This is a genomic window from Paracraurococcus ruber (assembly GCF_004353985.1).
Taxonomy (GTDB): domain Bacteria; phylum Pseudomonadota; class Alphaproteobacteria; order Acetobacterales; family Acetobacteraceae; genus Paracraurococcus; species Paracraurococcus ruber.
The window spans coordinates 1-46,035 of the sequence record NZ_SMOA01000023.1 but is presented as its reverse complement, the minus strand read 5'-3'; the positions used below and the strand labels follow the sequence as shown (position 1 = coordinate 46,035).

Genomic DNA, 46,035 nt, shown 5'->3' with positions numbered 1-46,035 from the left:
CGCCGCCCGCGGCGTCGCCCCCACCGGCTGCACCCGCCACCCCGCCGCGCCGCGCGACCCGGCACCTGCCCGGCGGCATGCCCCTATCCCTGCGGCGTCAGGATGAGGGCGGCGAGCGGCGGCAGGAACAGGCTCAGGCTCTCGGAGCAGCCATGGGCCGGCACCGCCTCCGCCTGGATCCAGCCGCCATTGCCGCTGTTGCTGCCGCCATAGGCGGCGCCGTCGGTGTTCAGCATCTCCTGCCAGGTGCCGCCGCGCGGCACGCCGATGCGGTAGCCATGCCGCGGCACCGGCGTCATGTTCAGCACCACCAGCGCCGGCGGGTCGCCCTCCGCCCCCAGCCGCAGCCAGGCGAAGACGCTCTGCGCCCGGTCGTCGCCGATGACCCAGTGCCAGCCCTCCGGCTCGGCATCCCGCCGGTGCAGCGCGGGAAGGCCGCGATAGGCGGCGTTCAGGTCGTGCAGCAGGCGCTGGATGCCGCGGTGCCGCGCATCGTCCAGCAACGGCCAGTCGATGCTGGCATCGTGGTTCCACTCGGCGGGCTGGGCGATCTCGCCGCCCATGAAGATCAGCTTCTTGCCGGGATGGGTCCACATGAAGGCGAGATAGGCGCGCAGGTTGGCGAATTTCTGCCAGGCATCGCCGGGCATCTTCCCGTAGAGCGAGCCCTTGCCGTAGACCACCTCGTCATGGCTGAGGGGCAGGACGAACCTCTCGCTCCAGGCATAGACCAGGCCGAAGGTCATCTGGTCGTGGTGGAACTGCCGGTGGACCGGGTCCTCCTCGATGTAGTGCAACGTGTCGTGCATCCAGCCCATGTTCCACTTGTAGTGGAAGCCCAGGCCGCCCTGGCTGGTGGGGCGCGTCACGCCGGGCCAGGCGGTGCTTTCCTCGGCGATCATCACCGCGCCGGGGCAGCGTTCGGCGACCACCGCGTTCAGTTCCTGGATGAAGGCCACCGCCTCCAGGTTCTCCCGCCCGCCGAAGCGGTTGGGGATCCATTCGCCGGCCGGGCGGGAATAGTCGCGGTAGAGCATGGACGCCACCGCATCCACCCGCAGCCCGTCCACATGGTAGTGCTCCAGCCAGTGGATGGCGCTGGCGAGGAGGAAGCCGCGCACCTCGTTGCGGCCGAAATTGTAGATGGCGGTGTTCCAGTCGCGGTGGAACCCTTCCCGCGGGTCGGCATGCTCGTAGAGCGCGGTGCCGTCGAAGCGGTAGAGCCCATGCGCATCGGTCGGGAAATGCGCCGGCACCCAGTCCAGGATCACGCCGATGCCGGCGGCATGCGCACGGTCGACGAAATGCGCGAAGCCGCTGGGCGAGCCGAAGCGGGCGCTGGGCGCGAACATCGACAGCGGCTGGTAGCCCCAGGACCCGCCGAAGGGGTGCTCCATCACCGGCATGAACTCCACATGCGTGAAGCCCATGCCCTGCACATAGGGGATCAGCCGGTCGGCCAGGCGGTGCCAGTCGGGCGATTTGCCCTCGGCGTCGCGCCACCAGCTGCCGGCATGCACCTCGTAGACCGAGATCGGCGCATCCGGCGCCTGCGCCGCGCCGCGCCGCGCCATCCAGGCCGCGTCGGACCAGGCGAAGGGCGCCGGGTCCATGACGCGCGACGCGGTGGCCGGCGGCACCTCGGTCATCTGCGCGAGGGGGTCGGCCTTCAGCGGCAGCACGCCGCCATCGGCGCCGATCAGCTCGTACTTGTAGGTGGCGCCGGGCTGCAGGCGGGGGATGAACAGCTCCCACACCCCGGCTTCGCGCCGCAGCCGCATGGGATGGCGGCGGCCGTCCCAGCCGTTGAAGTCGCCGACGACGGAGGCGCGCTGCGCATTCGGCGCCCAGAGGGCGAAGCGCACGCCGGGAACGCCGTCGATCGTCATCGCCTGCGCGCCGAAGACCCGGGCCAGCTCGAAATGCCGTCCCTCTGCGAAGAGGTGCATGTCGAGCGGCCCGAGCAGCAGGCCGAAGCTGTAGGGATCCTCCGTCTCCTGCGGCAGGCCGGGCCAGTCCACCCGCAGCCGGTAGGGCACCTGCCGCGCGACGCGGCCGGCGAAGATGCCGGCGGGATGCACGCGCTCGAGCCGGCCCAGCTCCTCCCCGCCGTCGCGGGCCAGCACGGTGACGCCGCGGGCGCCGGGCTGGAAGGTGCAGACCTCCTCGCCATGCGGGCCGAGCAGGGAGAACGGGTCGCCGTGGCGACCCGCCGCCAGCGCGTCGAAAGCCTGGTTCATGCCGTGATCCGCTCCGCCAGCGCCGCCAGGCCCCGGAGCGGCACGCCGATCCAGGCCGGGCGGTTCGCCGCCTCGTAGCGGATTTCATAGGCCGCCTTCTCGACCAGGAACAGGTCGAGCAAGGCGGGGGTGGCCTCGGCCGGGACCCAGGGGTTCTCGGCCGCCTCCTCGACCTTCCGGTAGGCCTCGAGGAAGGCGCGTTCGCTCTCCTGCTGCCAGCGGGCGATCAGCGCGGCGCGGCGCTCGGTCGGCGCGGCGGCGGAGGCGCCCGAGGCCTCGGTGGAGGCGGCGACATGCGCGGCATAGTCGAAGCTGCGCAGCAGGCCGGCGACGTCGCGCAGCGGGCTGCCCTTGGCCCGGCGCTCCTCCAGGCTGCGGGCCGGCTCACCCTCGAAATCGACGATCACCGCATCGCCCTGCGCCACCAGCACCTGGCCCAGGTGGAAATCGCCGTGCACGCGGGTCTTCAGCGCGCCCTCGGCCGATTGCGCCAGGCGATGGACGGCCTCGCGCAGCGCCTCCGCGCGGCCGAGCAGGCGCTGCGCGCTCTCGGCCGCATCGGCCGGCAGGTCGCGGCCCTGCAGCAGGGCGAGGGCGGGCTCCAGCTGCTCCAGCGCGCCGCGCGCCCAGCCGGCGCGGTCCGGCTCCGTCGCCCGTTCCGGCGCGAAGTCCCGGTTGCCGGTCGGCCGCGCCAGCACGGCATGGAGCTCGGCCAGCCGCTGGCCGAGCGCCGCGGCGAAGGCCAGGTACCCGGCGAAGGGGTCCTCGGGCGGCGTGTCGGTCAGGGCCGCCTCGTCCACCGCGCGGTGCAGCCAGTCCTGCGTCCAGCCCCAGCCATCGCCCTGGTTTCGGACGAAACCCTGCGCCAGCATCAGCGTGTGCGGCGTGCCGTCGGCGGCGATGCGCACCACCTCGCCCAGCAGCGGCGCGGTATTGCCGAAGCCGGCCTCGGTCAGGTAGCGCGTCACCTCGGCTTCCGGGTGGATGCCGGGGTTGATGCGGCGGATGATCTTCAGGACCACCTGCTCCCCGTAGATGAGGGAGGAGTTGGACTGCTCGGCCGAGAGCCGGCGGATCTCCGGCTTGTCCGGCAGCGCGACCTCGCCGAGGCGGGAGGTGGCGAGGAAGCGGATCTCGCCCTCCTCGCTCGCCAGCGCCGTGCCCTCGCGCAGCGCCCGCAGCACCGCGGGCGGCATGCGGTCATCGGCGAAGGCGTCGGTCAGGTAGCCGACGCGCCGGCCCTGCCGCAGGCGGGACAAGGCGAGCTGCGAAGCCAGCGGGCCGACGCCCTCCGTCTCCTCCACGCCGGCCAGCGGCAGGGCGTAGCGTTCGGTGCGGCCGGGCAGCCGCGCCTCCACCTCCGCCATCACCACCGCGCCCTGGGCATCCGGCAGGGCGGCGATGGCGCCGATGCGCACGCCCTCCAGCCGGTCCCCCTTCGCCGCGAACCAGCGGCGCTTCGGCAGGTATTCCGGCAGGACGTTCTGTTCGAGATCGCCGCGGACGGCGGCGCCGAGGAGTTCTTTCACGTCGGCCTTCAGGACAAGGGTGCGCAGGTCCGGCAGCGGCTCCGGGCTCGGCGAATGCCAGGGCGGCAGCGCCTTCTCGGTCGCCAGCACGAACCAGTAGAAGCCGTAGGGCGGCAGCGTCAGCAGGTAGGGCAGCTGGCCGATCGGCGGGAAGCTGGTGCCGCCCAGCATCTCCACCGGCACCTTGCCGGCGAATTGCGACAGGTCGAGTTCCACCGCCTGCGCCGAGCGGGAGAGGTTGAAGACGCAGAGGATGTCGTCGCCCTCATGCCCGCGGATATAGGCCAGCACCTTGCGGTTGGCCGGGTAGAGCAGGCGCATGGAGCCGCGGCCGAAGGCCTTGCTGCGCTTGCGCACCGCCAGCATGCGGCGCATCCAATTCAGCAGCGAATGCGGGTCGCGCGACTGCGTCTCCACGTTCACGGCCTGGTAGCCGTACATCGCATCCTGCAGCGGCGGCAGCACCAGCGCGGCGGGATCGGCCTTGGAAAAGCCGCCATTGCGGTCCGGCGACCACTGCATGGGCGTGCGCACGCCGTCGCGGTCGCGCAGGAAGATGTTGTCGCCCATGCCGATCTCGTCGCCGTAGTAGATCACCGGCGTGCCGGGCATGGACAGCAGCAGGCCGTTCATCAGCTCGATGCGGCGGCGGTCGCGTTCCAGCAGCGGCGCCAGGCGGCGGCGGATGCCGAGGTTGATCCGCGCCCGCTTGTCGGCGGCATAGGTGTTCCAGAGATAGTCGCGCTCCCGGTCGGTCACCATCTCGAGCGTCAGCTCGTCGTGGTTGCGCAGGAAGATCGCCCATTGGCAGCCTTCCGGGATGTCCGGCGTCTGCCGCAGGATGTCGGTGATCGGGAAGCGGTCCTCCTGCGCGATGCCCATGTACATGCGGGGCATCAGCGGGAAGTGGAAGGCCATGTGGCATTCGTCGCCGCCGCCGAAATACTGCTGCGTGTCCTCCGGCCACTGATTGGCCTCGGCCAGCAGCATGCGGCCCTGGTAGCCCTGGTCCAGCTTGCCGCGGATCAGCTTCAAGACCTCATGCGTCTCCGGCAGGTTCTCGTTGTTCGTCCCCTCCCGCTCCCGCAGGTAGGGCACGGCGTCGAGGCGCAGGCCGTCGATCCCGATGTCGAGCCAGAAGCGCATGACGTTCAGCACTTCCGTCAGCACCCGGGGGTTCTCGAAATTCAGGTCCGGCTGGTGGCTGTAGAAGCGATGCCAGAAATACGCCTTGGCCTGCTCGTCCCAGGTCCAATTCGACTTCTCGGTGTCGAGGAAGATGATGCGGGTGCCCTGGTAGGTCTGGTCGGTGTGCGACCAGACATAGTAGTCGCGGGCGGCCGAGCCGGGCGGGGCGCTGCGCGCCTTCTGGAACCAGGGGTGCTGGTCGCTGGTGTGGTTGATGACGAGTTCCGTGATCACCTTCAGGCCGCGCGCATGCGCTTCCCGCACGAAGCGGCGGGCATCCTGCAGCGACCCGTAGCTGGGATTGACCCCGCGGTAGTCGGCGATGTCGTAGCCGTCGTCGCGCAGCGGGCTGGGATAGAAGGGTAGCAGCCACAGCGTGTCGACGCCCAGGTCGGCGATGTAGTCCAGCTTCTGCAGCAGCCCGGCGAAGTCGCCGATGCCGTCGTCATTGGCATCGAAGAAGGACTTCACGTGCAGCTGGTAGATCACGGCGTCGCGGTACCACAGCGGGTCGCGCGGCGGCACGCCGTGCTTCTGCGCCGCCCGGCGGGAGGGATGCGGCAACGCCGTGGCATCGGGGTCGCGCAGCATGCCGGCCTCGCCATCCTTGCGCATGTCGTCGTCGCGGGCCATCACGCGCCCTCCGGCCGCACGCGCCACAGGCCGAAGGGCAGCCCGCCCGGATCCAGCCGCAGCCGCTGGATCTTGCCGCGCCAGGTGAATCGCCGCCCCGTCATCAGGTCCTCCGCCTCCAGCGCCGCCGAGTCCGGCAGGCCCCATTCCCACAGCGGCAACTCGACCGTTGCCTCCTGCGGGGTATGCGGGTCCAGCGACACGGCGCACAACACGACATTCCCGCGATCCGGCGTCGCCTTGCGGTACCACAGCACCTGGTCGTTGAAGGCGTTGTGGAAGGCGATGCCGAGATGCGTCTGCAGCGCCGGATTGGCGCGGCGGATCAGGTTCAGCCGGGTGATCTCGTCGACGATGTCGCCCGGCCGCCGGTCCGGCCAGACGCGGATCTCGTACTTCTCCGAGTCGAGGTATTCCTCGCGGCCGGGCAGCGGCGTCGCCTCGCACAGCTCGAAGCCCTGGTACATGCCCCAGAGGCCGGACAGCGTCGTCGCCAGCGCGGCGCGGATCAGGTGCCCCGCGCGCCCGCCGGTCTGCAGGAAGGGCGGGTTGATGTCCGGCGTGTTGACGAAGAAATGCGGGCGGAAGAAGTCGCGCGGCGCGGTCGTCGCCAGCTCCTCCAGATAGGCCTGGATCTCCGGCTTGCGGTTCCGCCAGGTGAAGTAGGTGTAGGACTGGCCGAAGCCGATCTTCGCCAGCCGGTACATCACCTTCGGGCGGGTGAAGGCTTCCGCGAGGAAGACGGCGTCGGGCGTGCGGCCCCGGATATCGGCGATCAGCCATTCCCAGAAGGGGAAGGGCTTGGTGTGCGGGTTGTCCACCCGGAACAGCCGCACGCCCTGGTCCACCCAGAACCGCACCACGTCGCGCAGCGCGACCCAGAGCGAGGGCACCGCCTCTTCCTTGTAGAAGTCGACGTTGACGATGTCCTGGTACTTCTTCGGCGGGTTCTCGGCGTATTTGATGCTGCCGTCGGGCCGCCAGTCGAACCAGCCCGGGTGCTGCTTCAGCCAGGGATGGTCCGGGCTGCACTGCACCGCGAAGTCCAGCGCCAGCTCCAGCCCATGCTCCCGCGCCGCCGCAACCAGGCGCCGGAAATCCTCCAGCGTGCCGAGCTGCGGATGGATGGCGTCATGCCCGCCATCCTCCGACCCGATGGCATAGGGGCTGCCCGGATCGTCCGGCCCCGGCGTCAGCGTGTTGTTGCGGCCCTTGCGGAAGGCCCGGCCGATCGGATGGATCGGCGGGAAATACAGCACGTCGAAGCCCATCGCCCGGATATGCGGCAGGCGGCGGATGACGTCGTCGAAGGTCCCGTGCCGCGTGGCGTCGCCGCTCTGGCTGCGCGGGAACAGCTCGTACCAGCTGGCGAAGCCGGCGCCGGTGCGCTCCGCCTCCAGCGGGATCTCCGGGCTGCGGATGCGGAAGGGGCGGTCATCGGCGCGCGCCATCAGCGTCGCCGTCTCCGGCGCCAGCAGGATGGTCAGCCTCTCCTCGTCACGCGCGCCCTGCAGCCGCTCCGCGAGCGACGAGAGGGCGCCGCCGGCCCGCTCGCCGGCCTTCGTCACCAGGATGCGGCCTTCCTCCAGCTCCAGGCCGATCGGAACATTGGCCGCGTGCTTCTTCTCCAGCTCGTCGCGATAGGTGGCGAAGGCGTCGCGCCAGGCCTCCACGGCATAGACATGCCGCCCCATGCGCTCCAGCGGGAAGCGCGCCATCCAGCGGTCATTGCCCAGCGGCGTCATGCGGACCTCGGTCCAGTCGGCCGCATCCGCCGCGCGCCAGAGCAGGGCGGCGCCCAGCTTCTCGTGGCCGTCGCAGATCAGGTCGCAGGTGACCTCGACCACCTCGCCGACCACGCGCTTCACCGGGAAGCGGCCCTCGTCCACCGCGGGCGCCAGCGCCTCGATGCCGATGCGCGGCTCCGCCGCCGCGGCCAGGGCGCCGGCCAGCGGCGGCGCGGCGCCGTCGCCGGGCACCGCGACCTCCACCAGCACCGGCCGGGCCATGTCGGCCTCGAACAGCCGCACCTCGCCGGGCGCGAGCTGGATGGCGGAGCCGGGCTGCAGCGCGTCCCCGGTCTCGGGGGAGAGCGGGCGGAAGCGGGTGAAGACGCCGCCGGTGCCCGGCAGCAGGGTCGCCAGGGCCACGCCGGCGCCGCTGCGCAGGTCGGGGTTGGCCAGCACCAGGGTCGCCGCCTTCGCCTGCCGGGCATCGGCCGCGTCGGCGCGAAGCAGCGCGGTGACGGGCGCGCCGAAGCCGGACAGCGGGCGCAACTCGCCCGCGCCCAGCCGCCGCCCCGCCAGCGCGTCATTGGCCGCCTTCAGCCCGCCGGTCAGGTCGAAGCCGCCATGGGCGCGGATCCAGTCCCAGTCGCCCGGCCGGTCGCGCGCCGGGTCCAGCGGCCGCCGGGCGCCGTATTCGAAGCCCATGGGCACCAGGATGCCGGCGCCGATGCCGGCGGCCAGCCGCAACTGCCGCTGCGCCGCGCGCTCGGCGGTCCAGGGCTCGGCATCCCGGGCGGCCAGGCGCGGGCCGAAGGGCGGCTCCACCGTGGAGATCACCGGGGCGATGGCGGCAAGGCGCGCCGCCTCCTCGGCCAGCCAGGACCCTTCCAGGTCCCACCAGCCCAGGCTGTCGAACACCGCGGCGAAGCCGCAGCCGGCAAGCTGCGGGATCTCCGGCGCCGGCACGCCGGCGGTCCAGGCGAGGAACCGGGCCTCCGGCACCGCCGCGGTCAGCCGGCGCCACACCGCGGGCGGCACCCGGGTCGGCGCGTCGCAGCGGAAGCCCGTCACGCCGGCCGCGGCGAAGCGGCGCAGCCGGTCCTCCCACCAGGCGGCCAGCGCCGCGGCGACCTGCGGGTCATCCCAGCGGGCGCGGGCGGTGCCGCGCTCGGCCGGGCCCAGGCGGGGATCGGTCAGCGGGTCGCCGCCCGGCGCCTCGAACCAGCCGGGATGGGTGGCGCGCAGCGCGCCATCCGCCGCGACGCGGTCGAGGACGATGTCGAGATGCAGCGCGAGGCCGGCGGCGCGCGCCTTCCCGGCCAGGTCGGCCAGGGCGGCGGTGGCATCGCCCGGCGCATCCAGGATCGGGTGCGGCGCGTCCGGATCGGCCAGGTGGTAGAGGTTGCCGCTCGGCCCCGGCGCGAAGACCGGCGCCAGCAGGGCGGTGTCGAAGCCGAGGCCGGCGATGCGGGCGAAGGCGGCATCCCAGGCGGGCAGCGGCCCCACCAGCAGCGGGTGCAGCAGGTAGATGCGCGGCGCCGGCGGCCGCGGATCGGCGGCCGGGGCGGGCGGCGCCGCAGCGTCGGCCGGTGCCGCCAGCCCTGCTGCGCGGATTGCCTGCGGCGGCGCCTCGGCAACGACCGGTTGTGCCTCGGCCCGCGCCGTGGCCTTCGGCTTGCTGCCGCGACGAGACGCCATGAAATCCCCCGTATCCATGCCCGCCGCGAAACGCCGGCGGGCGGGATCGGCGGCATCACCGCTGCGCGAGCGGTTGCGCGGCCGCTTCGACCTGCCCGTGCCGGTGGTTCGGATCCGCCGGTGAGCGTCGTAAAGGCGACCCAGCTTCGGGCGCCGCACCACGTCCCCGGGCGCCGGCCCGGCGGCGCGGACCGGCAGGGGGCGGCAGGGTCGCGCGGCCATCACCCCGGACCGCCCGCCGCGCATCCCGGCTCGCGTGCCCTGGTATGATTCCGGCATGGGGCAGCGGCCGCCGCAGGAGAGCGCCCATGCTGGACCCCGACCGCCTCGACCCCGCCGCCTATGTCGCCGCCATGGCCCCGGCGGTGGGGCTGCACCTCGATGCCGAACGGCAGGCGCGGGTGGCGGCGGCGCTGGCGCTGGTCGCGCGCATCGCCGCGCCGGCGCTGGCGGTGCCGCTGGACGAAACGGCCGAGCCGGCGCCGGTGTACCGGCCATGAGCGGCCCCGCGCTGGCCATCGCCGCCCGCATCCGCGCCGGCGAGACCACCGCCCGGGCGGTGACCGAAGCGGCGCTGGCGCGCATCGCCGCCCGCAATGCGGCGGTGAATGCCTTCACCGCCGTGCTTGCGGACCGGGCACTGGCCGCCGCGGATGCCCTGGATGCGCGCATCGCCCGCGGCGCGGCGGTCGGGCCGCTGGCCGGGGTGCCCTTCGCCGCCAAGAACCTGTTCGACCTGGCCGGCATCCCGACCACCGCCGGCAGCAGGATCCGGAAAGCCGCGCCGCCTGCCACGCGCGACGCCTTCCTGGTCCGGCAGCTGGAGGCGGCGGGGGCGATCTGCCTCGGCGCGCTGAACATGGACGAGTTCGCCTACGGCTTCACCACGGAGAACAGCCATGACGGCCCGGCGCGCAACCCGCATGACGGGACGCGGATCGCCGGTGGCTCCTCGGGCGGCTCGGCGGCGGCGGTCGCGGCCGGGCTGGTCCCGCTCAGCCTCGGCACCGACACCAACGGGTCCATCCGGGTGCCCGCCTCGCTCTGCGGCCTGTGGGGGCTCAAGCCCAGCTATGGGCGGCTGTCGCGCCATGGCTCCTTCCCCTTCGTCTACGCCCTCGACCATGTCGGGCCCTTCGCCCGGTCCGTGGCGGACCTGGCGGCGGCCTATGACGCGCTGCAGGGCCTGGACGCGGCGGACCCGGCCCAGGCGGCGCAGCCGCCCGAGGCGGTGACGCCGGGCCTCGGCGCCGGGACGGCCGGGCTGCGCGTGGCGGTCCTGGGCGGCTGGTTCGGCCGGCAGCAATCGGCGGCGGCGCGGCAGGCCGTGGCCGCCGTGGCGCAGGCGCTGGGCGCGACGGAGACGGTGACCTGGGACATGGCGGAGGCCAGCCGCGCCGCCGCCTTCCTGATCACCAGCGCGGAGGGCGGCGCGCTGCACCTGCCCACCCTGCGCACGCAGCTTGAGGACTACGAGCCGCTGATCCAGGACCGGCTGCTGGCCGGCGCCCTGCTGCCGGCCGCCTGGATCAACCAGGCGCAGCGGGTGCGTGGCCTCGCCCGGCAGTCCATGGCGGCGCTGCTGCGGGACTGGGACGTGCTGCTGGCGCCGGCCACGCCGGTGCCGGCGACGCCGATCGGGCAGGAGATGCTGGCGCTGGGCGGCGTGCAGGTGCCGCTGCGCCCTTCCATGGGCCTTTTCACCCAGCCGATCTCCGGCATCGGCCTGCCGGTGGTGACGGCGCCGGTGCCGAAGGCGGAGGGGGCGCTGCCCATCGGCGTGCAGCTGATCGGCCGGCCCTGGGCGGAAGCCACGCTGTTCCGCGCCGCGGCGGCGCTGGAGGCGGCCGGCATCTGCGCGGCGCCGGTGGCGGCGGGGTTCGCGGAGGGCGCGGTCTAGCGTCCCGAAGCCGAAATTCGCCGCCACCGGCGGCGCCCTTCGGTCCGGGCCACGCGCCTTCGCTTGCGGTGGCCTGCTGATCCGCTGCCCGCGCAGCCGGTGGCTGCGAGCTGCGCGGGCAGGACGCTGGTGTCCCGAAGCCGAAGTGCGCCGCCACCGGCGGCGCCCTTCGGTCCGGGCCACGCGCCTTCGCTTGCAGTGGCCTGCTGATCCGCTGCCTCCGCAGCCGGTGGCTGCGAAGGCAGCGGGCAGGACACTGGGGCGGTTTCCCTTCGCCACGGCTCCCGGCAACCGCCCCAGTCATTCGGATCGACGGGCACCGTTACCCGCTCGGGTGATTCCACCTGAGAGGGATCCGCTCCAGCGGCCCGGCGCCAGGATGGGACCCGCGGCAGGCCCGGTTCCCCCGAGGCACCGGCGGCCGCGGCGCCCATCCAGGACCGGCAGCCGCCCGGGCGACCGGCCGCGGGGGAGGGGCCGCCGCCCGGCCGGTCCCGGCGCCACCGCCGCCCGGCTTGATCCCGCGCAAGGACCGCGGCCGCCGGGCATGGCCAGCATGGCGCATGAGCAGGTCCATCCCCGTCGGCTACGCGCTGGCCAACCTCCCCCGCTACACCTCCTATCCCACGGCGCCGCATTTCGGCCCGCTGGAGGAAGCGACCTACCGCGCCTGGCTCGGCGGCATCCGGCCGGTGGACCCGCTCTCGCTCTATCTCCACATCCCCTTCTGCGCCTCGCTCTGCTGGTATTGCGGCTGCACCACCGCCGTCACCCGCAACCCGGACCGCATCGCCCGCTACGGCGCCGCCCTGGCGCAGGAGGCCGCGCTGCTCGCCGCCGCGCTGCCGGCGCATGCCGGGGTCGCCGCCATCCATCTGGGCGGCGGCACGCCCAGCACCCTCGGCGCGGACGGGCTGCGCGCGCTGTTCGCCGCGCTGCGGACGGAATTCGGCCTCCGCCCCGGTGCGGAACTCGCCATCGAACTCGACCCGCGCGTGCTGACCGAGGAGGTCGTCGCGGCGCTGGCCGAGGCCGGCGTCACCCGCGCCAGCCTCGGCGTGCAGGACATCGACCCCGCGGTGCAGCGCCGCATCGGCCGCACCCAGCCCGAGGCGATGGTGGCGCGCGGCATCGGCTGGCTGCGCGCCGCCGGCATCCGGGCGATCAACCTCGACCTGATGTACGGCCTGCCCGGCCAGACCACGGCGCAGGTCGCCGCCACCGCCCGCTTCGCCGCGCAGGTCGGCGCCGACCGCGTCGCGGTCTTCGGCTACGCGCATGTGCCCTGGATGAAGCCGCACCAGAACGCCATCCACATGGAACAGCTTCCCGGCGCGCTCGAGCGGCTGCAGCAGGCCGAGGCGGCGGAGCAGGTGCTGGCCGCTGAGGGCTTCGAGGCGATCGGGCTCGACCACTTCGCCCGGCCGGCGGATGCGATGGCGGTGGCGGCGCGCGAAGGCACGCTGCGGCGCAATTTCCAGGGCTACACCACGGATGCGGCGCCGGTGCTGCTCGGCCTCGGCGCCTCCGCCATCGGCGGGATCGAGGTCGCTGGCTATGCGCAGAACGAGCCGAACGAGCGCCGCTGGGTCGCGGCGGTGCAGGCCGGCACGCTGCCGGTCCGCCGCGGCCGCGCGGTGACGGCGGAGGACCGGCTGCGCCGCCACTGCATCGAGCGGGTGATGTGCGACTTCGCCCTCGACCTCGCGGCGCTGCCGCCCGCCCTGGTCGCGGATGTGCGGCCGGCGCTGGCGCCGCTGGCGAGCGATGGCCTGATCGACCTGGCGCCCGAGACGCTGCGGGTGACGGCGGCGGGGCGGCGGCATGTGCGGCACGTGGCCGCCGCCTTCGACGCCTACCTGGCCAGCGGCGCCGCCCGGCACAGCGCCGCGGTGTAGCAGGGTGGTATCGCGTGGCGGCGCCCCGCGATACCAGATCAACCCTATGTAACACAATGCGACCGGCCGGGCTTCGAGGGCGTCGGGCGCTGACGGCCATGTGATCACGTAACGAACGCGGCCCCGGTACAAGCTCCGCACCCTCGCACCGCCCATGGCGTCCGCCCCTCCGCCCCTCCGGGTCATCCTGGCCGCCGCCTTCGGCGGCATCGCGTTGCTCGCCGCGCTCGGCACCAGCCTGCTGGCCGGCGCGGAGGCGTCGCGGCGCGTCGCCGCTTCCCAGGTCGATTCCCTGCACGGCACGGCCGGGCGCTTCGCGGAGCGGCTGGACCGCGACCTGGCGGCGCGCTGGCGCGACCTGCAGGTAGCCGCCGGCCTGCCGCTGATGCGCGACCCGGCGACCCCCGCCGACCTCCGCCGCGTCATCCTGCAGCGGCTGCACGACACCTTCGCCGACTACGCCCTGATCGCCTTCGTCGCGCCGGGCGGCCGGGTGGTGGCCGACAGCCGCCGCCTGCTGGAAGGGGAGGACGCGTCCGGCCGGCCCTTCGTCCGCGACGCCATGCAGGGCCCGGTGATCGAGGACGTGCACGACGCGCAGATGCTGGCCGGCCGGCTCGGCAGCGGCGGACGGCTGCGGCTGCTCGACCTCGCCGCGCCGGTGCGGGCGGCGGATGGGGCGCTGGTCGGCGTCGTCGCGGCGCATCTCGACTGGCGCTGGGCGGCCGGGGTGGTCGGCACGCCGCGGCCGGGCGAGCCGGAGATCCTGATCCTCTCCCGCAGCCGGGAAGTGCTGCTGGGCCCGCCCGCGCTGCTCGGCACCACCCTGCCGGAGGCGGCGCTGGCGGGCGGCCCCACCGCCTTCCCCGACGGGGAAGGGTTCCTCGCCGCCGCCGCGGCCACCCGCGGCTGGGCGGCGCATCCCGGCCTGGGCTGGCAGGTGCTGGCGCGGCGCCCGGCGGCGGAGGCGCTGGCGCCGGCCCAGGCGCTGCGGCGGGACATCCTGCTCTTCGGCCTCGGCGCCTCCGCCCTGGCGGCGCTGCTGGGCTGGCTGGCCGCCGCCTGGCTGGCGCGGCCGCTGCAGTGCCTGGCGGCGGCGGCGGAACGGCAGCAGCGCGCGGGCGGCCGCGACCCGCTGCCCCCCGGCAGCGGCTACGCCGAGGCGGCGACGCTGGCCGCCGCCTTCGATGGGCTGCTGGGCGATTGCCGGCGGTCCGAGGCGGCCTTGAAGGAGAGCGAGCACCGGCTGCGCCTGGCGCAGCGGGCCGGGCAGATCGGCGCCTATGACTGGGACATCGCCAGCGACAGCACCCGGGTCACCCGCGAATACGCCGTGCTGCACGGCCAGCCGCCGTCGCCCGGCGACGCGGTCTGGACCACCGCCTGGCAGGGAAGGCTGGAGCAGGTGCATCCGGAGGACCGGACGGTGCTGGCGGAGCGCCTGGCGCGCGCCCTGGCGACGCCCGGCCCCTATGCCTTCGAATACCGCATCCGGCTGCCGGATGGCCGCACCCGCTGGGTCGCCGACCGCGGCGAGGCGCTGGCCGGGCCCGACGGCCGCGTGGCGCGCGCCATCGGCGCCATCCGCGACATCACCGGCCGCCGCGCCGCCGAGGCGGCGCTGCGGGAGGGCGAGGCGAGGCTGCGCCTGGCGCAGGAGGCCGGCGGGATCGGCGCCTGGGATGTCGACCTGCTGACCGGGCGGCAGGTCTGGTCCGACCGGCAATATGCGCTGTTCGGCCTGGACCCGGCCCTGCCGGCGCCGGACATGGCCGCCTGGTTCGACCTGGTGCATGCCGCCGACCGGGATGCCCTGCGGGCCGAATGCGATGCCGCCCTGGCCCGCGACGATGGCGGCTTCGGCGCCGAGTTCCGCATCCGCCGCGCCCCGGACGGCGCCGAGCGCTGGCTGGCGGCGAGCGGCCGGGTGGTCCGCGATGCGGCGGGGCGCCCGGCGCGCATGCTGGGCGTGAACCGCGATGTCACCGAGGCGCGCGAGCGCGAGGCGGCGCTGCGGTCGCGCGAGGCCGAGTTGCGCGCCATGGTCGAGGCCAACCCGATCGGCGTGCTGCGCGGCGACGTGCATGGCCGGATCCTGGAGGCGAACGACGCGCTGCTGCGCATCGCCGGCCATAGCCGCGCCGAGCTGGAGGCCGGCACGCTGCGCTGGGATGCGCTGACCCCGCCGGAATGGCTGCCGGCCGATGCGGCGGGCATCGCCGAGGCGCAGCGGAACGGCGCCTGCACCCCGTATGAGAAGGAATACTTGCGCCCGGACGGATCGCGCATCCCCGTGCTGGTCGGCTTCACCCTGGTGGGCGAGCGGCGCGAGCAGACCATCGCCTTCATCCTGGACCTGACCGACCGCAAGCGGGCCGAGGCGGCGCTGCTGGCCGACAAGGCGGCGCTGGAACGGGCGGTGGCCGAGCGGACCGCCGAGCTGGCATCGCAGGAGCGGGCGCTGCGCCGCATCTACGACCGCACGCCGGCCGCCTTCCATTCGGTGGATGCGGAGGGGCGGCTGATCCGCGTCAGCGACGAATGGCTGGCCTTCCTCGGCTACCGGCGGGAGGAGGTGCTGGGCCGCCGCACCGGCGAGTTCATGGACGCGGAGAGCATGCGGCGCTGGGAGGCGGCGCTGGCGGAGCTGCGCGCGACCGGCGAGGAGGTGCGGGAGGTGGAGTACCGCATGCGCCGGGCCGATGGCGTGCTGCTGGACGTGCTGCTGCGGGCGCGCGCCGAGCACGATGCCGCCGGCGGCTTCCTGCACAGCTATTCCATCCTGTTCGACCTGACCGAGCGGAACCGCGCCGAGGCCCGGCTGCGGGAGGCGCAGAAGCTGGAGGCGCTGGGCCGCATCGCCGGCGGCGTGGCGCATGACTTCAACAACCTGCTGCAGGTGCTGACCGCCGCGCTGCACATGATCGGCGGCGGCAAGGCCGATGCCGCGCGGGTGGAGCGCTATGCCGCCATCGCCCTGCAGGCGGCCGAGCGCGGCGCCGGGCTGACCCGCCGGATGCTGGCCTTCGCCCGGCAGGACCAGCTGCAGACCGGGCCGGTGGCCCTGCCGGACCTGCTGCAGGGGCTGGCGACCCTGCTGCACGGGCCGCTCGGCCCGGATATCCGGCTGGAGATCGCCGCGCCCGCCGGCCTGCCGCCGGTGCGGTCCGACCGCATGCAGCTCGAGCTCGTGCTGTTCAACCTGGCGCTGAACGCCCGCGACGCCATGCCGCAGGGCGGCCTGCTGCGGGTGGAGGCGGCGGTGGAGCGGGTGGGCGGGCCGGAGGCCCGGGGGGGAGCCATGCCGCATCCCCAGGGCCTGGTTCCGGCCGACTACCTGCGGATCCGCGTCGCCGATACGGGGCAGGGGATGGACGCCGCCACGCTGGCGCGGGCGACCGAGCCCTTCTTCACCACCAAGGAGGTCGGGCAGGGCACCGGCCTCGGCCTGGCCATGGCGCATGGCTTCGCGGCGCAGTCCGGCGGGGCGCTGCTGATCGAGAGCCGGCCCGGCCAGGGCACCGTGGTGACGCTGTGGCTGCCGCGGGCGGCGGCCGAGATGCCGACCGAGGCCGCGGCCGGCGGCTGATGCCGGCGGCGGGGGCGGCCCAGTCATGCCTGGCGCCTGGACGGGCGCCGCGACCCATGCCGCGTCGCCAAGGTTCGCGGCGCAGACCGCCCGGCGATGGCGGGGCCGTCGATCGGCCGGGATCAACGGCCGCCGGAGTCATGCGGACCGCCGGGGCGGGCCGCCGCGTCCCCTTGCCGGCGACGGCGCGGACCTGCCCGCGGACCCGCCTGGCAGGCAAATCGCCCGCGGCCGGGCCGCGCCCCGGCCTCATGCCGATCGCGAAAGCCTATCCCCGCTTCCGGCCGGCACCGGCCTAGGCAGCGCGGGGTGGCGGCCGGGGTCGCGGCCAGGCACGACCGCCGGATGGCCCGCGGCCGCCCCTGCGCCAAAGGCCCTGGTGACCCGGCCATCGGCGGCAGGCCGGCCGGTTGCCGGGCACTTATCCACAGGCGCCGATGAGCCGATGCGGGGTCATGACCAGGGACCACGCCCGAGGGCCATGCCGGGGGGCCGGCTGCCGCGCCGGGCGCCGGCCGCAGGTCGACCGGTCCGATCCGCGTCGCTTCGCCGGGGCGGGCGCGCAGCCCGGAGGGCTAGCCCGGGACGATGCCGGCGGGCCGATGCCCGCGGGCAGGCATCTTCCGTTCCCGCCGGGCATGCCGGGCGCCCGGACGGGCGGCGGGGCTTACGCCGCGTCGCTGAGGCATGCGGCGCGGGCCGCCCGGCGATGCAGGGGCCGTCGGCCGGTCACGGTCAACGGCCGCCCGTGATGCCAACCCGGCAGTAGGCCGGGATCAGACGCAGAGCCGGCCGAGCGCCGCGGTCAGGTCATCCGGGTCATAGGGCTTGGCCAGGACCGGCACATGCGCATGGCTGGCCGGCAACCCCTCCGCGCCATAGCCGGTGGCCACCACGAAGGGCACGCCGCGCAGCGCCAGCGCATCGGCGACGGGCGTGGAGGTCTCGCCGGCCAGGTTCAGGTCCAGCACCGCGACATCCGGCGTCTCCTTCGTGAGAAGGCTCAACGCCTCGGTCACCGTCGCTGCCGGCCCGACCACGGCCGCGCCGGCATCCAGCAGCGCGTCCTCTACCAGCATGGCAACCAGCGCCTCGTCCTCGACGACCAGGACGCGGCGCCCCGTGAGCCTTGTCATCCCCTCACTCCCACTTCCCTGCCGTACCGCGAGGCCCCCGGCATCCGGCGCCGCCACCCATGGACCGCGGCGCCCCGGCCCGGGCCGCGTCGCGGCGGCCGCGATCGCATCCCCAGGCAGTGTCCCTCGCCGCAAACGCGCTGTCCCGCAACCATTCTTAAGAACCAGAAACAAGTTGCACGCCAGAATGATGATATCGACTCACGCTTGTGCGAGACTTGAGCGACTCGCGGCGCCGTCGGGCAGGCAAGCCTCTCGATGCCCGGACTGCGTGGCGACAGCAAGCCTTGGAAAGAAGGCCGTCCGAAGGCAAGGCGGCCGGCCCGGTGGCGCCGGGCCGGCGCAGCCCGGCATCGGCCCGGGGCGTGGCGAGGCCCCGGCGACGGCCTCGGGGCAGGCGCCGGCCCCGGGCGACGCCGATCCCGGGGCAGGGCCCGGCGCGCCGTCAGGCGGCCGCCCTGGCGTCGGCGATGGCCCGCCAGACCCGCTCGGGCGTCGCGGGCATGTCGATATGGCTGATGCCGAAATCCGACAGCGCATCCACCACCGCATTCATCACCGCGGGCAGGGACCCGGCGCAGCCGGCCTCCCCGCAGCCCTTGGCGCCCAGCGGGTTGGTCTTGCAGGGCGCGGGGTGGCTGACGAAGCCGAATTCCGGCACGTCGCTGGCGCGCGGCAGGGCGTAGTCCTGGTAGGAGCCGGAGAGGAGCTGCCCTTCCTCGGAATAGGCCACGTGCTCCATCAGCGCCTGGCCGATGCCCTGGACGATGCCGCCATGCGCCTGGCCGGCGACCAGCAGCGGGTTCACGATGACGCCGAAGTCGTTCACCGACATGTAGCGGACGATGTCGGTATGGCCGGTATCGGGGTCGATCTCGACCTCGCAGACATGGCAGCCATTCGGGTAGGCCATCGGCGCCTCCCCGAAGACATGCTGCACGTCGAGGCTGGCCGGCATCTCCGGCGGCGGGTTGTTGGCGGTGCGGATGCGCTCGGCGAGTTCCATGATGCCGATCGCGCGGTCGGTGCCGGCGATGGCGAAGCGGCCGAGGCCCGCCGCATCCCGCTCGAACTCGATATCCGCGACCGCGGCTTCCAGCATATGCGCCGCGGCGACCTTCCCCTTCTCGATCACCAGCTGCGCCGCCTCCACGATGGCGGCGCCGGAGGCCATGAGCGACTTCGACCCGCCGGTGCCGCCGCCGGCCACCAGCAGGTCGGAATCGCCCTGCACCAGTCGGATCGCCTCGAAGGGCACGCCGAGATGGGTGTGCAGCACCTGGGCGAAGGCGCTCCAGTGGCCCTGGCCATAGTCCAGCGTGCCGGTGATGATGGTGACGGTGCCGTCCGGCTCGAACCGGATCTCGCCCTGTTCCTTCATCGGGGGCGCGGTGCATTCCAGGAAATTGCCGATGCCGCGCCCGCGCAGCCTGCCGCGCGCCTTGCTCTCGGCCTTGCGGGCGGCGAAGCCGTCCCAGTCGGCGGCCTCCAGCGCCTTCTCCAGCACCGCGGAGAAATCGCCGCTGTCATAGACGCTGCCGCTCGGCGCGCTGAAGGGGAAGGCATCGGGCCTGATATGGTTCAGCTTGCGGAGCGCGATCGGGTCCTTGCCCATCTCCTTCGCCGCCTGCTCCAGCAGCCGTTCGAAGAAGTAGTTGCCCTCCGGCCTTCCGGCGCCGCGATAGGCGGAGACGGGCGTGGTGTTGGTCACCAGGCATTTCGTCTTCACCTCGATCAGCGGCGTGGCGTAGTTGGACTGCACGTTCTTGACGAAATTGCCGGTGCCCATCAGCGGCGCCACCGTCGCCAGGTAGCCGCCCATGTTCGCATAGGCGGTCAGCCGCACCGCCAGCGCCCGCCCCTCGGCATCCAGGGCCAGTTCCGCATCCACCTCATGGTCGCGGCCATGGCTGTCCGAGAGGAAGGACCCGGTACGCTCGTCGGTCCACTTGACCGGCTTGCCCAGCAGCTTCGCGGCATGCAGCAGGCAGAGATATTCCGGGTAGGCGCTGGCCTTCATCCCGAAGCTGCCGCCGACATTGCCGGTCAGGATGCGGACCTTGTCGGCCGGCACCTTCAGGATGTCGTTCGCCATCTGCCCCTTCAGGCCGAAGACGCCCTGGCTGCCGACATGCAGGGTGTAGCGGCCGGTCGCGGCGTCGTATTCGCCGAGCGCGCTGCGCGGCTCCATCGCGCAGACCACCACGCGGTTGTTGCGGATGGACAGCTTCGTGACATGCGCGGCCTTGCCGAAGGCCTCCGCCACTTTGGCGCCGTCGCCGAAGGCGAAGTCCAGCACGCAATTGCCCGGCAGGTGGTCATAGAGCTGCGGCGCGCCCGGCGCGGCGGCGGCCGAGGCGTCGGTGACCGCCGGCAGCACGTCGATATCGACGAACACCGCCTCGGCGCCGTCCTTCGCGGCCGACCTGCTCTCGGCGACGACGAAGGCCACGGGGTCGCCGACGAATCGCACCTTGTCGGTCGCCAGGGCCGGGCGTTCGATGTTGCGGATCGGGCTGCCATCGGCGTTCTTCAGCGGCAGGACGCAGCGCATGAAGCCGTAGCCATGGCCTTCCAGGTCCTTCCCGGTGAAGACCGCGACGACGCCGGGCACCGCCTTCGCCGCGTCCGTGTCGATCCCGTTGATGACGCCATGGGCATAGGGGCTGCGCACCATGACGCAGTAGAGCTCCCCGGGCAGGCTGATGTCGTCGGTGTAGCGGCCGCGTCCCTGCAACAGGATCGGGTCTTCCTGCCGCGGCACCGGCTGGCCCACCCCGAATTTCAGGCGTGACAGGTCCGGCATGTTGCTGTCGGGCATGGGTCTCTCTCGCGGCTGGGTGTTGCTGCAGATGTCGAGGCTGCGGCGCGGTTTGTCCAGGGCAGGCCGTGCATCCCGCGTGCCAGGACGGATGGCGGCGGGGCGGGCCGGCGCGGCATGGGCCACCGGCGGGCGGATGCCGGGCGCGCCGGGGCCGGATTGACGCGGCCCGGCCCGTCCCGGAGGCTGCCGCGCAACAAGGGGGGAGGGGAGGCGGGGATGCGCTTCGGGCGACGTGGCGCCGTGCTGGGCGCGGCCGGGCTGCTGGCGGCGCGGCGGGCGCGGGCGGAGGAATGGCCGGCCCGGCCGATCCGGCTGGTGGTGCCCTTCGCGCCCGGCGGTGCCTCCGACCTGCTGGCGCGGCTGCTGGCGGAGCGGCTGGGGCCGCTGCTGGGCCAGGCGCTGGTGGTGGAGAACCGGCCCGGTGCCGGCGCGACGCTGGGCGCCGATGCCGTCGCCAAGGCGAGGCCCGATGGCTATGTCCTGCTCTACGGCACCCCCGGCCCGCAGATCGTCAATCCCAGCCTGATGCGCAGCCTGCCCTATGACCCGGACCGGGATTTCGTGCCCATCGTCAGCATCGTCCGCGCGCCGAACCTTCTGGTGGTGCATCCGTCGCTGCCGGTGCGGAGCGTCGGCGACCTGATCGCGCTGGCCAAGGCGCGGCCCGGGGAGCTTACCTTCTACAGCTCGGGCGTCGGCGCCTCCTCCCACCTGGCGGGGGAGATGCTGAAGCTGCGGGCCGGCATCGAGGTGACGCATGTGCCCTTCCGCGGCAGCGGCCCGGCCATGCAGGAGCTGATCGCCGGCCGCATCTCCTTCGCCATCGACACGCTGCTGCTCTTCGCCGAGCACCGGGCGAGCGGCGCGCTGCGGGCGGTGGCGGTGGCGAGTGCGGAGAAGTCCAGCCTGATGCCGGACCTGCCGACCATCGCCGAGACGCTGCCCGGCTTCGATTCCGCCGCCTTCACCTACCTGGCCGGTCCCGCCGGCCTGCCGGCCGGGGTGGTGGCACGGCTGAACCGGGAGACCAACCGGCTGCTGGCCGAGGAGGCTTTCCGCAGGCGCCTGGCGGAGCTGGGGCTGGAGCCGATCGGCGGCACGCCGGAGCAGACGGCGGCGACGATCCGGGCGGAGGCGGCGCGGGCGCGGGAGGTGATCCTGGCCGCCGGCATCCGGGCGGAGTAACCAGCCCGGATGCAGGTCTATTTCCTGGCGCTGGTCGCGCTGTCCATCGCCGGCGTCATCGAGGCGCGCAGCACCACGCCCGGCCTGCGGCCGGAGGCGGCGGCCGCCGACCGCGCCTTCCGCATCATGGGCCGGTCCGCCTTCGCCTTCTGGCTGGTGCTGCTGGCCTGGGGGGTGCTGGAGATGCACTGGACCCAACCTCTGGCCGGGCTGATCCTCTCCCTGGCGGCGAATGCGCTGGTGGTGCAGGCCGGCGCCCGCCCCTGGTGGCCGGGCATCTCCATGGGCCTGGCGCTGCTCGGCCTGTTCCTGACCGCGGTGGTCCTGACGCGCTGAACTCGAGGTTTCCAAAGGCCCTTCGGCCTTTGGTGGGGGGAGCGGGAGGGGGGCAATGCCCCTCTCGCAGCGCCGGTCATTGGAGGGGCGGCAGGTGCAGCGCGACCACGTCGTCGCCCTGTCCCGGCACCTTCGGGAACCGTGTCCGCACCGCCGGATCGTGCCCGGGGATCACCCGCGACTCATCCCCGCCCGCCAGCTTCTTCGCGATGCGCCAGCCCTGCGTCATGGCGCCGAGGTCGAAGATGATGGGGAAGGGATTCCCGGTATCGCTGTTGGCGTAGAAATGCATGGCGTCGCTGGCCAGCACGACCGGCCCGCGCGCCGTCTCCACCCGCACCACCTGCAGCCCGTCGGAATGGCCGCCGACGCGGTGGACGGTGACGCCGGGCGCGACCGTGCCTTCGCCGTCATGGAACTGCACCTTGTCGGCGAACAGGGCGCGGACCATGGAGACGACATGGTCCGCCTCGAAGGGCAGGCGGATGCAGGCGGTGCACATGTGCCGGCCGGTGGCGAAGGCCATCTCCCGGTCCTGGATGTGGATCCGGGCGCCGGTGAAGATGTCGATGCTGCCGGCATGGTCGTAGTGCAGGTGGGTGACGACCACGTCCCGCACCTTGGCCGGGTCGGCGCCCATGGCGCGCAGGCTGTCGCTGACGCTGCGGCTGATGCTGCGGCCGCGCTTCTCGGCGCAGGCATGGTCGAAGCCGGTATCGACCACGATGTCGTGGCCGGTGGCGGGGTCCCGCACCAGCCAGACGAAGTAGTCCAGCGGCATGGCCTCATGCGGGTCCTGCACCGGCAGGAGGAAGTTGGACTGCGCGGGCCGGTCGTGGCGGCCGTAGCGGATGGCGTAGACTTCCCAGGTCATGTCGTCTCCTTCGCCTCGGTCCTGTAGCCCGCCGGCGGGTCCGGCATGGGTTCGGTCATGGGAAAGTGCCGGATGCCCGGCGCCTGGCCGTACCAGGCGAAGGGCCGCGCGCCGATGGCGGCCAGGCGGTCCGCCTGCCAGGGCTCGGCGGGCCCGCGGCGCAGGACCAGCAGGTTGCGGCGGAACCAGGACAGGGTGGACAGCGCCCGCATGGCGCAGCTCAGCCCGTAATCCGGCGACCAGCCATGCGCGGCCCAGAGCGCGAGCCAGTCGGCGACCGGCTTGCAGGAGATGTGCCCGTGGCCGGGCTGCCCCAGATCCGCCGCGGAGAAGACGACCATGCCGGCGGCGTGGCGGGCGATGGTCTCGACCAGCGTCGCATGCGCCGCCGCGTCCAGGTGCTCGGCGACCTCCAGGCAGAGCACCAGGTCGAAGCGCCGGCCCAGATCCTGCGGCAGGGCAAGGTCGGCCACCCGGTATTCGTCATCCCGCAGCACCGATGCCGCGGCGCTCATGCCGTCCAGCCCCAGCACGGTCGTGGCGCCGCAGCGGCGGAACAGGTCGAGATAGGCGCCGACGCCGCAGCCGATATCCAGCACCGATGCGGGCTGCAGCAGTTCCGCGACGAACCGGAACGGCGCGACATCGACGAACAGGTTCTGCCAGTGCCAATCGCCGGTGAAGGCGGTGCCGCCGATGCCCTCCGCCGCCTTGCCGTCCCGGCGCGGCGCGAGGCCGTCCAGCAGCGCCACCGGCGCGGTCAGCGATGCCTCCCAGGACCGGGCGACGAGGGCCAGAGGATCGGCGAAGGCGCCGGTGGAATGGCGGCGCTGGTACTCGACGGGCGGCGGATCGTCGATCAGCTCGGCCGGCGCCTGGCCCGGCGGCACGGCGTAGCCGAGCGAGACGCGGGACAGGTCCGCCGCCGTTTCCATGCGGCCGTCGGCGACGTCATCGAAGGCGTCGCGCCACTGGAAGGCCTGGACATGCTGCCGCGCCCGCGGGTCCCGGGCGAGGTAGGCCGCCCAGCCGGCGATGCCCTTGGCCCGGATCTGCGCCAGGCTGCGGACCGGGAAATGCAGCAGGGGCAGGCCATCCAGGGTGACGGTCGGCACCGGCGTGCCGTCCGACCGGGTCGCCGAATGGCTGCCCTGGTGCACGGTGAGGTCGCCGGCCGGCCGGCCATCGAGCCGCAGCGCCAGCTTGTAGAACTGCGTCGGCTCCGCCTTCCGGCGCCACCGCATGTCGCGCGGCGGATCCGCCGCGGCGCCGTCCTCGGCGCGGACGACATGGGTGCGCCAGGGCAGGAGTCCCGCCCCGCCGGGCGGGATCGCGGCGAGGGCGGCATGCAGCGCGTCCCGGTCCGGAACGGCCAGGAACTCGTCGGCGTCGAGCAGCAGCACGAAATCGGCGAAATAGGCGTCCTGCGCATGGTGCAGCAGCGCCGTCATCCGCGCGGACTGCGTGTAGCCGAAATCCGGCGTGTCGGCGACGGCGACGTTGCCCAGTTCGCGGGCGCAGTCGAGGGCGATGCGCCGGGTGGCATCGACCGACCGGTTGTCGAGCAGCAGCAGGAAGTCGGCGAGCCCGGCGGCATGGCGGATGAAGGGCTCGATGATGTCCTGCTCGTTCTTCACCATGGACAGCGCCAGCACATAGGGCGCGCCCCGTGGCGGGCCGCCCGCCGCCAGCACGGGCGCCCGGATCGGCGATGGCAGGGGTTCGGCACCCCGCGGTGCCGGCCCTGGCGCCACGACCCGGCCAGGCGGGGCCGGCTGCGGCCCGCGCAGCCGGGCGATCCGGCGGCGGAGAGCCACCACCAGTCCGGTCCCGAACATGCCTAGGTCGCGCCGGTCCGCGAGGTGGCGGGCATGCTCACTTGTTCCCCCCGAGGATCTCGCCCGCCATCTTCTCCGACAGCTGCGCCGACGCGGTGTGGTTGTGCCCGGGGCCGAGGCTGGCCAGCGCCGCCGCCCACATCTCCTTGCACAGCGCGGAGAAGGGCGTCGGCGTCGCGGTGTCCCGCCCGACCTCCAGCGCGATGCCGAGATCCTTCACCATCAGCTCCAGCGCGAAGCCGTCGTCGAAGCGGCGGTTCAGGACATACTGCTTGAACTTCCGCTGGCTGGAATTGGACATGCCGGAGGAGGCGTTCAGCACATCGACCATCGTCACGGGGTCGAGCCCGAAGCGCTGGCCGATCAGCAGCACCTCGATTCCCATCAGGAAGGTGCCGGCCGAGGACAGGTTGTTCAGCGCCTTCATCGCCTGGCCGGCGCCGATGCCGCCGCAGCGGTAGAGGCTGCTGCCCATGGCCTTCAGCACGGGCTCGGCGCGGTCCAACTCGGCCGTCTCGCCGCCCAGCATGATGGCGAGGTCGCCGGTCTTCGCGCGCGGCACGCCGCCGGAGACCGGGGCGTCGATCATGCCGATGCCGCGCTCCGCCAGCGTCGCCGCGATCTCCCGCGTCCGCGCCGGCTGGCCGCTGGTCATGTCGATCAGCAGGGCGCCGCGCGGCAGCACCGGGGCGACCAGCGCCGCCACCTCCGCCACCTGCTTGCTGGTCGGCAGGATGGTGATCAGGGCATCGGCGTCGCGCGCCGCCGCGCCGGCATCGGCGGCGGCATCGCCGCCGACCTCGGCGGCGAATTGCGCGGCGCGGCCGGGCACCGCATCCGCCACCGTGACGTCGAACCCGGCCTTCACCAGGTTGGCCGCCATCGGCCAGCCCATGTTGCCTATGCCGGCGAAGCCGATCCGCTTGAGGGCCGCCACCTTACTTCTTGCCCGGCAGGGCACCCTCCGCCACCAGCACCTCATGCGCCGCCTTGAAGGCATCGAGGCCGGCGGGGATGCCGCAATAGGCGGTGGCGTGCAGCAGCACCGCCTTGATCTCCTCCACCGTCAGGCCGTTGTTCAGCGCGCCCTTCACATGCAGCTTGATCTCGGGCGTCTTGCCCAGCGCGGTCAGCATGGCGAGGTTGAGCATGGACCGCGTCTTCCGCTCCAGCGTCGGGTCGCCCCAGGCCCAGCCCCAGGCCCAGGCGGTGGTGGCGCGCTGGAAGGACATCATGAACTCGTCGGCCTTGGCCATGGACCCGTCGACATACTCGGCGCCCAGCACCTCCCGCCGGATCGGCAGGCCCTTGTCGAACAGCGCGCTATCCTCGGACATGGCGTCGTCTCCCCGCATGCGATGGGCCGGGAGGCTCGCGCGGGCCAGGGCGGCGGTCAACCGGGCGGCGTGACGATTCGCGGACGCCAGGCCCTGGCGGCGAACCGATCCGCCCGGCAACTGTTGAGGCGCGAGCACAGCCCGGACCCCGCATGCGCCGCGTCGCCGTCGTGATCAATGCCCGCTCCGGCGGCCTGCTGGGCCGCGGGGATCCCGCCGGGGAGGTGGCCGGCCATCTCCGGGCCGCCGGCCTGGAGGCGGTGATCGTCCCCGGGGACGCGCCGGATCTCGGCGCCCGGCTGGACCGCGCGGTGGCGCTGGGCGCCGATGCGGTCATCGTCGGCGGCGGCGACGGCAGCATCGCCGCCGCGGCGCAGCGCCTCGCGGGCACCGGCATCGCCCTCGGCATCCTGCCGCTCGGCACCATGAACATGCTGGCCAGGGACCTTGGCCTGCCGCTGGCGCTGGCGGATGCCGCCGCGGTGCTGGCCCGCGGCGAGGTCCGCGCGATCGACGTCGCCGAGGTGAATGGCCACGCCTTCCTCTGCATGTCCGTGCTCGGCCTGCCCGCCGCCATCGGCCGCCACCGCGAACGCCAGCGCGGCGCCGGCGGCCTTGGCGGACGGCTGCGCCTGGCGCTGGGTGCGCTGCGGGCGCTGTGGCGCCACCCGCCCCTGCGGCTGGACGTGGCGCTGGATGGCGCGCCGCCCCGCCGCCTGCGGACCCGCGCCCTGGCGGTCGCCAGCAACGCCTATGCCGAGGGCTTCGGCAGCTTCTTCGCGCGGGAGAGGCTGGACCGCGGCGAGCTGGTGCTCTACCGCGCCCGCCGCTTCGGCGCCTGGTGGATCGCCAGGATGCTGGCCGCCATGGCGCTGGGCGCCTGGCGGCGGCAGCCGGGGATCGAGGAGCGGCCGGCCCGGTCCATCACCGTCGCCAGCCGCCGCCGCGCGCTGCGGGTGATGAACGACGGGGAGGCGCTGCTGCTGGCCCCGCCGCTGCGCTACGCCATCCGCCCGCGCGCGCTGCGCGTCATCGTCCCTGCCGCGGCCGCGGGCGTCCGCCTGCCGGACGCCGCCGCTTCCCTTGCCTGAAGGCCTGCATGTACCGCATCGCGCATCTGTCCGACCTGCATTTCGGCGCCGAGATCCCCGAGGTCGTCGCCGGCCTCGCCGCCGAGCTGAACCGCGACCCGCCGGACCTCATCGCCGTCAGCGGCGACCTGACCATGCGCGCCCGGCGGCGGGAGTTCGAGGCGGCGCGCGCCTTCCTGCAGGGGCTCCGGGCGCCGCTGCTGGCGGTGCCGGGCAACCACGACATCGTCGGCTACATGCTGCTGGAACGCTTCGTCGACCCCTATGCCCGCTGGCGATACTACATGGGGCCGGAGACGGAGCCGGTGTACCAGGACAGCCGCGTCGGCGTGGTCGGGCTCAACACCGCGCGCCGCGCCGGGCTCTACCTCGACTGGTCGCGCGGCCGGGTCGGCCATACGCGGCTGGCGCGCTGCGAGGCGCGGCTGGCGGCGCTGCCGCCCGGCCTCACCCGCATCGTCGTCGCGCATCACCCCTTCGTGGCGCCGCGGGCGGCGCCGGAGGCGCGGACGGTGGGCGGCGCCGCCCGGGCGCTGGAGGCCTTCGCGCGGCAGGGCGTGCGGCTGGTGCTGTCAGGCCACCTGCATGTCGGCGACATCGCCGAGCCGGCGCGGGAGGTGGGCGCCTCGGCGCATGGCACCGCCGAGACGACGACGCGGGCAGAGGGGCCGCTGACGGTGGTGCTGTCCTCCACCACCACCTCCCGCCGGCTGCGCGGCGAGCCGAACGCCTTCAACGAGATCCGCATCGCCGATGACGGGAAGGTGGAGGTCTTCGCCCGCGCCTGGGACGGCGCGCGCTGGGCCGCCGTGCCGCCGCAGGCGACCGACGCGACGCCCTCGGTCGCCGTCTTTCCCGGCGCCTCGCTGGCCTGAGCGCGGCGGCCGGGCCAGGATGCGGCGGCAGTGGGAGGCAGCGCCATGTTCTTCGAAGGCTTCACGCTCGAGACCCGGGAGGCGAATGGCCAGCGCATCCGGCTGCGCCGCGGCGGGTCCGGCCCGCCGCTGCTGCTGCTGCACGGCAACCCGCAGACCCATGCGATGTGGCACAAGGTGGCGCCGGTGCTGGCCCGCCGCTTCACCGTCGTCGCGCCCGATATCCGCGGCTACGGCTTCACCGCCAAGCCGCCGGTGACGCCGGACAGCCGGCACTATGCGAAGCGGGAGATGGCGAAGGACCTGGTCGCGCTGATGCGGGGACTGGGGCATGAGCGCTTCCGGCTGGTCGCGCATGACCGCGGCGCGCGGGTGGCGCATCGCCTGACGCTCGACCATCCGCAGGCGGTCGACCGGCTCTGCGTCATGGACATCATCCCGACGCTGGCGCATTTCGAGCGGACGACCATGGAATTCGCCATGGGCTACTACCACTGGTTCTTCCTGGCGCAGCCGCATGACCGGCCGGAGCGGATGATCCTGCGCGACACCGAGGACTGGTTCGACCTGCACACCGCGCGCGAGCCGAAGGACAAGGGCTTCTTCCACCCGGAGGCGCGGGCGGACTACCTGGCGGCGCTGCGGGAGCCGGGGACGGTGGCGGCGATCTGCGAGGATTACCGCGCCGCGACGGCGATCGACCTGGAGCATGACCGCGCCAGCCGCGCCGCCGGCGACAGGGTGGCCTGCCCGCTGCTGGCGCTGTGGGGCGCCAAGGGCGCCATCCCGCGCTGGTACGACGCGCCGGCGATCTGGCGGGAGTACAGCACCGGCGCGCTGACGACCGGCGAGGTGAACAGCGGGCACTACCTGGCGGAGGAAGCGCCCGACGAGGTGCTGCAGCACCTCGACCGCTTCCTGTGACAGCGCCGGAAGGGGCATTGCCCCCCGGACCTACTCCGCCAAAGGCCGAAAGGCCTCTGGAAACCGCGAGCCTGGACCGGCCTGCGCGTTCACTCGAACACGCAAGCCGCTCTAGCCCTTGTTCTCAGGGCGGATTCACGCGTCCGGGCGTTCACGCCCTCCTGCGATCCGCCCTAGGACAGGATGTCGGCGGGCGCCTCGCGGCGGAGCCGGTCGCCCAGCGCCATGCCCAGGCGCGCCGCATCCGCCGGCGCGCCCTCGATCTCCCGCTTCAGCAGGAAGCTGCCATCCGGCCGGGCGATGAGGCCGGTGAGGCGCAGCACGCCGTCGCGCCCGACCACCGCATGCCCGCCGATCGGCGTGCGGCAGGACCCGTCCAGCGCGCCGAGCATCGCCCGCTCCGCCGCCGAGACCGCCCGAGCATCCGGGCATTCGATGGCGGCGAGCAGGTCGCGCAATTCCTCGTCCGACTCGCGGACGGTGATGCCGACGATGCCCTGGCCGGCGGCCGGGACCATCACCCCGGGATCCAGCACGATGCCCGCCTCGATCTCCAGCCCCAGCCGCCGCAGCCCGGCCAGCGCCAGGAAGCTGGCGGCGAAGTCGCCGTTCCGCACGCGCGACAGCCGGGTCTGCACATTGCCGCGGATCACCTCGCAGCGCAGGTCGGGCCGCAGGTGCAGGATCTGGCTCTGCCGCCGGACGGAGGCGGTGCCGACCAGCGCCCCGCGCGGGATGCAGGCCAGCGGGTCCGCCCGGTCCGGCATGCCGCAGACGGGGCCGAGCACGATGGCGTCCCGCGCATCCTCCCGCTTCAGGGTGCAGGCCAGCACGATGCCGGGCGGCAACTCCGTCTCCAGGTCCTTCAGGCTGTGCACGGCGAAGTCGATCGCGCCATCCAGCAGCGCCTCATGGATCTCCTTGGCGAAGAGGCCCTTGCCGCCGATATCGGCCAGCGGCCGGTCCTGAATCCGGTCGCCGGCGGTGCTGATGACATGCTCGGCGAAGGCATCGGCGCCCTTCATCACCGGGCAGAAGCCGCCGATGATCGAGAGGAAATGCCGCGTCTGCCAGAGCGCGAGCGGCGAGCCGCGCGTGCCGACGCGCAGCGGCAGGGCATGGCCCCGGCCATGGCGCGCGGAGGCGGGAGCATCGAGGGTAGCGAGGCGGCTCATGCAGGCGACTCCACGGGGCTCAGGCGCGCGCCAGGCCGAACAGATGGGCGAGATCCTTGAAGAAGATGCGGACATGCGCCATCGGGTCGCGCCGCGTCAGCTTCTTGTTCATGTAGCTTTCCCAGGTCAGGCGCTGCACGTCCTTGTCCTGGCAGATGGAGACGAATTTCTCCCGCCGCTTCTCCGAGGAATACCAGAAATACTGCATGATCCCGAGGATCCAGAAGACCCGGCCATGCTCCTTCATGAAGCGCTTGCGGGCGAGGCCGAGGGCGCGCGCATCGCCGGTCGCGAGGCAGGCCTCCACCGCCTGCGCGGCGAATTGCCCGCCGACCATGGCGTAGTAGATCCCCTCGCCGGAGGCGGGCGCGACCACGCCGGCGGCATCGCCGGCCAGCACCACGTCCTTCCCATTGTCCCAGCGCTTCGCCGGCTTCATCGGGATCGGCGCGCCCTCATGCCGGATCAGCTTCTGGCCTTCCAGCCCCGTGCTCTTCCGCAACTCGGCGATGGAGCCGCGGAGCGAGAAGCCCTTCTGCGCCGAGCCGGTGCCGATGCTGGTCACCGCGCCATGCGGGAAGATCCAGGAATAGAAATCGGGCGAATGCTTGCCCTGGTAGAAGACGTCGCAGCGCTTGGCGTCGAAGCGGCCGGTCTGGTCGGGCGGCGATTCGATGATCTCGTGATAGGCGAAGACGCAGGGCACCTTGGCGGCGATGGGCACTTCCTGCTTCGCCACCTTGGATTTCGCGCCATCGGCGCCGATGACGATGCGGGCGCGCAGCCGCACCTCCTGCCCGGCCCTGGTCGCGTAGACGACGACGGCGGTGCCCTGCGAGTCGCGCTCGATCCGCTCATAGGTTCCGGTGTGCCGCACCGCCCCGGCCTCGGCGGCGCGGGTCCGCAGGAACTCGTCGAAATGCTCGCGGTCCACCATGCCGACATAGCCGCTGCCCTCGATCGGCATGTCCACCTCGCGCTCGGAGGGGGCGATCATGCGGGCCGAGTTGATGCGGGCGACGATCAGGTGCTCGGGGATGGCGAAGTCGCGGATCAGGCGCGGCGGGATGGCGCCGCCGCAGGGCTTGATGCGCCCGGCGCGGTCGAGCAGCGCGACATGCCGGCCGGCCCGCGCCAGTTCCTCGGCCGCGATGGCGCCGGAGGGACCGCCGCCCACCACGACCACGTCAAAGGTCTCGGTCATTCTCGGGGACTCCCTAGCTGCGGGACGGCGCGAGCGCGCCCAGCGCGGTCATGGCGGGCGCCGCGCGGGTGATGCGCGCGGCGAGCAGGGCGGAGATGAGGAACAGCAGCGCCTCCCCGGCGAAGACCGCGCCATAGGCGAGGCCGGGCGAGGCGATGAGGTTGCGGGCGAGGTCGCTGGCCGCCGCGCCGGCCAGCCCGCCCAGGCCGAAGGCGATGGCCTGCGCCGCGCCCCAGAGCCCGACGCGCATGCCTTCCCGCTGGTCGCGGCCCTTGCCGGCCAGCTGCATCATGGTGGCGATGGCGGCGGCGGCGAAGGCGCCGTTGGCGACGCCGAGCGCGACATAGGCCGCCTTTAGCGGGAAGCCCGGCCCGACCGTGCCGGCGAAGGCCAGCACCGCCAGCGCGACGGCGGAGGCGAGGCAGCCGCCGATGGTCCAGGCGCGGAGATTGCCGAAGCGCTCCCCGCCCAGGCCGCCGCCCAGCGCCGCCAGGATCATGCCGAGGAAGACGCCCATGTGCTGGGCGGAGGCGAGCTTCGTCGTCTCCCCCAGCGTCAGGCCGAAGACCTGGCCGCCGAAGGGCTCCAGGATCAGGTCCTGCGCCGAATAGGCCAGCATGGAGACGAAGACGAAGACGGTGAAGCGCCGCGCCTCCGGCTCCTCCCAGACCTGGGCCAGCGCCTCCCGGAAGCTGCCCTTGGGCGCGGGGCGCGACTCCGCCGGCGTGCGGGCAGGCTCCATCCCCCAGACCGCCAGCAGCGTGACGACCATGACGATGCCGCAGACCGTGCCGGTGACGGCCAGCAGCCGCTGCGGCGAATAGGGGTCGAGGAAGCGGCCGGCGACCGCGGTCGTCACGACGAAGCCGGCGATCATCATCAGCCAGACGATGGTGGCCGCCGGCGCCCGCCGCTGCGGCGCGACCCGCGTCGCCAGCAGCGCCAGCAGCGAAGTGCCGGCGGCGCCGACCCCGGCCCCGACCGCGAGGAAGGCGAGCACCGCCAGCGCGAGGCCCAGCGCCAGGTTCTCCGCCATCACCGCCGTCGCCGCGGCGGCGCCGAGTCCGCCCAGCGCCAGCACGGCGATGCCGCCGATGATCCAGGGCGTCCGCCGCCCGCCGCGGTCCGAGCCATGGCCCATGGCGGGGCGGGAGAGCTGCACCGCGTAGTGCAGCGCCACCAGCAGGCCGGGGATGGTCGCCGGCAGCGCCAGCTCCACCACCATGACGCGGTTGATGGCGGAGGTGGTCAGCACCACCACGGCGCCCAGCGCGGTCTGCACCAGGCCGAGCCGGAGGATGCCCAGCCAGCCGATGGGCGAGGCGACGGTCGGCAACGCGCTCATGGCAGCACCGCCGGGCGCAGCGCGAAGGCCGTCACCAGCATGCCCAGCACATAGAGCGTGGTGCCGGTGCCGTTGTACCAGGGCGCCTTGGCCTTCGGATCGGCCAGCAGCACCCGCATCAGCGCCACCTGGGCGAGCAGCGAGACGGCGATGGCGCCGGCATGCCAGGGCGCGCCCCAGGCCAGCAGCAGCCACACCACCGCCACCTGCGGCGCCGCCATCAGCGCGCAGGCCAGTTGCGCCGCCCGCTCCTCCCCCAGCCGCACGGGCAGGGAGTTGATGCCGGTGCGCCGGTCGCCCTCCACCGCCTTGAAGTCGTTCAACGTCATGATGCCGATGGCGCCGAGGCTGTAGAGCCCGGCCATCACCAGCACCTCCAGGCCCGGGGCGCCGCCGGCCATCACCGCCGCGCCGGTGATCCAGGGCAGGCCCTCGTAGCAGGCGGCGCAGGCGGTGCCGCCCAGCCAGCCATCGCGCTTGAGCCGCAGCGGCGGCGCCGAATAGGCCCAGGCCAAAGCGAGGCCGACCACCGTCGCGCCGAAGCCCCAGGGGCCCAGCACGGTGGCGACCATCAGCGACAGCGCGGTCCAGACGACGGCGATCCAGAAGCCCCAGTCGCCCGGGATGCGGCCGGAGGGGATGGGCCGGTGCGGCTCGTTGATCGCGTCCACGTGGCGGTCGTACCAGTCGTTGATCGCCTGGCTGGTGCCGCAGACCAGCGGCCCGGCGATCAGCAGCCCCGCCGCGATCACGTGCCAGCGCCCGGCGCCGCCCTGGCCGGAGGAGACGATGCCGCAGGAATAGGCCCAGATCGGCGCGAACCAGGTGACCGGCTTCAGCAGCTCGAGGCAGGCGGAGAGGGCAGGGCGGGCCACGGTCGCGGACATCGCTGGCGATCCTTACTCGGGTCCGTCCGCCGGCAGGTCGCCGAGGCCGTAGCGGCGCAGCTTGACGTACAGGCTCTGGCGGGAGAGGCCGAGCATCTCGGCGGCCGAGGCGCGGTTGTCGCCGGTGAGCTCCAGCGCCGCCTCGATGCAGAGCCGCTCGATGACGTCCGTCGCCTCCCGCACCAGGTCCTTCAGCGGCACCTGGCCGATCAGCTCGGTCAGCTGCTCGACCGAACGGGGGGCGCGGCCGGTGCCGGGGCGCATGGGCGGCGCGACGCGCGGGCCGACATCGCGGATGGCATAGCCGTAGCAGGGGCCGACGCCGTTCATGACCGAGACGGCGGAGATCTCCACCTCCGTCACCGCGCCGAATTCGCCGCGCACGCTGGTGGAGAACAGCCGCACCGGGCCGCGCTGGCGCAGGCTGGCGGTCAGCACCTCCAGCTCCACGCCGGGCTGGCCCAGCCAGCGCTCCAGCGGCTCGCCCAGCGCCTGCTCCTCATTCGCCAGCTGCGCCATGTCGAGGAAGGCGGCATTCGCGGTCATGATGCGGCCATCGGGGCCGGTGACGACGAAGGCGTCCGGCACGTTCTCGACCAGCTTCAGCAGCTTCGACTTCGCCTTCGGCAGGACGATGGCGTTGGCATCGGCGTTCGGGATGGCCAGCCGCACCAAGATGTAGGCGGCATTCTCCTGCCGGAAGGGGGAGGCATGGACGACGATGTCCTTGCCGTCCTCCAGCAGCACCCGCACCTCGTCCGCCCGGCCGGTGGCGCGCACGCCGGCCAGCAGCATCTCGACCGATTCGCGGCCCTTGGCGGCGAAGATGTCCAGCAGTTCCCGCCCCTGCGGCCGGCGCGGCGTGCGGCCCAGCAGCGCATCGGCGGCCTGGTTGGTCTCCGTCACCTTCTGCGCCGCGGCGTCGAGGATCAGCACCGGGTCGGACCACAACTGGAAGAGCAGGCGGTAGCGCGTCTCGGCGCTGCGCAGGCGGGAATAGTCGCGGTCAAGGCTCTGCTGCGCTTCCAGCAGGCGCTGCTGCAGGGCGGAGAGCTGCCGCAGGTCCCGCCCGAAGGCGACGGCGCGGCCACCCTTGCTCAGCCGCACGGCGGAGAACAGCACCGGGACCGAGGCGCCGCGGGCCGAGAGCAGGTTCACATGCCGCCAGGGGCGGGCGGCGGCCTCGCCCGGGTCGGCCAGCAGCGCTTCCACCTTCGGCCGGCTGTCCGGCGCCACCGTGTCGGTCCAGGGCCTGCCGAGCCAGCTGTCCTGCCCCGCCAGCTCCTGCGCCAGGCTCTCGCTGTTGAAGGCGACATCCCGGACCGCGCCGGCCGAGTCGATGATGATGGCGATGTCGGCGGCCGCCGTGATCAAGGTCGCTGCGGCTTCCGCATCCAGGTCGCCCAGCGACGATTTCGGGGCCTTGAATGCCTTCACAGGAGCAGACTTCCTTTTCGAAAGAGGGTTTTATCCTCCTCTTAACGGGCATCTAGCTCAGTCCCGGCGTGCCAAGAGCGAGAGCAGCCGTTCGGCCTGCAGCACGGCCTGCCGTCCATCGGTCGCCGTCGCGTCGGCGCCGACGAGGGAGACGTAGTCGGGCCGCGCCATGAAGAGCGGGCCGCCGACCATGACCCCGGCGCCGCAATTCAGGGCGCTGCGGCGGACGCTGCGGATGCAGTCGGCGATGCCGTCGAGCCGCGCGCTGCTGCCGGCGGAGAAGCCGACCACCTCGAAGGCCTCGCGCCGCAGCAGCAGGTCCAGCTCGCGGCGGCCGCGCGGCGCCGGGTCCCACACCGCCCAGCCGGCGCGGCGGAAGAACCCCGCCAGCATCTCGATGCCGAAGCTGTGCTGCTCCCCCGGCGGCAGGGCCAGCAGCACGCGCCGCGGGCCGGACAGCGGCCGCACCGGCGGCACGAAGTCGGGCGAGCGGGCGCGCACCATCTGCTGCAGGCGGAGCAGGCCGACGGTCACCGCGCCGAAGTCGCAGGCATCGTCTTCCCAGGCCTGGCCCAGCCGGCGCGCAACGGGGGCGAAGAGGTCGAGGAAGAGATGGTCCCGTGCCACGCCGCGGGCGCTGACCGCGTCCACCCGCGCGTCCGCCCCGGCGCGGTCATCGACCACCAGCAGCAGGTACAGCGCTTCGATGTCGGCGGTCGTCGGGGCCGCGTCGGGCAAGGACTGCATCTCCGCCACCGCGGTGCCGGCGCCATGCGCCATGGCCAGGCGGGGCAGCACCGCCGCCTCGATCGCCGCCGCCAGGGCGGCATGGCCGGAGTCGCGCCGGGGGAGGAGGGAGAAGTCGAGCATCGCCTGCGCCTCGGCGAAGCCGCCGGCGGACAGGGAGGAATCCTCCGCCCGGTCCCGGACTGCGGCGCTGTGTCCCAAGGCCACCATGGGCTTCTCCCCGTCGAGGATTTTATCGGCCCGCCGCCGAGCCGATGTCAATCCTTCCTTACGTCAATCGAGCTTGACACTGTGAAGGCGGCGGCCATAGCCTTTCCCTACGAAGGATGGTCGCCGCGGGAGGTGCACCGGGGTCTGGAGAGGTCCGCTGCAGGGTTTCGATCCCGGCCATCGGGAGCGCAATCGTGACAGGGCTCGCCGGGAACCGGTGTCTGAGCGGACCCCTGGGACAGAGGAATGTCAAGGGATGTTTACGTCAGGCGTGCTGTCACGACTCATCGCCCCCATTGACGCCTGCCCCTGGGGAACGGTCGCCGGGCGGCATGCGCGCCACGTCGCGCCGCGGCGGCCGCTCTACACGCCGGAAGAACGGGTGCGGCGCGATGCCACGCGCTGGACGCTGGTGCAGGGCGTGCTGGCGCCGCTGCAGTTCGCGGTCTTCCTCGTCAGCCTCGGCCTCGTGCTCAACTGCCTGGCGACCGGCGACGGCTATGCGGTCGCCACCGCCTCCGTCGTGCTGAAGACCGTCGTGCTCTACGTCATCATGGTCACCGGCGCGATCTGGGAGAAGGTGGTGTTCGGCCGCTACCTCTTCGCCCGCGCCTTCTTCTGGGAAGACGTGTTCAGCATGCTGGTGCTGGCGCTGCACACCGCCTATCTCGGCGCGGTGTTCGGCGGCGTCGGCGATGCCGAAGGCCAGATGCTGCTCGCGCTGGCCGCCTATGCCGCCTATGTCGTCAACGCCACGCAGTTCGTCCTGAAGCTGCGCGCCGCCCGGCTCGATGAGCGGGGCGTGCGCGAGGAGCGGGCGGCGGCGCTCGGCTTCTCGAAGTGAGCGCGACGGCGCTCACCCGCCCCGACTCCCGGCCGCTCGACAAGGCCGGCTGCGCCGAGGCGCCGGTCCTGCGGGAGAGGGGGCAGCGCGAGGTCTTCTGCGGCCTCACCGGCATCATCTGGCTGCACCGCAAGATCCAGGACGCCTTCTTCCTCGTGGTCGGCAGCCGCACCTGCGCCCACCTGATGCAGTCGGCCGCCGGCGTGATGATCTTCGCCGAGCCGCGCTTCGCCACCGCCATCATCGACGAGCGCGACCTCGCCGGCCTCGCCGACGCGAATGAGGAGCTGGACCGCGTGGTCGGCCAGCTGCTGGCGCGGCGGCCGGACATCAAGCTGCTCTTCCTCGTCGGCTCCTGCCCGTCGGAGGTCATCAAGCTCGACCTCTCCCGCGCGGCGCAGCGGCTGGACCGGACGCATGGCGGCGTGCGGGTGCTGAACTACTCCGGCAGCGGGATCGAGACGACCTTCACCCAGGGCGAGGATGCCTGCCTGGCCGCGCTGGTGCCGGAGATGCCGGCGAGCCGCGCGACGACGCCCGAGCTGCTGGTGGTGGGCGCGCTGGCCGAGGTGGTGGAGGACCAGCTCCGCCGGCTGTTCGACGCGCTGGGCATCGGCCCGGTCGGCTTCCTGCCGCCGCGCCGGGCGCATCTGCTGCCGGCGGTCGGGCCGAACACCCGCATGCTGTTGGCGCAGCCCTTCCTGGCCGACACCGCCCGGGCGCTGGAGAATCGCGGCGCCCGCCACCTGCCCGCGCCCTTCCCGCTGGGCGCCGAGGGCACCACCGGCTGGCTGCGCGCCGCGGCCGAGGCCTGGGACGTGCCGCCGGCGACCTTCCGCGCCGTCACCGCCATCGGCGAGCAGCGCGCCCGCACCGCCATCGCCCGCCACCGCGAGCGCCTGGCCGGCCGGCGCATCTTCTTCTTCCCCGACAGCCAGCTGGAGATCCCGCTGGCGCGCTTCCTGTCGCGCGAGCTGGACATGCGCCCGGTCGAGATCGGCACGCCCTACCTGCACCGCGCGCATCTGGCGGCGGAGCTGCCGTTGCTGCCCGAGGACGCCCTGCTGTCCGAAGGCCAGGACGTGGACCGGCAGCTCGACCGCTGCCGCGCGGCGCGGCCGGACCTCGTCGTCTGCGGCCTCGGCCTCGCCAACCCGCTGGAGGCCGAGGGCATCCCGACCAAGTGGTCCATCGAGCTCGTCTTCACCCCCATCCAGGGCTACGACCAGGCCGGCGACCTGGCCGAGCTCTTCGCCCGGCCGCTGCTGCGGCGCGCGGCGCTGGCGGTGTAGCGCCATGCAGCTCGCCGTCTGGACCTATGAGGGGCCGCCGCATGTGGGGGCGATGCGCGTCGCCACCGGGATGACGGGGCTGCACTACGTGCTGCATGCCCCGCAGGGCGACACCTATGCCGACCTGCTGTTCACCATGATCGAGCGGCGCCAGGCCCGCCCGCCGGTCACCTACACCACCTTCCAGGCCCGCGACCTGGGCGGCGACACGGCGGAGCTGTTCAAGACCGCCGTGCAGGATGCCTATGACCGCTTCCAGCCGCAGGCGATGATCGTCGGCGCGAGCTGCACGGCGGAGCTGATCCAGGACGATCCCGGCGGCCTGGCGAAGGCGCTGCGCCTGCCGGTGCCGGTGGTGCCGCTGGAACTGCCCAGCTACTCCAAGAAGGAGAACTGGGGCGCCAGCGAGACCTTCTACCAGCTGGTCCGGACGCTGGCCGGCCCGCAGGTGCCGCCGCCCGGCACGCCGCGCCCGGCGCGCGGCCCGGGCGTGGCGCCGAGCTGCAACATCCTCGGCCCCACCGGGCTCGGCTTCCGGCACCGCGACGACGTGCGGGAGATCGCCGGCCTGCTCGCCCGCCTCGGCGTCGAGGTGCGGGTGGTGGCGCCGATGGGCGCCGCGCCGGCCGACCTGGCGCGGCTGGGCGAGGCGGATTTCAACGTGGTGCTCTACCCGGAGATCGCCGGGCAGGCGGCCGGCTGGCTGGCCCGCAGCTTCGGCCAGAAGGCGACCCGCACCATCCCGATCGGGACCAACGCCACCCGCGCCTTCGTCGAGGAGGTGGCGGCGCTGGCGGGACTCGACCCCGCGCCGCTGCTGGCGGCGGAGGGATCGCGGGCCGCCTGGTATGCCAGGTCCGTCGACAGCAACTACCTGACCGGCAAGCGGGTCTTCGTCTTCGGCGATGCCACCCATGCGGTCGCCGCGGCGCGCGTCGCGGCGGCGGAGATGGGCTTCAGGGTCGTCGGCCTCGGCACCTACAGCCGCGAATTCGCCCGCGACGTGCGGGAGGCGGCGAAGCTCTACGACGTCGAGCCGCTGGTCACCGAGGACTACCTGGCGGTGGAGGCGGCGATCCAGGCCGCCCAGCCGGAGCTGATCCTCGGCACCCAGATGGAACGGCACATCGCCAAGCGCCTGGGCATCCCCTGCGCGGTGATCTCGGCGCCGGTGCATGTGCAGGACTATCCGGCGCGCTACAGCCCGCAGATGGGGTTCGAGGGGGCGAATGTCCTCTTCGACGCCTGGGTGCACCCGCTGATGATGGGGCTCGAGGAACACCTGCTGGGCATGTTCCGGGAGGATTTCGAGTTCCACGCGGAAGCCGCCCCGTCCCATCTCGGCGGCGGCAGCCAGCCCGTCGCGGCGGCCGAGGCCGCGGTGGCGGAGGCGCCGTCCGGCCCCATCGCCTGGACGGCCGATGGCGAGGCCGAGCTGAAAAAGATTCCCTTCTTCGTCCGCGGCAAGGCGCGCCGGAACACCGAGCGCTTCGCCGAGGAACGCGGCATCCGGAGCATCACGGTCGAGACGCTCTACGACGCCAAAGCCCATTTCTCGCGCTGAGGACACCGCATGAGGATCGAGACGCCGCATGCCGCGCTGCACCGGGGCCGCACCCCGTCCCGCCTGGACGGGGACGGGAGCGTGCAGGTCCACCAGGACCCCAACCTGACGATCGGCAGCGCGAAGGTCTTCTCCGTCTACGGCAAGGGCGGGATCGGGAAGAGCACGACCAGCTCCAACCTCTCGGTCGCCTTCTCCAAGCTCGGCAAGCGGGTGCTGCAGATCGGCTGCGACCCGAAGCATGACAGCACCTTCACCCTGACCAAGTCGCTGATCCCGACCGTCATCGACGTGCTGGAATCCGTGCAGTTCCACGCCGAGGAGCTGCGCCCCGAGGATTTCGTCTTCGAGGGCTACAACGGCGTGATGTGCGTTGAGGCGGGCGGCCCGCCGGCCGGCACCGGCTGCGGCGGCTACGTGGTCGGCCAGACGGTCAAGCTGCTGAAGGAGCACCACCTGCTCGAGGAGACGGACGTCGTCATCTTCGATGTCCTGGGCGACGTGGTCTGCGGCGGCTTCGCCGCGCCGCTGCAGCATGCCGACCGCGGCATCATCGTCGCGGCCAACGACTTCGACAGCATCTTCGCGATGAACCGCATCATCGCCGCCATCAAGGCGAAGTCGAAGAACTACGACGTCCGCATGGGCGGGGTCATCGTCAACCGCAGCGAGGCGACCGACCAGATCGACAAGTTCAACGCCGCGACGGGCATGCAGACCCTGGCGCATTTCCCCAATCTCGACGTCATCCGCCGCTCCCGGCTCAAGAAGGCGACCCTGTTCGAGATGGAGCCGAGCCCGGAGCTGGAGGCTGTGCAGCAGGAATACATGCGGCTGGCCGCCAGCCTCTGGGCGGGGTCGGACCCGCTGGAGGCGGTGCCGATGAAGGACCGCGACATCTTCGACCTGCTCGGCTTCGACTGAGGCCCGCGCCATGAAGCTGTCCCGCGCCTGGATGAAGATCAGCCCGGACCTGCTGCCCTTCGCGGATGCGGCGTCGGAAACGCTGCCGCTCGGCCGCATGGCGCGGCTGTCGCTGTTCCAGGTCTCGGTCGGCATGGTGATGGTGCTGCTGATCGGCACGCTGAACCGGGTGATGATCGTCGAGCTGGGCGTGCCGACCTGGCTGGTGGCGGTGATGGTCGCGCTGCCGGTGGTCTTCGCGCCCTTCCGGGCGCTGATCGGCTTCCGGTCGGACCAGTACAAGTCGGTGCTGGGCTGGAAGCGGGTGCCCTATATCTGGTTCGGCTCGGTCTGGGTGTTCGGTGGGCTGGCGATGATGCCCTTCGCGCTGATCATCCTGTCGGGCGACACCTTCGCCCCGCCGATCGTCGGGCAGGTGGCCGCCGGCCTCGCCTTCCTCATCGTCGGCGCCGGGCTGCACACGGTGCAGACCGCGGGGCTGGCGCTGGCGACCGACCTCTCGCCGGTCGAGCAGCAGCCGCGCGTCGTCGCCTTCCTCTCGGTCGCCCTCCTCCTCGGCATGCTGTTCAGCGCCCTGATCTTCGGCGCGCTGCTGGCGGATTTCAGCCAGCTGCGGCTGATCCAGGTGATCCAGGGCGCAGCGGTCGTCAGCATCGTCCTCACCCTCGTCGCGGTCTGGAAGCAGGAGGTGCGGAACCCCGTCGCCACCGCCCCGGACCGCGCCCGGCCGGCCTTCCAGGATGCCTGGGACTCGCTGCGGCGGTCCGACCAGTGGGTCCGGCGGCTGACCGCGGTCGGCATCGGCAGCGTCGCCTTCTCCATGCAGGACGTGCTGCTGGAACCCTATGGCGGGCAGATCCTCGGCCTGTCCGTGTCGCAGACCACGCTGCTGACGGCGGGGTTCGCGGCCGGCGGCATCGCCGGCTTCGTCCGCGCCGCCAAGCGCATCTCGGCCGGCGGCGATGCGCACCGGGTCGCGGCGATGGGCGCGCTGATCGGCGCGGCGGCCTTCGCCGGCGTCATCGCCGCGGCGCCGGCCGGCAGCGGCCTGCTGTTCGCCGTCGGCGCCGCCTGCATCGGCTATGGCGGCGGCCTGTTCCTGCACGCGACGCTGACCGCCTGCATGCGGGCCGCGCCGCCGGCGCAGATCGGCCTCGCCCTCGGCACCTGGGGCGCGGTGCAGGCCACCTGCGCCGGCGGCGCCATCGCCATCGGCGGGGTGCTGCGCGACACCGTCTCGGGCCTCGCCCTGCGCGGCAGCCTGGGGGAGGCGCTGGCGACGCCCGTCACCGGCTATGTGCTGGTCTACCTGATCGAGATCGTCCTGCTGTTCGCCACCATGGCAGCCATCGGCCCGCTGGTCCGGCCGGTGGGCACGTCGCTGCACCCGGACCCCCTGCAACAGAACCACGTGCGGATCGGGCTGGCCGGCCCGCGCGAAGCTTCCTGAGCGCGAGGAGAACGCGTCATGACCTATGTCGCCTACAGCACCCAGTTCGACCTGGCCCTGCTGTCGCTCTACCTCTTCTACGGGTTCTTCATCGTCCTGATCATGTACCTGCGGAACGAGGACCGGCGGGAAGGCTTCCCGCTGGTGCATGAGGTGAACGGCCAGCTGCAGGTCATCAACCCGCGCAGCGCGCCGAAGCCCAAGGTGTGGAACCTGGCGCATGGCGGCCCGACCGTCGCGGGGCGGGAGGAGCGGATGCTGGACGGGCTGCTGACCCCGCCGGCCCGCACGCCCGGCTCGCCCGCCCTGCCGCTCGGCAACCCGCTGGCCGATGGCGTCGGCCCCGCCGCCTATGCGCTGCGCGCCGATGTGCCGGACCTCACCTACGACGCGGCCCTGCCGAAGATCGTGCCGCTGCGCGTCGCCACGGAATACTCGATCGCCGAGGAGGATTTCGACCCGCGCGGCTGGTACATGGTGACCGCCGATGGCCGCACGGTAGGCACCGTGCGCGATGTCTGGGTGGACCGGTCCGACGTGCTGCTGCGCTACATCGAGGTGGCGGTGCAGGGCGGCGACGAGCGGGCGGTGGTGCTGCCGATCGGCGTGGCGAATTTCGACACGAGGAAGAAGGAAGCGCAGACCAGCGCCCTGCTGGCCGACCAGTTCCTGGCGGCGCCGCGCCTGGCGAACCCCGACCAGATCACCCTGCTCGAGGAAGACAAGGTCAGCGCCTACTTCGCCGGCGGCTACATGTACGCCACGCCGAACCGGCAGGAGCCGGCGCTGTGATCAAGGAACACGAGTACGAGCCGGTCTGGGGCCTGCCCGAAAGGCTGCCGGAGGGGGAGCAGATCCTCTGGCAGGGGCGGCCGGACCGCCGGGCCTTCGCGCTGCGGGCGCTGCACCTGCCCGGCCTCTCGCTCTACTTCGCCGCACTGGTGATGGCGCGCATGGTCTCGGTGCTGCTCGCCGGGGCCAGCATCGGGGTCACGGCGCTGGATGCGCTGTGGTTCCTGCTGCCCTCGCTGCTGGTGCTGCTGCTCGGCCTCGCCCTCGCCTCGGGCGTGGCGCGGACCACCGCCTACACCATCACCAACAAGCGGGTGGTGATGCGCTTCGGCATGGCGCTGTCGGTCACCGCCAACCTGCCCTTCGCGCTGGTGCACAACGCGGCGGCCAAGGTGCATGCGGACGGGTCGGGCGACATCAGCCTTTCGATCCTGAAGCCGCACCGCGTCAGCTACCTGTTCTTCTGGCCGCATGCCCGGCCCTGGCACCTGCTGCGGCCGCAGCCGACGCTGCGCGCGGTGGCGGATGCCCCGGCCGTCGCGCAGATCCTGGCGCGGGCGCTGGCGGGCGCGGCCGCGGTGCCGGTGCAGGCGGTGGCGGTGCCGGGCAAGGCCCCGGGCACCGGCGACCTGCCGGCCCCGCAGGCCGCCTGAACGAGGGAGGGGAGGACCTCATGCAGGCGCGCGACGCGATCAGGACGATACCCCGGGGGCCCGCCTATGCCGGCCTTGGGCTGCTGCTCTTCACGCTGTTCGTCACCGACGGCTTCGGCCTGGCAGGCGGGGCGGATGCCTCCCCGCAGGGGGCGCCGCTGCGGGTGCGGGAATTCCGCTTCGAGGACCGGGCGGATGGTGCCATCCTGGCGCGCGACGCGGCCAGTGGCGCCGAGGTGCAGGTCTTCGACCCCGGCACCAACGGCTTCGTCCGCGGCGCGCTGCGCGCCATCTCCCGCCCCCGCCGGCAATCGGATGTCGGGCCGGAGGTGCCGTTCCGCCTGGCGGCCTGGCGCGATGGCCGCGTCACGCTGCAGGACCTGGCGACGGACCGCGTGATCGAGCTGAACGCCTTCGGGGAGACGAACAAGGACGTCTTCCTCAGGCTCCTGCTGACCGAGGGGTCCAAGTAAGATGGGAAGCGTCCTTTCCTGGCTGACCGGCGGCCGCACCCTGGAGGTGCCCTGCACGGTCGATATCGAGCAGACCTTCGACAGCCTGCACGCGCATGCCATCCCGGAAGGCGTCATGCTGCGCCCCGGCGACCGCGTGGTGGTGCATGGCGTGCCGCCCGGCGTCGATTACGGGCAGGCGATCAGCTTCACCTGCCGCGCCACGGTGTACCGCGCCGGCTGGCTTGAACGGGTCTGGACCGAGGCCTCGGCGATCCTCGAGCTGACCGAGCTCTATCACTGCGGCTTCGAGCCGAAGGAGGTAGCATGAACGCCGTCACCCCGGCCCGGAAGGCCGGCCTGAACGAGACGACGCGGCTCGCCACCAGCGAGACGGTGCTGAGCCCGCGCTTCTACACCACCGATTTCGATGCCATGGACCGCATCGACGTCAGCCATATCCGCGCCGAGTGGGATGCGCTGATGGCGGAGTTCAAGGCCGACCCGAACAAGGGGCATTTCGTCCGCAGCGAGGCCTTCGACGCCTTCCGCCTGGAAGACCTGCCGGAGCCGCTGCAGAAGGAGCTGGTGGAGTTCCTCGTCTCCTCCGTGACCGCCGAGTTCAGCGGCTGCGTGCTGTACGCGGAGATCCGCAAGCGGGTGAAAAACCCCGACATGAAGGACCTGTTCGGGGTGATGAGCCGCGACGAGGCCCGCCATGCCGGCTTCATCAACGACGCGCTCAAGGACATCGGGATCGGCGTCGACCTCGGCTTCCTGACCAAGGCCAAGAAGTACCACTACTTCTCGCCGAAGTTCATCTTCTACGCGACCTACCTGTCGGAGAAGATCGGCTACGCCCGCTACATCACCATCTTCCGCCAGTTCGAGCGGCATCCGGAACTGCGCTTCCACCCGATCTTCCAGTGGTTCGAGAAGTGGTGCAACGACGAGTTCCGGCATGGCGAGGCCTTCGCCCTGCTGATGCGCGCCAACCCGCACCTGCTGACCGGCACGAACAAGCTCTGGGTGAAGTTCTTTCAGCTCGCGGTCTATGCCACGATGTATGTGCGGGACCATGCGCGGCCGGAATTCCACAAGGCGCTCGGCATGACGCCGACCGACTACGACAACCAGGTCTTCCGCTGCTGCACCGCGATCTGCACGCAGGTCTTCCCGGTGACGCTCGACACCGACCGGCCGGAATTCCAGCGCGGCTTCGACCGGCTGTTCCGGATCTCGGAGAAGCTGGCGGCGGCGAAGGCGCAGAAGGGCCTGGGCGGCAAGCTGCGCCGCGCCGGGCTCAGCCTGGCGGCGGCGGCGACCTTCGCCCGGCTCTACCTGATCCCCGGCAAGCACGCGGCCCTGCCGGCGCAGGTCCGCATGGCGCCGGCCTGGTAGCCAGCGATGGCCGATTTCGCGCTGCCCGCCCTGTTCGCGCTGTTCATCTGGTGGTTCAGCACCGGCGCGATCCTGTGGCTGGACGGGCTGCCGATGCGCACCTACCCGCGCAGCATGGCGGGCGCCAGCGTGGTGCAGGCGGGGGCCTATTGGGGCCTGGCCGCCAGCAGCGCGGATGCCAGCGTGACCGGCGCCTACTGCGCCTTCTCCTGCGGCCTGCTCGCCTGGGCCTGGCAGGAGATGGCCTTCCTGATGGGCTTCGCCACCGGCCCGTCGCGCGCGCCCTGCCCGCCGGATGCCATGGGCTGGCGGCGCTTCACGCTCGCGCTGCGTGCCATCCTGTACCATGAACTGGCGATCATCGCCGGCGCGGTGGCGGTGGTGGCGGTCACCTGGGGCCAGCCGAACCAGATCGGCACCTGGACCTACCTGCTGATCTGGGGGATGCGGCAGAGCGCGAAGCTCAATGTCTTCCTCGGCGCGCGCAACCTGAACGAGCAGTTCCTGCCGCCGCATCTCCGCTACCTCGGCAGCTTCTTCCTGCGGCGGCCGATGAACCTGCTGTTTCCCTTCGCGGTGACCTTGGCGACGCTGCTGACCGCCTATCTCTTCCATGTCGCGCTGGCGCCCGGCGCCAGCGACTTCCAGGCGGCGGGCTTCACCTTCCTCGGCATGCTGGCGGCGCTGGCGACGCTGGAACACTGGTTCCTGGTGCTGCCGATCCCGGCGGAGGCGCTGTGGAACTGGGGCCTGCGGTCGCGTCGCGCGCCGCCCGCCGCGGCGCCGCCGATGGAGATGGTGGCCGAGGGCGCGCATGCGCTCCGCCGCCGCGCGGT

The 46,035-nt window shown here is 72.9% G+C and carries 35 protein-coding genes; 20 read left to right on the top strand and 15 right to left on the bottom strand.

Going from position 1 to position 46,035, the window contains the following annotated elements; all coding sequences use genetic code 11:
• Positions 1–83 precede the first annotated feature (83 nt).
• Genes glgB through E2C05_RS07180 form a run of 3 tightly spaced genes read right to left on the bottom strand, consistent with a single transcriptional unit; the run spans position 84 to position 9,015 of the window.
• Complete coding sequence (gene glgB, locus E2C05_RS07190) at positions 84–2,240, bottom strand: 1,4-alpha-glucan branching protein GlgB (RefSeq protein WP_133218933.1); 2,157 nt, start codon at positions 2,238–2,240, stop codon at positions 84–86.
• Positions 2,237–5,590 carry a maltose alpha-D-glucosyltransferase gene (gene treS / locus E2C05_RS07185; protein WP_240046624.1) on the bottom strand — a complete coding sequence of 1,118 codons (3,354 nt, stop codon included), beginning with the start codon at positions 5,588–5,590 and terminating at the stop codon, positions 2,237–2,239. Before treS ends, glgB begins: the two co-directional genes overlap by 4 nt.
• A complete protein-coding gene (locus tag E2C05_RS07180; protein WP_133218932.1) occupies positions 5,590–9,015 on the bottom strand; it encodes an alpha-1,4-glucan--maltose-1-phosphate maltosyltransferase in 3,426 nt (1,141 codons plus the stop codon). The genes treS and E2C05_RS07180 overlap by 1 nt, the downstream gene beginning before the upstream one ends.
• Before the next feature lie 308 nt (positions 9,016–9,323).
• Here E2C05_RS07180 and E2C05_RS07175 point away from each other — a divergent pair, with 308 nt between their 5' ends.
• The 4 genes from E2C05_RS07175 to E2C05_RS07160 all read left to right on the top strand — a co-directional run bounded on the left by E2C05_RS07175 (position 9,324) and on the right by E2C05_RS07160 (position 16,402).
• Positions 9,324–9,515: an AtzG-like protein gene (locus E2C05_RS07175; RefSeq protein ID WP_133218931.1), complete on the top strand. Its 192-nt coding sequence runs from the start codon at positions 9,324–9,326 to the stop codon at positions 9,513–9,515.
• Complete coding sequence (locus E2C05_RS07170; RefSeq protein ID WP_133218930.1) at positions 9,512–10,915, top strand: AtzE family amidohydrolase; 1,404 nt, start codon at positions 9,512–9,514, stop codon at positions 10,913–10,915. The genes E2C05_RS07175 and E2C05_RS07170 overlap by 4 nt, the downstream gene beginning before the upstream one ends.
• 563 nt (positions 10,916–11,478) lie before the next feature.
• Positions 11,479–12,813, top strand: coding sequence for an oxygen-independent coproporphyrinogen III oxidase (gene hemN, locus E2C05_RS07165; protein WP_133218929.1), 1,335 nt, complete (start codon positions 11,479–11,481; stop codon positions 12,811–12,813).
• 154 nt (positions 12,814–12,967) lie between these two features.
• Positions 12,968–16,402: a PAS domain S-box protein gene (locus E2C05_RS07160; RefSeq protein ID WP_133218928.1), complete on the top strand. Its 3,435-nt coding sequence runs from the start codon at positions 12,968–12,970 to the stop codon at positions 16,400–16,402.
• Positions 16,403–17,178: 776 nt separating this feature from the next.
• Here E2C05_RS07160 and E2C05_RS07155 read toward each other — a convergent pair.
• Positions 17,179–17,538 (bottom strand): response regulator, encoded by a 360-nt coding sequence (locus E2C05_RS07155; protein WP_133218927.1) that lies wholly within the window; start codon positions 17,536–17,538, stop codon positions 17,179–17,181.
• Between the two features lie 445 nt (positions 17,539–17,983).
• On the bottom strand, positions 17,984–20,359 hold the full coding sequence (locus tag E2C05_RS07150) for a xanthine dehydrogenase family protein molybdopterin-binding subunit (RefSeq protein WP_133218926.1): 2,376 nt from the start codon (positions 20,357–20,359) through the stop codon (positions 17,984–17,986).
• Between the two features lie 219 nt (positions 20,360–20,578).
• Between E2C05_RS07150 and E2C05_RS07145 the strand changes: the two genes are divergently transcribed.
• On the top strand, positions 20,579–21,547 hold the full coding sequence (locus E2C05_RS07145; RefSeq protein WP_133218925.1) for a Bug family tripartite tricarboxylate transporter substrate binding protein: 969 nt from the start codon (positions 20,579–20,581) through the stop codon (positions 21,545–21,547).
• A 9-nt stretch (positions 21,548–21,556) separates the two neighbouring features.
• Positions 21,557–21,883: a hypothetical protein gene (locus tag E2C05_RS07140; RefSeq protein WP_133218924.1), complete on the top strand. Its 327-nt coding sequence runs from the start codon at positions 21,557–21,559 to the stop codon at positions 21,881–21,883.
• A gap of 76 nt (positions 21,884–21,959) precedes the next feature.
• Here E2C05_RS07140 and E2C05_RS07135 read toward each other — a convergent pair whose 3' ends face one another.
• The 4 genes from E2C05_RS07135 to E2C05_RS07120 all read right to left on the bottom strand — a co-directional run bounded on the left by E2C05_RS07135 (position 21,960) and on the right by E2C05_RS07120 (position 25,932).
• Positions 21,960–22,757, bottom strand: a complete 798-nt coding sequence (locus E2C05_RS07135) for an N-acyl homoserine lactonase family protein (RefSeq protein WP_133218923.1) — start codon at positions 22,755–22,757, stop codon at positions 21,960–21,962.
• Positions 22,754–24,451, bottom strand: a complete 1,698-nt coding sequence (locus tag E2C05_RS07130; RefSeq protein WP_205082754.1) for a methyltransferase domain-containing protein — start codon at positions 24,449–24,451, stop codon at positions 22,754–22,756. Before E2C05_RS07130 ends, E2C05_RS07135 begins: the two co-directional genes overlap by 4 nt.
• 181 nt (positions 24,452–24,632) lie before the next feature.
• Positions 24,633–25,532, bottom strand: a complete 900-nt coding sequence (locus E2C05_RS07125; RefSeq protein ID WP_133218921.1) for an NAD(P)-dependent oxidoreductase — start codon at positions 25,530–25,532, stop codon at positions 24,633–24,635.
• A 1-nt stretch (position 25,533) separates the two neighbouring features.
• Complete coding sequence (locus E2C05_RS07120; protein WP_133218920.1) at positions 25,534–25,932, bottom strand: carboxymuconolactone decarboxylase family protein; 399 nt, start codon at positions 25,930–25,932, stop codon at positions 25,534–25,536.
• A 152-nt stretch (positions 25,933–26,084) separates the two neighbouring features.
• On the opposite strand from E2C05_RS07120, the gene E2C05_RS07115 reads away from it, so the two are divergent.
• The 3 genes from E2C05_RS07115 to E2C05_RS07105 are packed head-to-tail and all read left to right on the top strand — an operon-like array spanning position 26,085 to position 28,822.
• The gene (locus E2C05_RS07115; RefSeq protein ID WP_133218919.1) at positions 26,085–27,023 is read left to right on the top strand and encodes a diacylglycerol/lipid kinase family protein; all 939 of its coding nucleotides are present in this window, start codon (positions 26,085–26,087) and stop codon (positions 27,021–27,023) included.
• 8 nt (positions 27,024–27,031) lie between these two features.
• Positions 27,032–27,898 (top strand): metallophosphoesterase family protein, encoded by an 867-nt coding sequence (locus E2C05_RS07110; protein ID WP_133218918.1) that lies wholly within the window; start codon positions 27,032–27,034, stop codon positions 27,896–27,898.
• Between the two features lie 45 nt (positions 27,899–27,943).
• Positions 27,944–28,822, top strand: coding sequence for an alpha/beta fold hydrolase (locus E2C05_RS07105; protein WP_133218917.1), 879 nt, complete (start codon positions 27,944–27,946; stop codon positions 28,820–28,822).
• A 173-nt stretch (positions 28,823–28,995) separates the two neighbouring features.
• On the opposite strand, the gene hemC is transcribed toward E2C05_RS07105, so the two are convergent.
• From hemC to E2C05_RS07075, 6 genes are read right to left on the bottom strand one after another with little or no spacing between them, the layout of a single operon-like run.
• The gene (gene hemC, locus E2C05_RS07100; protein ID WP_133218916.1) at positions 28,996–29,997 is read right to left on the bottom strand and encodes a hydroxymethylbilane synthase; all 1,002 of its coding nucleotides are present in this window, start codon (positions 29,995–29,997) and stop codon (positions 28,996–28,998) included.
• Positions 29,998–30,016: 19 nt separating this feature from the next.
• On the bottom strand, positions 30,017–31,201 hold the full coding sequence (locus E2C05_RS07095; RefSeq protein ID WP_133218915.1) for a geranylgeranyl diphosphate reductase: 1,185 nt from the start codon (positions 31,199–31,201) through the stop codon (positions 30,017–30,019).
• Between the two features lie 13 nt (positions 31,202–31,214).
• The gene (locus E2C05_RS07090) at positions 31,215–32,546 is read right to left on the bottom strand and encodes a BCD family MFS transporter (protein ID WP_133218914.1); all 1,332 of its coding nucleotides are present in this window, start codon (positions 32,544–32,546) and stop codon (positions 31,215–31,217) included.
• Complete coding sequence (gene chlG, locus E2C05_RS07085) at positions 32,543–33,433, bottom strand: chlorophyll synthase ChlG (protein ID WP_192912428.1); 891 nt, start codon at positions 33,431–33,433, stop codon at positions 32,543–32,545. The genes E2C05_RS07090 and chlG overlap by 4 nt, the downstream gene beginning before the upstream one ends.
• A gap of 12 nt (positions 33,434–33,445) precedes the next feature.
• The gene (gene ppsR / locus E2C05_RS07080) at positions 33,446–34,870 is read right to left on the bottom strand and encodes a transcriptional regulator PpsR (protein WP_133218913.1); all 1,425 of its coding nucleotides are present in this window, start codon (positions 34,868–34,870) and stop codon (positions 33,446–33,448) included.
• A 57-nt stretch (positions 34,871–34,927) separates the two neighbouring features.
• Positions 34,928–35,827 carry a cobalamin B12-binding domain-containing protein gene (locus E2C05_RS07075; RefSeq protein WP_133218912.1) on the bottom strand — a complete coding sequence of 300 codons (900 nt, stop codon included), beginning with the start codon at positions 35,825–35,827 and terminating at the stop codon, positions 34,928–34,930.
• A 271-nt stretch (positions 35,828–36,098) separates the two neighbouring features.
• Here E2C05_RS07075 and bchF point away from each other — a divergent pair, with 271 nt between their 5' ends.
• The 11 genes from bchF to puhE all read left to right on the top strand — a co-directional run.
• Positions 36,099–36,671: a 2-vinyl bacteriochlorophyllide hydratase gene (bchF, locus tag E2C05_RS07070; RefSeq protein WP_456306483.1), complete on the top strand. Its 573-nt coding sequence runs from the start codon at positions 36,099–36,101 to the stop codon at positions 36,669–36,671.
• On the top strand, positions 36,668–37,963 hold the full coding sequence (locus tag E2C05_RS07065) for a ferredoxin:protochlorophyllide reductase (ATP-dependent) subunit N (protein ID WP_133218910.1): 1,296 nt from the start codon (positions 36,668–36,670) through the stop codon (positions 37,961–37,963). Before bchF ends, E2C05_RS07065 begins: the two co-directional genes overlap by 4 nt.
• A gap of 4 nt (positions 37,964–37,967) precedes the next feature.
• Positions 37,968–39,527, top strand: a complete 1,560-nt coding sequence (gene bchB, locus E2C05_RS07060; protein ID WP_133218909.1) for a ferredoxin:protochlorophyllide reductase (ATP-dependent) subunit B — start codon at positions 37,968–37,970, stop codon at positions 39,525–39,527.
• A 9-nt stretch (positions 39,528–39,536) separates the two neighbouring features.
• Positions 39,537–40,451, top strand: coding sequence for a ferredoxin:protochlorophyllide reductase (ATP-dependent) iron-sulfur ATP-binding protein (gene bchL, locus E2C05_RS07055; RefSeq protein ID WP_133218908.1), 915 nt, complete (start codon positions 39,537–39,539; stop codon positions 40,449–40,451).
• 10 nt (positions 40,452–40,461) lie between these two features.
• On the top strand, positions 40,462–41,901 hold the full coding sequence (locus E2C05_RS07050) for an MFS transporter (RefSeq protein ID WP_133218907.1): 1,440 nt from the start codon (positions 40,462–40,464) through the stop codon (positions 41,899–41,901).
• 18 nt (positions 41,902–41,919) lie between these two features.
• A complete protein-coding gene (gene puhA, locus E2C05_RS07045; protein ID WP_133218906.1) occupies positions 41,920–42,693 on the top strand; it encodes a photosynthetic reaction center subunit H in 774 nt (257 codons plus the stop codon).
• Positions 42,690–43,346 carry a photosynthetic complex putative assembly protein PuhB gene (puhB, locus tag E2C05_RS07040; RefSeq protein WP_133218905.1) on the top strand — a complete coding sequence of 219 codons (657 nt, stop codon included), beginning with the start codon at positions 42,690–42,692 and terminating at the stop codon, positions 43,344–43,346. Before puhA ends, puhB begins: the two co-directional genes overlap by 4 nt.
• A gap of 20 nt (positions 43,347–43,366) precedes the next feature.
• Positions 43,367–43,819: a photosynthetic complex assembly protein PuhC gene (gene puhC, locus E2C05_RS07035; protein ID WP_133218904.1), complete on the top strand. Its 453-nt coding sequence runs from the start codon at positions 43,367–43,369 to the stop codon at positions 43,817–43,819.
• A 1-nt stretch (position 43,820) separates the two neighbouring features.
• A complete protein-coding gene (locus E2C05_RS07030; RefSeq protein WP_133218903.1) occupies positions 43,821–44,129 on the top strand; it encodes a hypothetical protein in 309 nt (102 codons plus the stop codon).
• Positions 44,126–45,199, top strand: a complete 1,074-nt coding sequence (gene acsF / locus E2C05_RS07025; protein ID WP_133218902.1) for a magnesium-protoporphyrin IX monomethyl ester (oxidative) cyclase — start codon at positions 44,126–44,128, stop codon at positions 45,197–45,199. Before E2C05_RS07030 ends, acsF begins: the two co-directional genes overlap by 4 nt.
• Positions 45,200–45,205: 6 nt before the next feature.
• Positions 45,206–46,035: putative photosynthetic complex assembly protein PuhE (gene puhE, locus E2C05_RS07020; RefSeq protein ID WP_133218901.1), on the top strand; the 830-nt coding region annotated here is incomplete at its 3' end.

Coding starts and splice junctions, on each gene's coding strand:
- glgB (WP_133218933.1), bottom strand. CDS start 2,240: ATGAACCAGGCTTTCGACGCGCTGGCGGCGGGTCGCCACGGCGACCCG.
- treS (WP_240046624.1), bottom strand. CDS start 5,590: ATGGCCCGCGACGACGACATGCGCAAGGATGGCGAGGCCGGCATGCTG.
- E2C05_RS07180 (WP_133218932.1), bottom strand. CDS start 9,015: ATGGCGTCTCGTCGCGGCAGCAAGCCGAAGGCCACGGCGCGGGCCGAG.
- E2C05_RS07175 (WP_133218931.1), top strand. CDS start 9,324: ATGCTGGACCCCGACCGCCTCGACCCCGCCGCCTATGTCGCCGCCATG.
- E2C05_RS07170 (WP_133218930.1), top strand. CDS start 9,512: ATGAGCGGCCCCGCGCTGGCCATCGCCGCCCGCATCCGCGCCGGCGAG.
- hemN (WP_133218929.1), top strand. CDS start 11,479: ATGAGCAGGTCCATCCCCGTCGGCTACGCGCTGGCCAACCTCCCCCGC.
- E2C05_RS07160 (WP_133218928.1), top strand. CDS start 12,968: ATGGCGTCCGCCCCTCCGCCCCTCCGGGTCATCCTGGCCGCCGCCTTC.
- E2C05_RS07155 (WP_133218927.1), bottom strand. CDS start 17,538: ATGACAAGGCTCACGGGGCGCCGCGTCCTGGTCGTCGAGGACGAGGCG.
- E2C05_RS07150 (WP_133218926.1), bottom strand. CDS start 20,359: ATGCCCGACAGCAACATGCCGGACCTGTCACGCCTGAAATTCGGGGTG.
- E2C05_RS07145 (WP_133218925.1), top strand. CDS start 20,579: ATGCGCTTCGGGCGACGTGGCGCCGTGCTGGGCGCGGCCGGGCTGCTG.
- E2C05_RS07140 (WP_133218924.1), top strand. CDS start 21,557: ATGCAGGTCTATTTCCTGGCGCTGGTCGCGCTGTCCATCGCCGGCGTC.
- E2C05_RS07135 (WP_133218923.1), bottom strand. CDS start 22,757: ATGACCTGGGAAGTCTACGCCATCCGCTACGGCCGCCACGACCGGCCC.
- E2C05_RS07120 (WP_133218920.1), bottom strand. CDS start 25,932: ATGTCCGAGGATAGCGCGCTGTTCGACAAGGGCCTGCCGATCCGGCGG.
- E2C05_RS07115 (WP_133218919.1), top strand. CDS start 26,085: ATGCGCCGCGTCGCCGTCGTGATCAATGCCCGCTCCGGCGGCCTGCTG.
- E2C05_RS07110 (WP_133218918.1), top strand. CDS start 27,032: ATGTACCGCATCGCGCATCTGTCCGACCTGCATTTCGGCGCCGAGATC.
- E2C05_RS07105 (WP_133218917.1), top strand. CDS start 27,944: ATGTTCTTCGAAGGCTTCACGCTCGAGACCCGGGAGGCGAATGGCCAG.
- hemC (WP_133218916.1), bottom strand. CDS start 29,997: ATGAGCCGCCTCGCTACCCTCGATGCTCCCGCCTCCGCGCGCCATGGC.
- E2C05_RS07095 (WP_133218915.1), bottom strand. CDS start 31,201: ATGACCGAGACCTTTGACGTGGTCGTGGTGGGCGGCGGTCCCTCCGGC.
- E2C05_RS07090 (WP_133218914.1), bottom strand. CDS start 32,546: ATGAGCGCGTTGCCGACCGTCGCCTCGCCCATCGGCTGGCTGGGCATC.
- chlG (WP_192912428.1), bottom strand. CDS start 33,433: ATGTCCGCGACCGTGGCCCGCCCTGCCCTCTCCGCCTGCCTCGAGCTG.
- E2C05_RS07075 (WP_133218912.1), bottom strand. CDS start 35,827: ATGGTGGCCTTGGGACACAGCGCCGCAGTCCGGGACCGGGCGGAGGAT.
- bchB (WP_133218909.1), top strand. CDS start 37,968: ATGCAGCTCGCCGTCTGGACCTATGAGGGGCCGCCGCATGTGGGGGCG.
- bchL (WP_133218908.1), top strand. CDS start 39,537: ATGAGGATCGAGACGCCGCATGCCGCGCTGCACCGGGGCCGCACCCCG.
- E2C05_RS07050 (WP_133218907.1), top strand. CDS start 40,462: ATGAAGCTGTCCCGCGCCTGGATGAAGATCAGCCCGGACCTGCTGCCC.
- puhA (WP_133218906.1), top strand. CDS start 41,920: ATGACCTATGTCGCCTACAGCACCCAGTTCGACCTGGCCCTGCTGTCG.
- puhC (WP_133218904.1), top strand. CDS start 43,367: ATGCAGGCGCGCGACGCGATCAGGACGATACCCCGGGGGCCCGCCTAT.
- E2C05_RS07030 (WP_133218903.1), top strand. CDS start 43,821: ATGGGAAGCGTCCTTTCCTGGCTGACCGGCGGCCGCACCCTGGAGGTG.
- acsF (WP_133218902.1), top strand. CDS start 44,126: ATGAACGCCGTCACCCCGGCCCGGAAGGCCGGCCTGAACGAGACGACG.